The following is a 57,671-nucleotide window of genomic DNA, read 5'->3' as shown; positions in this document are numbered from 1 at the left end:
ACTCGCCCGGCGCCGACAAAACGCAACTGCTCGCCCAACTCAAGAAACGCTTCTCGGACGGCTGCGTCGACTTCACCGAGCCGATTGACGGCGAACGCATGGAGGAGATCGCCATGCAAAACGAAACGGCCATGGACGCGTATCTCGACACCGAAACCGTGCCGGACGAAACCATTCGCGCCATGATCGCCCGCCGTGAGCTGTTCCCCTGTTATTTCGGATCAGCGCTGAAAATGGACGGTATAGAACAGTTCGTCGCAGGTTTCGAACGGTTCGCGCAAGAGCCGCAATACAATGGCGAATTCGGCGCACGCATATATAAGGTGTCTCATGACGCGCAAGGCAACCGTCTGACCTGGCTCAAGGTGACCGGCGGCGAACTGAAGGCCAAGATGATGCTAAGCGGCACCGCGCACGCCGGCGACGCGGATGTGGTTGCCGAAGACGGCCAATGGCATGAGAAAGCCGACCAGGTGCGCGTCTATTCCGGCGCGAAATCCACCACCGTCGACACGGTCCCCGCAGGCACCATCTGCGCCGTCACGGGTCTGACGCAGACATTCCCCGGCGAAGGCCTCGGCATGGAGCGGGACGCCGGCAGTCCGGTCCTCCAGCCGGTGCTCACGTACACGCTGGAACCGGGGGAGTGCGACATTCACAAATGTCTCGTCGCCCTACGCGAACTGGAGGACGAGGATCCGCTGCTGCACGTCGTCTGGCAGTCTCGCCTAGAGGAAGTGCACCTGCAGTTGATGGGCGCGGTGCAGCTGGAGATCATCCAGCAGATCATGCACGACCGTTTCGGCCTGGACGTCACGTTCGGACCGGGCAGCATCCTGTACAAGGAGACGATCGCCGCGCCGGTCGAAGGCATCGGCCATTTCGAGCCGTTGCGTCACTACGCCGAAACGCATGTGCTGCTCGAACCGCTGCCGCAGGGCTCGGGCATGGCATACGCCACCGTGTGCAGCGAGGACGTGCTCGACCGCAACTGGCAGCGCCTCATCATGCAGCATTTCCAGGAACGCGAGCATCTGGGCGTGCTCACCGGCTCGCCGATCACCGATATGAGAATCACGCTGCTGACGGGCCGTGCGCATCTGAAGCACACGGAAGGCGGCGATTTCCGCCAAGCCACCTACCGCGCGATACGCCAGGGCCTGATGGAAGCGAAGAAGAAGGGCGATTGCCGTCTGCTTGAACCTTGGTACGGCTTCCGTCTGGAAGTGCCGCAGGACATGGTCGGACATGCGATGGCCGACATCCAGCGCATGTCGGGCACGTTCGACACGCCTACCGGCGACGGCGAATATATGGTGTTGAACGGCACGGCGCCGGTATCCGAAATGCGTGACTATGCGATGGACGTGAACGCGTACACGCACGGCCGTGGCCATTTAAGCTGCGTGTTCGCCGGCTACCAGCCGTGCCACAATGCCGACGAGGTGATCGAGAACATGGCTTACGATCCGGAATCCGACCTGGAGAACACGCCGGATTCGGTGTTCTGCGCGCATGGCGCCGGCTATCCGGTCAAATGGTACAAGGTCCCCGAATTCATGCACCTCGACTACGCCTGGCACGGCGAAGAGGCGTAAAACATGTAGATAGGCTGCCGACGCCGGACTGTGCAAAGTTCCGCGTGTCGGCAGTTTTTTTTTTAAAAAAAAACGCGAGTGGAGTAGATGTGTGAGAAAAAGAAAACCCCACACGAGGTGGGGCTTGGTGGAGCGGACAACGGGACTCGAACCCGCGGTCTCAACCTTGGCAAGGTTGCGCTTTACCAACTAAGCTATGTCCGCAAAGAACTTCCGCCGTGAGAAGCGGAAATTCAGTGGGTGATATAGGAATCGAACCTATGACCCCTTCCGTGTGAAGGAAGTGCGCTAGCCGCTGCGCCAATCACCCGTGGGATAATTCCACCGGTTTCCCGGCTTCGTTACCCGCTTCGCGTGGGCGATACAAGATTCGAACTTGTGACCCCTTCCGTGTCAGGGAAGTGCGCTACCTCTGCGCCAACCGCCCGAAGCGAGTGCTAACTTACGTGGATTCTCGGCGGAATGCAAATCGTCGGCGTGTCGCGATGGTGTTGCGAGGGGTGACTCGCCGTCAATTAGCGATCGAAACCATTGGAATTTCCATGGTTTTTGCGTCTGGATCGGACTTGACGAACGATTCTTCAGAAGGGGATTGCGTCAACGGCAAGCGCATCTGATGCCATGCCACATTGCCGTGCGTCGAAGCAGACATGCCTTCGTCCACGAATCCCAGGCGGGCGTAAAATCCGACAAGACGTTCTTTGCATGTCAGCACAATGCCTTTGCGTCCGGCAATCGTCGAATCAAGGATCACACGACGCAGCAGATAGCTGGCGCAACCGCGATGCTGGTAGACGGGAGCCACATCCACGCCGAAAATCATCTGCCAATCACCCTGCTCGTCATGCATGGAAACATCCTCATACATGACATCAGCCAAATCTTTCTCATTGGTCGTCATGCCATTGACGAAACCAACCAACGTGCCATCTTCCACGGAAGCGGGGAAGCAGGCGTCGTCATCGGCGTCAGTGTTGATCAAAAGCCAGAAATGTTCCGGATATGTGGCGACGCGTGCGGTCAGGCTCTCGTTCGTTGCGGCCTCCGCAGGCGGGAAGCAGGCAGCCTCCACAGCCTCAATCGCGTCCAAATCCTCCATCGTTGCATGTCGAATGAGCATGTGCATACTCTCTCGCAAGGCATACCCAATCTTCACATTTCGATATGAGCTGACGGCGGAAAGCGCCGACGTGCAATACTGTGGCAAGGATTACCGGGAAGCATTTCTTGAAGGTTGATAAACGCTTATACGAAAAACCGATAACGACGTGGCCTGTTCCGTGATTATCGCGCGGTACGATGGGGCGCGTTCAAGGCTAAAGCTTGGAAACAGCCTGAGAAGGCTTCAAACGATCCGCAGAACATTCGAAAACCTAGCGAGAAAGAGGGGAGGCGCGTGTGTTCGACTGGACATTCGTGACGCACTACGCGCCGTTCTTCGTCAACGGTGCGGCGATGACGTTGTTCATTTCCGTATTCGGCATCGTGCTTTCGATTGTGGTCGGTCTCATCTGCGCGGGCATTGAAATCGCACGCATCCCAGTGTTGAAGCAGATTGTGCGCGTCTACATCGAACTCAGCCGCAACACGCCGTTGCTGGTACAACTGTATTTCCTGTATTTCGGTCTGCCGAAGCTTGGCGTTGTCTGGTCCGCGGAACAATGCGCGATCGTGGGACTCGGCTTTCTCGGCGGCTCCTACATGGCCGAAGCGATGCGTGGCGGCCTCGAAACCATTCCGAACGTGCAGCGCGAATCCGCATACGTGCTGGGCCTGAGCCAATGGCAGACCTTGAGCCGCGTGGTGATCCCGCAGGCCATCGGCACGTCCATCCCAGGCATTGTGGCCAACGTGATCTTCCTGATCAAGGAATCATCCGTCGTGTCGGCCATCGCGCTCGCCGACGTGATGTACATGGCCAAGGATCTGATCGGCATGTACTACAGCACGTACGAATCGTTGCTGATGCTGGTCGTCGCGTACTTGGTGATTCTGCTGCCGATTTCATTGTTCGGCACTTGGCTGGAACGGAGGTTCGACTATGAGCGGCGCTGAGATTCTGCTCGAGCCGGGCGTGTTCCCGCGCCTGCTGCAGGGCCTGTGGGTTACGGTGTGGATCGCCGGTGTTTCGGTGGGTCTTTCCATTCCTGTGGGATTGGTCGTCGGCTGGCTGATGACGATGAAAAATCCCGTCATCCGTGTGCTGACCAGGATTTATTTGGATTTCATTCGCATCATGCCGCAATTGGCGTTGCTGTTCATCGCGTTTTACGGTTTCGCCCGTGCGTGGAATTGGAATTTGGATGCGACCGGCGCATGCGTGTTCGTGTTCGTGCTGTGGGGCGGCGCGGAATTGGGCGATTTGGTGCGTGGCGCGCTTGAGTCGATTCCGAAAGCCCAGTATGAGTCCGCGTATGTGCTTGGGTTGAGTGGCTGGCAGACGTTCGTCACAGTGATTCTGCCGCAAGCGTTGCGTAGGCTTCTGCCGGCTTCGGTGAATCTGGCGACACGAATCGTGAAAACGACGTCGTTGGCCGTGCTTCTCGGCGTGGTCGAGGTCATCAAAGTGGGTCAACAGATCATCGACGCGAACCGTTTCCAATACCCGACCGGAACCTTGTGGATCTACGGGGTGATTTTCTTCATGTACTTCATCGTGTGCTGGCCGCTGTCCATCGTGGCCCGCCGACTGGAAAAGAGGTGGTCGCATGACTGATGCAGCGGGCAAGCAGACTCAGGCAGGCCAGGCAAGTCTTGGGATTGCGCATTTGGTCAAGCAGTACGCCAATGCCGACAGGCCAGTGCTGAACGATATTTCGTTCGACGTGCCGCATGGCAAGGTGTTTGTGATCGTTGGGCCTTCCGGTTCCGGCAAATCGACGTTGTTGCGCACCATCGCAGGCCTTGAGCCGATTCAGGGCGGCACCATTTCGCTCAACGGCGAAGTGATCGAAACGGGCAAGCCGGGCACTGAGTCCGCTGGACGCAGCAAGCGCAGCAGCGAACTACGCACCCGCGTTGGCATGGTGTTCCAAAGCTACGACCTGTTTCCCAACAAAACCGTGCTTGGCAACATCACACTGGCGCCGACCTTGGTGCAGAAGCGAGATAAGGGCGAAGTCGAGCAGGAGGCGATCAGGCTTCTGGAACGCGTCGGCCTTGCCGACCGCAAGGATTCCTGGCCGCACGAGCTTTCCGGCGGCCAGCGTCAACGCGTGGCCATCTGCCGTGCGCTGATCCTGCATCCGGAAGTGCTGCTGTTCGACGAAGTCACCGCCGCGCTCGATCCGGAAATGGTGCGCGAAGTGCTCGACGTGATGCTCGAACTCGCCGATTCCGGCCAGACCATGCTCATCGTGACGCACGAAATGCAATTCGCGCGAGCCATCGCCGACCAGGTGATCCTGCTTGAAGATGGCGGCATTGTGGAACGGTCCGACGATGCCGAACGATTCTTCACCAATCCGACCACCGAACGTGCCAAGCAGTTCCTGCATACGTTTGAATTCGACCGGCACCGCAAGTCCGCCGATCAATCCGAATAATCAAGACAAATGGCGAGAATCGGCGAAACCCAAGATTTTGATAGCAGTCATCTTTGCAAGAGAGGAGAAACCATGACCGCATCAATCATCAACAAAACATTCAAGAGCATCGTGGCCGCATCGGCCGCGTTGATCATGGCAGCCTCCGTGGCTGCTTGCGGTCCGTCCGCGGCCACTCCGAGCGACGAAGGCTCCACGGGTAGCGATTCCAGTTCCAGCAGCAGCGCCACCGCCCGCACTCTGGATGAGATCAAGAAGTCCGGCAAGCTCAAGGTCGCCGTGTTCTCCGACAAGGCCCCGTTCGGCTACGTCGACAAGGACGGCAACTATGCCGGCTACGACGTCTACTTCGCCGAGCGCTTGGGCAAGGATCTTGGCGTAGACGTTGAATACACCTCCGTTGACGCCGCCGCCCGAGTCGACGTGCTCACCTCCAACAAGGTCGACATCACGCTGGCCAACTTCACCGTCACCGACGAGCGCAAGGAGAAGGTCGACTTCGCCAAGCCGTACATGAAGGTGGCGTTGGGCGTCGTTTCCCCGGAAAACGCCGAAATCACCGACGTTGACCAGCTCAAGGGCAAGACCCTGATCGTGACCAAGGGCACCACCGCCGAAACCTTCTTCGAGAAAAACTACCCCGACATCAAGCTGCAGAAGTACGACCAGTACGCCGATGCCTACAACGCGCTGCTCGACGGCCGTGGCGACGCCTTCTCCACCGACAACACCGAGGTGCTCGCATGGGCCAAGTCCAACAAGGGCTTCAAGGTCGGTATCACCGAACTGGGCGATAAGGACACCATCGCTGCCGCAGTGCAGAAGGGCAATAAGGAATTGCTTGACTGGATCAACGACGAAATCGACAAGCTTGGCGATGAAAACTTCTTCCACAAGGATTATGAGGAGACACTGAAGCCGGTGTATGGCGACGAAGTCGATCCTGATGAAATCGTGGTCGAAAAAGGTGTGGTCGACTGATAACTAGTTAATCAAACTAAATATTTTGAACCTTCCGTCGCTTCAGGTGGAAGGTTTTTCTATATTCAGATAATCATATTTACATACAAATATATGATTGCTGATAACGCTATATAAAAAACAATTATTACGATTCGCGCCTTCCATAAAAAGCGTATATAGCCACGCCGATGTTGCCATGTTGTTTTTCCGATATCTTGTGATTGTCTGCTTGAAAAACAAGCGAGATGTTTTACGAGAGAGGAGCGCGGAACATGAAGTACGCAGTGATCGGTGCCGGCGGAATGGGCATCCAGTACGGTGTGCTGCTGCAGGAATTCGCGCACAAAGACGTCGACTTCGTCGATACATGGAAGCCGAATGTCGAGAAGATCCGCGAGCTGGGCGGTGCCTACGTGTCGCAAGACGGTGAAGACCGCCATCTCGTGCCGATCAACGTGTACTATCCGGAGGAATACGCCGGCCAGCCGGACGTGTGGATCGTGTTCCTCAAGCAGATGCAGCTTGACGGCGTGCTCAAGCGCTGCGCCCATCTGTTCAATGAGAAGCAGATCGTGTTCTCCGCCATGAACGGCTATGGACACTTCGAAAAGCTCAACGAATACTTCTCCACAGACCGCATTTACGGCGGCACCGCACTGATCGGTGCCTACGTGTACGGCCCCGGCGATTTCAACTTCACCGGCGGAGTACATGCCAAGGCCATGAACCTGTGTGCCTACGCGGATGATGTGACTGACGAGGTGAGCAAACACGAGCAGGCGCTGTACGAGGATTTCGCAACGGCCACGCTCAACCCGACCATCGTGGACAACTTCATCGGCATGTGCATGGCGAAAATCGTATTCAACTCGGTACTGAACACGCTGTGTACCATGTACCAGATTCGTTTCGGCGAATTCCATGCGCATCCCGACGCGCGTTGGCTCACCGAACAGCTGGTCGATGAAGCCTACAGTGCGGCCGAAGCAGCCGGATACCAACTGTTGGGCACGCGCGAAACGGAAGTCGAAACCATTCTGCACACCGCGGGCGTGGCACATCCGCTGCACTATCCGTCCATGTATCAAGACCTGACCAAGGGACGTCCAACGGAAGTCGACTACATCAACGGCTATATCGCCAAAGTCGGACGCGAGCATGGCTACGAATGCAAGCTGCACGAATTCCTAACCCGCGAAGTGCATCTCGCCGAACAAGCCTTCGCCATCCACAATCCAGACATCGTCGCACAGGCCAAAGCCGACGTCGAAGCCAGTAAGCCGGTAACGGAATAATCGTATTTTTTCAAAACAAGTAGGAGAGGGAAAACAACCATGACCATCGCTATTTTCAAGAAGCCGAACGGCATCAAACGAATCGTTGCAGCAGTACTTGCCGCTGCAACACTTATTTCCGTTGCGGCATGCGGTTCCGGCAACAGCGCATCCGCATCCAAGGAAAGCCTGAACACCACGAAGGGCAAAACCACCACAATCACCGTCGGCGTGTGCGCAGGACCATACGGCGACATGGTCGACAAGGTCATCGCGCCACTGCTGAAAGATGACGGTTTCAAACTGAAAACCAAGCTGTTCAACGATTATGTGCAGCCCAATAAGGCACTTGCATCTGGTTCCATTCAGGCGAATCTTTTCCAGCATGGCAATTATCTGAAGAAGTTCACCGCCGACAACAATCTCGACCTGACCTCCCTTGGACAGACCCCAACCCTTGGCCTGGGCATCTATTCCAACAAGTACAAGTCCATCGATGACATCGAAGACGGAGCTACGGTCGCAATCGCGAACGATGGCTCTAACCTGGCACGTTCTCTCGGCGTGCTCCAGCAGCAGGGTCTGGTGACGCTCAAGGGCGAAGTCGATGCCACCAAGGCTACGGTCAACGATATCGCATCCAATCCGAAGAACCTCAAAATCAAAACGATCGATGCTGCACAGCTGGCCCGTTCCTTGGACACCGTTAATGTGGCTCTGGTGCCGGGCAACTACTCTTGGGCTGCTGATCTGAAGCCTGCCGACGCGCTCGCCATGGAAAAGCAGGATAATGGCGTGATCGAAGTGTTCGTGGTCCGTACCCAGGACGTCGATTCCGACTTCGGCAAGGCCGTCAAGAAACTGCTCGTCAGTCAGAAATTCAAGGACGCCATCGCCAAGAGCGAGTTCAAGGATTTCGGCAAGCCGACCACTTGGTGACCGCTGCAGCGCGGCGATAGGTAATATGCAAAGACCCGTATGAATTGGGAAACTCATACGGGCTTTATGCAAACGAGATTCATCAAACGAAACGTATCGAACGAAACGTATCGAACGAACGTAAACACGTACTTGAACGGAATGAGGAACGAACCATGAGCGTTATTGAACTCAACGACGTGTCCGTGACCTTTCATGAAGGCGGACGAACCGTCGAAGCGGTCAAACATGTGAACATCAGCGTGGAAAAAGGCGAAATCTTCGGCATCGTGGGCTTCTCCGGAGCAGGCAAATCCACGTTGGTGCGCACCATCAACCTGCTGGAACGACCGACGGGCGGTCATGTGGTGATCGACGGCAGCGACATCACCGCACTCAAAGGCGGTCAGCTGCGCGACCTGCGCAAGAAAATCGGCTTTATTTTCCAAGGATTCAACCTGATCACCAATGTCACGGTCGGCAAGAACATCGAATTCGCGCTGAAAGCCGGCGGATATCCGAAAGCGCAATGGTCGGCACGCATCCGCGAACTGCTGGCACTGGTCGGTTTGGAAAACAAAATCGACAGCTACCCGTCAAGCCTGTCGGGCGGGCAAAAACAGCGTGTATCCATCGCACGTGCGCTCGCCAACAAGCCGGAAATCCTGCTGTGCGATGAAGCTACCAGCGCACTTGACCTGGAAACCACGGAAGGCATTCTGGCGCTTCTGCAACGCATCAACCGCGAACTGGGCATTACCATCGTGTTCATCACGCATCAGCTTGACGTGGCGAAGCAGATTTTCGACCGAGTGGCCGTTATGGAAAACGGTGTGGTAGCGGAGCAAGGCAACACCTTCGACGTGTTCAGCACGCCGAAGCATCCGACCACCAAAGCGTTGGTGGAACGCTATCTGGGCATTGCGGTGCCGCCGCAGCTGGTGCCGTCGCTGCCGGCCGGCACCATCGTGGAACTGCGATACAAGGGGGATGCGGCACTCGAACCGCTCATCAGCCGGGTCGCGCAGGATTACGGCGTGAGCATCGACGTGCTGCATGCGAATGTGGAATATTTCGGTTCGCAGGCCATCGGCATTCTGATTGTGCTCGTTTCTGGCGCGGGGGAGCCGCTGGTGCAGGCGTTGAATACGTTGAGAACGCATGTGTTCAGCTATCGGGAACTTGATCGTGGGCAGCTGGTTGTGGCCGCCGAAGCTGCGGATAATCAGGAGGCGTGAGAACAATGGAAGAAACTCTGGAAATCCTTCAAGACAATCTCGGTCAGGCGTTGATCGACACGGCATACATGGTTGTGGTGTCGGCGATTATCGGCGTGGTGTTGGGCACGTTGGTGGCGTTGCTGCTGTATTTGACCGAAAATCGTTTGTTCACGCCGAATCATGCGTTGAACGTTATTGTCGGTTTCATCGTCAACGCGATTCGTTCGCTGCCGTTCCTGATTCTTATGGTGGTGCTCATTCCGGTTGCGCAATTGATTCTGGGTGATCCTTACACGCCGACAGGTGGCGCAATTTCCCTGTCGATCGCCGCGGTGCCGTTCTTTGCGCGAATCGCGGAAAGCGCGTTTTCCGAAGTTGATCCGGGCTTGCTTGAAGCTGCCATCTCCACTGGTGCCACCACACGCCAAATCATTGTGGATGCGGTATTCCCTCAGGCCTTGCCGTCGTTCATTCGTGGTGTGGTGCTCACCATTATTTCACTGATTGGCTATTCCGCAATGGTCGGAACGATCGGCGCTGGCGGCATCGGCGATATGGCCATTCAATACGGCTATAACCGTTACGAAACCGGCGTGCTTGTCGTGATTGTTATTATTCTGATCGTCATTGTGCAGATCATTCAATGGATCGGCGATTGGTTCGCACGCAAGGTGACGCACTGATGGTTGCGTATATGCGTGAATGTGCGCATATACAGTCGCACGATGATAGGGAGGGTTGATGAATGACTTCGTATGTTTCTCCTGTTGCGTTCACTACGGTGGCGCAGTCGATTCCGCCGAATGTGTTCGCCGATATGGATCGCAAAGTGGCTGCCGCGGTTGCGGACGGGGCCGATGTGATTGATTTGGCCAAAGGCAATCCGGACGCGTTTCCTGCTGATTTCATTCGAGAAGTAGCCAAAAAGGCGGTTGACGATCCGGCCAATGCCCGGTATTCGCCGTTCGACGGCAAACCGAGTTTTCTGCAGGCTGCCGAACAGTGGTATCGCAATACGTACGGTGTTGAGGTCGATTGGAAAACACAGCTTTTTGCCGTGGAGGGCGCGGTTGATGGTCTCGCGGCGCTGTTCGCGGTGTTGGTCTCCCCGGGCGACGCTGTGGCGTATGCGGATCCGTATTACCCCTCGTATCATTGCATGACGGTGATGAGCCGTGCCGAGGAGGTTCTGCTGCCGTCACTGCCAGAGCGCGGCTTCCTGCCGGACTTGGATGCGGTGCCTGCGCAAGTGTGGAATCGTGTGAAAGTGCTGGTGCTCAACTATCCGAACAATCCGACGGGTGCGCAGGCTCCGCGTGGGTTTCTGCAACGTGCCATCGATTTGGCTCATGAATATCATTTCGCGATCGTGCAGGATTTCGCTTATGCGGGATTGGGGGTCGATGCGCAGCAAATCAGCATACTGTCGCTGCCGGGTGCCTTCGATGTTGCGGTGGAAGTATGCTCACTGTCGAAAATGTATGCGATGGCCGGCTGGCGTGCCGGTTTCATCGCGGGCAACGACGACATTGTGTCTCATGTGAAGCAGTACCACTATCAAATGGGTTCCATGGTTACGTCCAGCATTCAAGACGCGGGCACTGTGGCACTGCTGTCGGATCAGAGCTGTGTGGCCGAACTTGCGGAACGGTATGCGTCTCGTCGCGAAATCGTGGCAGGTGGATTGCGTGAAGCCGGACTTGATGTTTTCGATTCAGACGGTGGCATCTACGCTTGGGTGCACGCTCCTGAAGATCAGACGGGTGAACAATTTGCCGCCGCGCTGTTGAAACGTGCGTCCGTCGCCGCGCTGCCGGGCACGTGTTTTGGCAAAGTGGGCAAGGATTACGTACGATTCAGCCTGCTTAAATCCGAGGACCAGTTGCGTGAGGCTGTGCGCCGGGTGGTTGCTGTGCTAGCGTAATTTTTCCTGCGTAGCCTTTTATGTATGAACTGGCGATTGCGGTGCGATGCCTTGCATCTCCGCCGTTTGATAGCCGCTTACAAGAAAACGTTATGGCGATTCGCGCGTTCTATAGCCAACGTTGATAAGGTGCGGCGCGCGTTGAAACGCAGGATGCGGTTTAGTGGGTACCAGTGACCGCGTGAATGGCATGCGGCAATGAGCCACAACCCGAGGGGGTGCGCACCATGACCAGATTCAACACTCAGTTTGTCCACGGACTGCCGGTCAACGATAACAACACCGGAGCCGTGAACCCGCCGACTACGAAGCGCTTGATGCCGCTGTTTCCGGGCACTCCGCCAAGGGACCCGCGCATGGTTGTCCGGCGAAGGCCGTGTATTTCGAAGTTCTTACCAATCCGTTGCTGCAGGTCAACAATGTGACGAAGATTGCTGAAATCGCTCATCGCTATGGTGCGATTTCCATTGTCGACAACACATTCGTTACCCCGTATCTGCAGCTGCCACTCGACCAAGGTGCCGACATCGTCATCCATTCCGCTACCAAGTATCTGGCCGGCCATTCCGAAGTCAACGCCGGTCTTGTGGTGGTCAAGGACGACGGGTTGGGCAAACGTGTCTACTTCGCGCAGAATCGTTTGGGTGGCGTGCTTGCGCCGAACGAATGCGATTCGGTGCGTCGTGGTATTCAGACGCTCGCCCTGCGCATGGACCGCCAGCAGGAGAACGCGCGTGCGATCTCCAGCTATCTGTTGCTGCATCCGCTGGTAAAATCCGTGCATTATCCGGGATTGTCGGGGCATGAGTATGAGATTTGGACATTGTTCAGGAAGTTGCGGATGAGGTGACGGTAATGAAAGACGGCCATCTTGTCGAATATGGAGCTGTCGGTTCCGTGTTACGACACCCTAAAGATGCGTATACGAAGATGTTGCTTGAGGCATCGCCTAAATTTGATGAGATTAATGCCTCGTAAGGAGTGATTTTATGATTGACAATGCGGCAATTGATTTCTATGGAGCCGACTGGTGCGGCGACTGCCATCGAGCCAAGGCAGCATTAGACCGTTTCGGGGTCGCCTACAGCCTTCATGATATCGAGCATGAGGATGGTGCTGCAGAGAAGGCCATTGCGATCAGCGGACAACAGCACATTCCCGTGATTCGGTTCGCCGATGGCTCATGGCTGGTGGAGCCTTCGGCCACGCAGTTGCAAGCCAAATGCAAGGAACTCGGCCTGATCTGATTCAACATTGCGTATGCCATCTCACGAGTCGGACAAGGAGAATTGTCTCCTGTTCGGCTCGTAGACGTATGTGGGTCGGCTTCCGGACGGTCGATGTCCGGCTTCCGAATGGACTTTGCCCAACTCGCGGACATTGTCTGCACGTGATTGCATTCTTTGGTAAGTTTTTGCTTGGGTTCGGCAATGGTTGCAGAACCTACGGAAAGCCGTCAATCAACAGGCTTTCGAGAGAAAACCAAAGAAGGGAGTAATGTCATGCCGTTCCTTATTACGCTCCTTGTCATTGCACTTATCGTCGCGTTCCTGTTCCTGTCCACGTTGTTTATCGTGCCGCAGCAGCAGGCCTATATTATTGAGCGTTTCGGCAAATTCAACAAGGTGCAGTTCGCCGGCATTCATATTCGAATCCCGTTCGTGGACCGTATCGCCATGAAAACCAACATGCGCGTCAATCAGCTTAATGTGCAGTTGGAGACCAAGACGCTTGACAATGTGTTCGTCACGGTGGTGGCGTCCACTCAGTTCCGTGTTGACCCGAGCAATGTGGCCACCGCATACTATGAGCTGCGTGATCCGGCTGGTCAGCTGCGTTCCTACATGGAGGATGCGCTGCGTTCCGCCATTCCTGCATTGTCTTTGGACGATGCCTTCTCCCGTAAGGACGATGTGGCCTTTGACGTACAGAAGACCGTCGGCAACGAAATGTCCCGCTTCGGTTTCACTGTGGTCAAGACGCTGATCACTGCCATCGATCCGAGTCCGCAGGTCAAGAACGCCATGGATTCCATCAACGCTGCCCAGCGCGAGAAGGAGGCCACCCGTCAGCGCGCCGAAGCCCAGCGTATTCAGATCGAGACCCAGGCGGCAGCCGAGGCTGAGAAGACCCGTCTTCAGGGTGAAGGCCAGGCCAACTATCGTCGTGAGATCGCCAATGGTATCGTCGACCAGATCAAGAGCCTGCAGGCAGTCGGCATGAACGTGAACGACGTGAACAATGTGGTGTTGTTCAACCAGTATCTCGACACCATGCGTAATCTCGCCTCGTCGCAGAATGCGAAGACGGTGGTGTTGCCGGCTTCGACGCCTGGCGGTTTCAACGAGATGCGCGACCAGATCACCCAGGCCATGATGTCCGCGGACGAAGCTGCGAAATAGTCGCAGAATAGCCGTGCCGATGCTCTGCATCGATGACAAGATGACCTTCGTATTCGTGTTGTGCGAATTCTTGCGCCAAAGTGCTTTTTCCAACACGTCGTGCTCCCTCAATAAGCATGGCGCGCTTGCCATTCGACGGGCTTTTCCAAGCCATGAGTGTTTGATATGCCTTGCGCCTGAAGAGCATGGTGTACTCCTTGAAAATTAAGGCATTTACACGAAATGCAGAGTAAGGACAGCGCATTTTATACACGAAATGCAGAGTGTCGATACGGGGCGAGGATGTTTCGCTGACGTTCCAGAGGCATGAAGAATCCCTCCTTTCGAGACGGCCGCTTATATGTGACGGAGAGCGCGGCGGTGAAAGGAGGGATTATTGTTTGGCGCGTTGCCGTACCGCAACGCACGTCTATGTGATTGGCCTGTCGGCAATGACCGTGTTTTGCGCACGCATGTCATACGTTTCGGCGTATGTCACGCCATGCTGACAAGACCTTCCCTGGAGTTTGAATTCGGCAGTGAGCAGTTCATCGCATGTGATTCAAGCAGGTGAAGCTGTTTCTGCAGGTCCATGACTTTCTTTTCCAGCCATTTGATGGTCATGGCTTGGGTGATCACCAGCAGATCGCGCTGCCCGGAATCGGATTTGTTTGCCAACGTTTGTGCTTCAAGCATGATTTTCGGATCGGCTTTCCAACGGGCGATCGCGCGTTCGATGCGCTTGCCTCCCATGATTTTCGGATCAAGACCTGCGCTGGCGAAAATACTGGTAGGACCGTTGCCGCGCAGATATTGCGCCATGCAACGCACCTGAAATTCCTTCGAGTACGTGATGCGGTCCATGGAAGCTCGCTCCACCGCGGGCAGGGTGTTCAGGTAATACACCTCGGTTTGAGTAAAACGACGACGCATGATGGTTCCCCTTGTGTGATATGCGGATGACGCTTCCGACAACGTCATCCGAATGTCTGCCTCGTTGTTTTCATTCTATTTTTGCGAGATTCGGGGATTTTGCCGTCTGGCACGAAACGAAGTGTTTTTGGCACGAAACGAGAAAACCACCCTAGTTAGGGTTGTTTTAGGAGGATGTGAGACGGGGGTCTGTGCTTCTCGGGGTATTCCCCTAAGGGATGCAGGGAACTGGAAAACGGTATAAACTCGGTTGTGGGACAGACGTATTGACGCCGTGTGGGGGAGGGCAATGAAGACTATGACAGATCATGAAGGGCAAGAGTCGATGGCGGGGACGCGCAGACCCATCATCGAAGTCAAGAATCTGCGTAAGGAATATCCGGTGCTCGACGAAACCGTCGTGGCGCTGGAACGCATCAATCTCACCATTCCGCAAGGGCAGATCTGCTGTATCTACGGCGAATCCGGTTCTGGCAAATCCACTCTGCTGAACCAGCTAGCAGGTATGGAAAAACCGACCAAAGGCGGCGTGCGCATCGGGGGAGTGCCCATTTCTCGGTTGAATGAACGGCAATTGGCGGAATTTCGGCAAAAACATCTTGGTTTCGTATTCCAGTCATACAACCTGCTTCCCAATCTGACTGCCGTGGAAAACGTGGCAATGCCGCTGATGTTCCAAGGCATGCCGAAAAACAAGCGTGAGGCAATCGCCAAGAAAATGCTGAAACGAGTAGGGCTCGGCAAACGCATGAACCACTACCCGACGCAAATGTCGGGCGGACAGCAACAGCGTGTCGGCATCGCGCGAGCGTTCGCAGCCAGACCGCAAGTCGTATTCGCCGACGAACCGACCGGCAACCTCGACTCCAAAACCAAAACCGACGTGATGAACATGATCTGCGCGTTCGCTCGCGACCTCGACCAAACCATCGTGCTCGTCACCCACGATGACAATATGGCGCAATATGCCGACCGTATCGTAACGCTACTTGACGGACGCATCATCGATGACCGTCTGATGAACAACGCGTGACGGCAGAGAAGAGAAGGAAATTCCATGAGTAACAGCAACCATTCCGCAAAATTCATCAACATGCTCATCGCATTGATGGCGTCCATCGCCATCGCGCTGACCTGCATTGTGCCGACGGCGCTCGCCGAAGACGGTGATGGCACTGACGACAACAACGGCGGCTCCACCGTGCAGCCGGCCGGTCCGGTGCCGAACATCATCATCACCAACTTCACCTATGGCGACGGTTCCGTGGCGGTCGGCACGAATTTCGATCTTGGCTTCACCTTCCAGAATATGGGCAAGGTCGCGGTCGGCAATATGGTCGTGACCGTTGACGGCGGCGAGAATTTCGCCATTTCCGGCGGTACGAACACGTTCTATTACGATTCGCTGTGGGCGGGCTATTCCCTGACCCAGACCGTGCCCATGCAGGTGCTGTCGAGTGCGAAGAACGGCGCGCAGGGCATCGATATCAACTTCAAATACGAGTATGTCGATGGCGGCACCCGCAATTCCAACACTTCGGATATCAAGATTTCCGTACCTGTTTCGCAGCCCGACCGTTTCGAACTGGGCGATCCCGTGCTTCCAGACGCCATCAATGCGGGCGAGGAATCCACCATTTCCATGGAATACGTGAACAAGGGCAAGGGGGATGTATCCAATGTCGAAGCGTCCATCGAGGGCGACGGCATCACCGCCACGCAAGCCACGCAGTATATCGGCAATGTGGCGTCCGGCGCTTCTGGTTCCATCGGATTCGCTTTCACTGCGGATGCGGCCGGCGAATATGATGCCAAACTGAAGGTGACGTACGAGGATGCCGACGGCCAGCAGCAGACCAAGGAATCGCCGGTGAAGATTACGGTGTCTGAGGCTCCGGCTCCCGCCGATCCCGGTATGGATGTTGACCCGCAGGAAAATCAAGGCATTCCGACTTGGGTGTGGATTGTCGTTGCCGTGGCTGTCGTTGCCGTGATCGCCATTGTGGTTGTGGTGGTTGTGCGTCGCCGCAAGAAGGCGAAGAAGGCTGCCGAGGATGACGATTGGGATTGGGATCCCTCCGATTCGCATGCAGGTGCTGATGATGGTGCGGCTAATACGGCTGGTGCCATTGACGCGCCGACCCAGGTGATTGATTCCGTGCCCTCCGACAAGGAGTGAGCATGCGATTTTCGGATATTGCACGTTCATGCACGCAGAATCTGCTGCGTCGCAAATCGCGTACGATTCTTACGGTACTTGGCGTGATCGTCGGCTGCTGTTCGATCGTGCTCATGATTTCCATTGGCCAAGGCATCAACGAACAGAACGAGCAGATGCTCAAAAACATGGGCAACCTGAACGACATCACCGTATATGCGGACGGCGGAGGTTCACATTCCACGGCAACGTCATCCAGCGTGAGCGGTGCCGACGGCGAACAGGCGAAACTCGACGATGACGCCGTGCAGAATTTCCGCAGCATTGCCGGTGTGGCCGGAGTGCTTCCTCAGAAAACGATGTCATACAGTGTGGATGCCACGCAAGGAGCTGGCTCCCGGTACGTGTCGCAATATGTCAACGTGGTGGGAGTCGACGCCACGCAATTGGAAGAATCCGGCTATAAATTGGCCAGCGGACGTCTTCCGATGCGTGCCGGCGAAGTGTTGGCGGGCAAATCCTTCGTGTATTCGTTCTACGACAAGTATGCGTCAGACCCGAGCAATCATCGTATAGAAGCGGGCGGTTATTACTGCGATGAGCACGGTTGCGCCCAATCCGAAGGCGAAGACCCGTTCTTCGATATGCTGAACTCCAAAATCACGTTGATTACCGGAGCCAACTATCAAAGTCCCGACGACTACCGCAAGGTGGGCGGCGGATCCGTGGCGCCATCCGATTCCGGCAGTGGTGAGAGTCCCACCATTACCATGCCATACACGGTGGTGGGTGTCATTGATTCCTCCGCCAACAACTATGATGCGTTCACTTCCGGCATTGTGATGAGCATCGACGATATGAAAACGTTGAACGCCAAAATATCGGGGGACACCAAGGCCAACACGTCGAGCAAGGTCGTTTACGATCAGGTACTGGTGCACACCCAAGACATCAAAGACGTTGCCGACGTTGAAGCGCAAATCAAGGGCGCCGGTTATCAGACTTCCTCGTTTGAGCAAACGCGTAAGGAGATCGAAAAGCAGTCGCGGGGCATCCAGTTGGCTTTGGGCGGCATCGGCGCGGTGTCGTTCTTCGTTGCCGCGATTGGTATTGCCAACACCATGATTATGTCGGTGTCGGAACGTACGCGCGAAATCGGCATTATGAAGGCTCTTGGCTGCTATGTGCGCGATATTCGCATGATGTTCCTGTGCGAGGCTGGTGCGATCGGCCTTGTCGGCGGTGTGATCGCTTGCTTGATTTCCGCGATTGGTTCGATAGGCATCAATATGGCGTCTTTGGGTGGATTCAGCATTGAGAATATCGGCAAAGCGATTATGGGCGGCGACGATGTGACTCGCATTTCGGTGATTCCGTGGTGGCTTTTTGTGGTGGCCATGCTGTTTTCGATCGCCGTTGGTGTGGTAGCAGGTTTCGGCCCGGCCAATAAGGCTGTGAAGATTCCCGCTTTGGATGCCATCAAGAATGATCAGTGATTGCTGATTACAGATCGCTGATTTATAGATTGGCGGGGAATGGTCCACAGATATACCGATCATTCCCGCCAATTCGCTTATGTATCGATTATTCGCTGAGAATACCGCGGATTCGAGAGACGATGGTTTCTGAAGTCAATCCGTAACGTTCGTTAAGCTCGCCAAGAGGCACTCGGTCGGTGAACTCTTTGGCTGCGCCGAAATTCAGCACACGAACGTGAGAAGCCTTGGTATTACTGGAATTGGCATAAAATGCGGTGACTTTCTCACCCCATCCGCCTTCTAGCTGGCCATCTTCCAACGTAACAACCAAACGATGCCCATCGGCAAGCATCGCCAGTAATTCGGCATCCATCGTGGAATATTGCAATGCGTCAACAAGCGTTGCGGTAATCGCAGCATGTTCTTCATCATTTTCGGCCAGTGCCGACGTAATTTCGGCAGCCAACGGCATGGTATTGCCGAGTCCAAGAATCGCCACATCCCTGCCGGGCTGAACGATCTGATAGCGGGCGAACGGGCATGCTCCGGCAATATTGACGGCTGGATCATGCTCTTCGGCACGCTGCAACGGGTCGAACGCCATATCGGCGGCACGTTCAAGTGCGAGAATCTGCTCGCCGGGCATACGAATCGCCACTACGCCATGTTCGGACGGGCCGGTAGCCCAAGCCAACATGTCAAGCATCTGTTCGCCGCTCGCGGGAGCCAAACAGGTCACGTCGGGAACATTGGCGAACATCGTCATATCGAATGTGCCCGAATGCGTATTGTCCGCGCCGGAAATTCCCGCGCCGAAAATCAGCAGCGTGGCGGGAACATGATTCAATGCCAACTCTTGCTGCAGCTGGTCGAACGTGCGTTGGAAGAACGTGGCGGAAGTCGCAAGCACCGGGCGTCCGCCAGCCCTGGCGATACCCGCGGCGAATGCGGCGGCATGTTCTTCCGTGATACCGGTATCGACGTAGTGGGCGCCGGCACGTTCACGAAAATCTCGGGTGATGCCATTCGATCCGGGGGTTGCGGGGGAGATGACCACCAATCCCGGCTCATTGTCGAAACGACGTTCCAGCGATGCCATGGCCATTTCGCCATAATATTTGCGTGCGTCGAGCGGTTTGCCGAGCGAGGCCTCCGGATCCTGCCAATGGTTGGCCTCGCATTGGCCCGCATGAGGTTGAGGATTGGTCTGATTGCAGCCATCCGAACCATTGTCGGCTTCCGTTTCGTCATTGAAGCCCAAGCCTTTGGTGGTGTGGATATGCACTACGATCGGGTGGTCAATGTCTTTGACCTCGTTCAGTACTTCCACCAGCGCGTCAACGTCATTACCCTGCTCCACATAGCGGTAGTCCAAGCCGAATGCCTTGAACAGATTCAGTTCGGCCATGCCATTCGACGTACGCAACTTGGCAAGCTGCCCGTACATACCGCCGAAATCCTCAGCGATCGACATTTCGTTGTCGTTGACGATGATGATGAGATTACCGCCCTGTTCGGCCGCATTGTTCAGCCCCTCGAACGCAATGGCCGAACTCAGGGATCCATCGCCGATAATGGCGATAACATTGCCGATAGTGCTTTCGCCGGCGGCGCCGCGCTGCATATCGCGGGTTTTGGCAAGACCGCAGGCCAGAGAAATCGAAGTGCCGGTATGGCCGAGCACAAAGGAATCATGTTCGCTTTCCAGCGGATTCGTGAAACCGGTCACCTCATCAAAACGAGATTGGTCCAAGTATGCTTCGGCGCGGCCGGTAAGCATTTTGTGCACGTAGCTTTGGTGCGACACGTCGAAAATGAAACGGTCGCGGGGCGAGTCGAACACGCGGTGCAATGCCACAGTGAGCTCCACCACGCCAAGATTCGAGCCGATATGCCCGCCATGTTGTTTGCCGTAGTCGAGCAGCGTGGCGCGGATTTCGAGGCATAGATCGCGTAATTGCTGGGCTGAAAGGGCATGTACGTCCGCCGGAGTGTGAATCGAACTCAAAATGCCAGCGGTCATCGTGCGCAATCACCCTTCCCTACGATCAGTGCAACCAAGTGCGAAATCATATCCCACTGTATGCCCCGACGAGGGTGTTTGCGGGCAAAGGAGCGCAAAGTCTTCTCAACTTGAGGCACAATAGAGGTGTTTGCAATCGTGAAAAGCCGTTATTCGCAAAGGAGCGCGAACATGAAAGCCGTATATGCCACCGGAACGAATTATGATGATCCGCTGTCCGTGCTTGAAGTGGGCACTATGCCTGAGCCTGAAACCAAGCCATTCTGGTCCACCATTCGTGTGAACTCGGCGAGCGTGAACCATCATGACGTGTGGAGTCTGCAAGGTGTGGGGCTTTCCGACGAGCAGACGCCGATGATCCTCGGCACGGACGCGGCTGGCGTGTTGGAAGAAGACATTCCCGTACGAAAGGGACTTAAGGCCGGTTCCGAAGTGGTCTTGTATACCTTCGTTGGTACCGATGGCGCCGGTGTGATGCCGGGGGAGAGACGCTCGATCCTGTCCGAACGGTATGCGGGAACCATGGCCGAATACACACAGGTGCCCAGCGCCAACGTGTTCGCCAAGCCCGCGAATCTGAATCTTGATGAGGCTGCCGCATTGGGTACCAGCTGGCTTACCGCATATTCCCTGCTGTTCGCATCGGCGAATGTGAAGCCGGGAGACACGGTGCTTATTCAAGGCGCCGGAGGCGGCGTGTCGACCGCGGCGATTCAGCTTGCTCACGCGGCCGGATTGGAAGTGTTCGTCACGTCACGAAGCGAAGACAAGCGTGCGCGAGTGTTGCAGCTCGGTGCCGATGCGGCTTTTGAAACGGGTGCGCGACTGCCACGCAAGGCGGATGCCGTCATTGAATCCGTCGGCGCGGCCACATGGAGTCATTCCGTCAAATCCGTACGTCCGGGAGGAACTATCGCCATTTGCGGCGCGACTACTGGCGACCAGCCGGGTGCAGAGCTTACGAGAATCTTCTTCCAGGATATTCGAGTGCAGGGCAATACCATGGGCTCCCGTGAGGATTTCGCACGTTTGCTGAAATTCGTGGAACATGCCGATCTGCATCCGGTCATCGATTCCGCATATGCGATCGACGACGCGCATCTTGCGTTCTCCAAGATCGTGAATGGCGACGTTTTCGGAAAAATCGTGCTGCACATCTAGCCGATTGCGTAAAGTAAACGGTGTTCAAGAACATGTTCTTTTGGATTCTTTCGGAGGTCCTTGATGGCAGACAACAAGCCTGAAGTCGCAGTGATTATGGGGTCGGCGAGCGATTGGGAAACCATGAAGCATGCCTGCGAGATGCTTGACCAGTTCGAAGTGCCGTACATGAAGCAGGTGATTTCCGCGCACCGCACCCCGGAATTGATGGGCGAGTTCGCGCATAGTGCCCGTGCCAACGGTCTGAAGGTCATCATCGCCGGAGCCGGCGGCGCGGCACATCTGCCGGGCATGGTCGCGGCCCAGACCACCCTGCCGGTCATCGGCGTGCCGGTGCGTTCCCATGCGCTGTCCGGTTGGGATTCGCTGCTGTCCATCGTGCAGATGCCAGGCGGCATCCCGGTCGCCACCACCGCAGTCGGCAACTCCGGTGCCACAAACGCAGGTCTTTTGGCTGTGAGCATTCTGAGCACCACCGATGAGCGTTTGGCCAATGCTTTGCAGGAATATCGTGACTCTCTGAAGGAAAAGGTGGCTGAATCCAATGCCCAGCTTGTCTGAGGAAACCAATGGCCGTGTTGAACGTCTGATGCCAGGGGCCACCATCGGCATTATCGGTGGCGGTCAGCTTGGCCGCATGATGGCGTTGTCCGCCCGCTACATGGGCTTCCGCATCGGCGTGCTCGACCCGACTCCGGATTGCCCGACCGCACAGGTGGCCGACTTCCAAGTCACTGCCGAATACGACGACATCACCGCGATCCGAGAACTGGCTGAAAAGTCCGACGTGCTCACGTACGAGTTCGAAAACGTGAACGCCGACGCCATCGACGAAGTGCGTTCCTTGTCTGCAGCCCCGCAAGGCACCGATTTGCTGCGTGTCACGCAGGATCGCGTCAACGAGAAGCAGTTCATCAATGATCATGGCACGCCGACCGCACCATGGAAGGCCGTCAACAGCGTTGAGGAGCTTGATGCGGCGCTCGGTGAAATCCATTACCCGGCCGTGCTGAAAACCCGTTCCGGCGGGTACGACGGCCACGGCCAGACCGTGCTGAAATCCGATGCCGATCTCGAAAAGGTACGAGCCCGTGCCGATCGCGGTGGCGGATTCCCGCCGAGCATTCTCGAAGGATTCGTCGATTTCGCATTCGAAGCGAGCATTCTCGTTGCCGGTAACGGTAAGGATTATGTGACCTTCCCGATCGTGCGCAACGAGCATCGTAACAATATTCTGCACATGACCATCGCTCCGGCCGAAGTCAGCGAAGACGTGGCGAAGGAAGCGCACGAACTCGCTTTGCGTTTGGCGCAAGGCTTCGAACTGGCCGGCATCCTCGCTATCGAACTCTTCGTTACCAAGGATGAGCGGGTTATCGTCAACGAGCTTGCCCCGCGCCCGCATAACTCCGGTCATTACACCATCGAAGCGTGCTCGTTCGACCAGTTCGACGCGCATATTCGAGGCATCGCCGGGTGGCCGCTCGAACAGCCCGAACTGCTCAAGCCGGCTGTTATGGTCAATGTGCTCGGGCAGCATGTGGCACCGACCCGCGCGCTGATCGCCGAGCATCCCGAATGGAATATGCACGACTATTGCAAGGCTGAAGTGCGTCATGATCGCAAGATGGGGCATATCACCGTGCTGACCGACGACACCAGGCAAACTGTGGCGGATCTTGAACGGACCGGCTGCTGGGATGATTTGAAATAAAACCGATGACGGCATGTTTCGCGCGTCAGCCTTTCCCTGAGGGGAGGACGGCGCGCGAAGCCATCAAGAACGGACATAGATTGACGGACGGACGCGTGGAGCGCAACACCAAACAAAAAGAACTGATTCATGATGCGTTGAAGGCAAACGATGAATTCATTTCCGCACAGGATTTGCATCGCAAGCTGGAAGACGAAGGCGTGAAGGTCGGCCTTGCCACTGTATATCGTCAATTGAATGCCTTGGCTGAGGCAGGCGAGGCTGATACCGTGCGTTTGGAAGGCCAACAGCTGTTCCGTCTGTGTGGTGATGACGGGCATCACCATCATCTCGTATGCACGAATTGCGGCAAAACCGTGGAAATCGAATCGCCATCCGAAACTTGGCTGCGTGGCATCAGCGAGAAATACGGATTCACCATCGAACGGCATACGCTTGAGGTGTTCGGACTATGCCCCGACTGCCGGAATGAGGCACGACGGTAATTCCGTCGATCTCAACAATTTCGCCGATTTCAGCAACAACGGTTATGCGGACGGCGGAATCCTTGACGACAACTAGATACTGCCATCCGAACTGTCTATACCCCCTCATCGTTCTTTTGCGATTTCATCGACATATGCGTAAGAAAATCAGAAGAAACTGTGGATGAAATCGATCATTACAGCTTTTTGTCAGATATGGTCGCGAGAATAGTGCCTTGGCGTCGCCGTAAGGCGGGAAACGAAGCGAACTGACACGTTACGAGTGGAGATAAACACTTGACGAACGAATCCGTGAATACAGAGACGATTGAGGAACTGAAGATCTCGACGATTGATCCAAACGCACCCGCCAAGGAACGTAAGGAATTCCCAGGGTGGTTGTACGGCATACTGTTTGTGGTGTTCGACGCCATCGGTGTGGCAGCGCTACAGATTGGCGTCAGTCAATCCGCTACACGCGTCAAGCTTTCGAACAACATGTGGCTGACCGGTTGGGGCTTCGTCACCAAAATGTTCACCAACCTCAACTTTGTGGCGGTGCTCAACCTGATTTTGTGGGGCGTGCTGTATGTGATACTGCTCATGCTCATCAACCGCTTCTGGATCGCCACGCCAATATTTCTGGCGGTGACATTCATTATCGCGGTGATCGAACATTTCAAAGTATCCATCCGATATGAGGCGATTCTTCCCAGCGATCTGAACTTCCTCAAAGCCGATGCGGGCAATCTTATGAGCTTCATGCCGGCAGGCGCACAGTGGACCATTCTGCTCGCCGTCGTCATATTCGTTGCTTTCATTGCGCTTTTCGTATTCCTGAATCATCGTGACGGCCGTCACGGCAAGCTTTTCCGTGGCGACGACAAGCAGTCGCGCTCGCTGAATGCCATCGTGCGACTACTGCTGATCATCGTGCCGGGAACGTTCTTCACGCTGTATTCCATGCAGGTGAGCACTGTCGGATCTTGGGCGAAAACCTTCTCTTCGGCAATGGGGGACATGCCGTCCATGTGGGATTCCGTCTACGATGCGCAGCGCAACGGACCGATGGTCGCCTTCACCAGGCAGCTGAATCCGAAAGTCATGGTGAAGCCTGACGACTATTCCGAAGAAACCATGAAGGAAGTCGCGGCACGATACGAAAAAGAAGCGAAGAAGATCAACGCATCTCGTACCGAGAACATGACCGACAGTACGGTGATCTATGTGCTGTCCGAATCCTTCTCCGACCCGTCTCGCGTGCCGGGGCTTAAGATCAACAAGGATTCCATGCCCAACATTCGTTCCATCAAAGAGAATACGACCTCCGGTTTGATGCTTTCTTCCGGATATGGCGGTGGTACCGCAAACCTCGAATACATGGGATTGACGGGTTTGAGCATGTCGAATTTCGATTCGTCGCTCACCAGTCCGTATCAGCAGCTTGTGCCGAGCGAGCATTGGACGCCGACCATCAACCAGCTGTGGGGGGCGTCGAAGAATTCCATCGGACTGCACCCGTACGAATCGTCTATGTACTCGCGTGCGACCAACTATAAGAAGTTCGGATTCTCGCATTTCTACACGTTGACCGGTCCGGACGTCATCTCGCATCAAGACAAGATCGACGATTCGCCGTACGTGTCTGACGAAGCGACGTACGAGAGCACCATCGAAGAAGTCAAGAAAACCGATGGCAACCAGTTCCTGCAGGTCATCACCATGCAGAACCACATGCCATACCACGATTGGTATAAGAACAACGATTTCAAGGCCGAATCCACTACGGACACTCCTTTGGAGGACGATGAGAAGGAGTCCATCGAAACCTATCAGAAGGGTGCGGCTCTGACCGACGAGGCGACCGCCGACTTCCTTGACAAGCTCGACGCCATCGACAAGCCGATCACCGTGGTGTTCTACGGCGATCATCTGCCGGGCATTTATTCGTCCGCTTCCGAAGACGACAACAATTCGCTTGCCTTGCATCTGACGGATTATTTCATCTGGTCCAACAAGGCGTCCAGCTCGCAAGGCAACGAGATCGACAACGCCGACTATTCGTCGCCGAACTTCTTCGTGGCGCAGGCCGCCGAGCATATGAACGCCAAGGTGTCCCCGTATCTGGCGTTCCTCACGCAAATGCATGAGAAAATCTCCGCCATGGAGCCACCTGTCGTCAACAATATCCAGGGATGGGACCGTATCCCTGAAGGTCAGAACATCTATCTCGACGCTGACGGCAATCCCATGGCCGAAAGCGACTTCGACGCGGAAACCCAGCAGTTGCTTGCCGACTACCAGCTGATTCAGTACGATATCACCACAGGGAAGAACTACCTGAAAGACACCGATTTCATGGATCTTCCCTAGAGGCAAGGGGAAGAGATGGCCGCAACCGATCGCGAACAGCAGATTTTGGCGTGGATTAAGCAGAATCCTTTGATCAGCCAAAACGAGCTTGCGGAACTGTGCGGCATCACCCGTTCAGGGGTGGCCGCGCACATCTCCAACCTGATGAAAAAAGGGTACATCCAAGGCAAAGGGTATATCGTCACTCCGCCCAGCTATGTGGCTGTTGTTGGCGCCATCAATATAGACCATTACGGTGTCGCCATGCAGGATGTGGTTGGGGAAAGTTCCAACATGGGGCGCATTGTGTCATCCGTGGGCGGCATTGGTTACAATATCGCCTACAATCTGAACCGGCTTGGCGTGCCGAATTATTTGATTTCCGTCTATGGTGATGATGAGAACGGCGAACGCGTCAAGCAGGACGCGTATGCCAACGGCATTGACATCACGCATGCCAAGCAGATTTCCCATATGCCTACTTCCACCTTCTTGTCGGTTGTTTCCGCGCAGGGGCGTCAGATTGTGGGTCTTGATGATATGCAGATCAGTGCGGAAATCACCCCGGAATTTCTAGCGCAACGAGAGCAGACCATCGTCAATGCGGAAATGGTGGCGATTGATTCGAGCTTGCCGTCTGATGCCATAGCATGGGTTTGCGAAAAAACAAGTCGACCGATTTTCGTGCGCGTGGTTTCCGTTAATAAAGCGGCGCGAATCACGCCGGTGCTCGATCGCATCGACACTATGGTGCTTAATTCCGCCGAAGCCAAATTCGTGTCGGGGATTGAGGTGCATGACGAGGCCAGTGCCAGAGATTGCGCCGAACATTTGCTGCGGTCCGGTGTGCGTAATGTGTTTCTTTTTGTGGATGATTCGGACATGCTGTACTGCTGCGAACATGAAAGCTTTTTCTGGTCTTTGCCGGGAAGGGCGGAGGAACGTCGATATACCAATGGTGGTGCGTCGGCGGCGTTGAGTGCGCTGGTGTGGGCGCGTCGTAAGCATAAAACACAGCGGGAATGCGCTAGATATGCGTCTGCGGCGGCTGCGATGAATATGTCTCAGGTGCAGTCGATTTGCGCTGATTTTTCTGAAGAAGCTGTGCGGCGCAAAGCTGATTTGCTGCAGTAACGCAGGTATGGCGGTCTTACATTTGTTTCTTTCGTAATCGCGAGACACGCGATTTTTCCATATGTTACATCGATGAAATATAGGCAAAAGTTGACTGGCTTAAACTTTTGTTGTACTCTAAATTGAAGATAAAACGTTTCATCAAGGGTGTATCAAGGCAGATATATCCCCGAAAATGTAGGAGGCAATATCCATGGCGGATATGACTTCAGGAAATACTGTTCCTGACCGTTACGTTGTGGTCATCGGTGGCATGAACATGGACATCTGTGGTAGACCGACGAGCACCGTAGTGGACCGAGACTCGAATCCGGGCGTCGTCAGCATGTCCGCAGGTGGTGTCGGGCAGAACATCGCACAGAACATGGCTCATCTGGGCATGCCGACATACCTGATCACCGTCTACGGCGACGATGAAAACGGCAAGACCCTGGAACGTTCGTGCGCGGCCAACAACATCAATCTTGACTATGCCGCACAGCTGGAAGGACGCCGTTCTTCCACCTACATGTTCATCACCGACGATACGGGCGATCTGCTGGTGGCCGTCAACGACATGGAAATCTGCAAGGAAATCAATCCGGCATTCCTCGAATCTCGCCTCGACTTCATCAACGGTGCCGCCATCTGCCTGCTTGACGCCAATCTTGAACCGGAAACCATGGCATGGATTGGCGAACACGTCACCGCGCCACTGTTCGGAGACACCGTTTCCACAGTCAAAGCGCACCGTTTCGACACGATCCTCAACAAGATGACCGTGCTCAAGCCGAATGATTTGGAAGCATCCGTACTCACCGGCATCGGTATCGCCGACCAGTATTCGGCAGGTGCCGCAGCGAAGACCTTGCTCGACAGGGGCGTGAAGAACGTATTCATTTCATTGGGTGCCAACGGAATCCTGTGCGCGAGACACGAAAACGACGAATACAGCTTCAAGCATGTGCCGCCATACCGTACCGAAATCGCCACGGCAAATGGGGCCGGAGATGCCGGCATGGCAGCCATCACCTGGAGCTTCTTCGATAACCCCGATCGAGATCTTGAAGAAGTCGGCAAAATCGCGCAGGCAGCATCCAGCATCGCGCTCGAATGCACAAAAGCAGTGCCCGATATCACCGTGGAACGCATACGTAAGAAGATGTCCGGCGAGATCGAGCCGTTGCTCGACGAAGTGCGTACCGCCTGAATTTTGCTACATCACACGTCCATCAACCCATACAAACACAAGGAGAACCGACAATGGTAGTCAAGCAGATCTATTCTCTGATCGAATACGATGAGGCCGTCAAAACCATGGAGGCTGGTGCCGATAACATTGGACTGGTGCCGATGCAGCATGGTGGCGTTCCGGCACATCGCGTGCCAATCGAACGCGTGCACCGCATTTTCGACGAATGCAAGCGTCGTGGCGTCACCTCCGTGGCCATCATGCTGACCAACGATCCCGACGAGATGATCGAGCTTGCCAGAGAGGTGCGGCCTGACATTCTGCATATCGCAGGCGATGGGTACGCCGCAGATGAAGCATTCGCGGCCCGACTTAAGGAAGCCGCTCCGAACACCAAACTCATGCAGGCCGTGCTCGTTGACGATGAATCCGCCGTCGACCGTGCCAAGAAGTACGCACAATACTGCGATCTCATCCTCACGGACTCCGGTCTGGCCCCCGACACCGGCATTGGTGCCAGCGGTCTGACCCACGACTGGAGCATTGACGCCCGTATTGTGGCCGAATGCGGCAAGCCGGTCATCATGGCTGGCGGTCTTGGACCAGACAATGTTGCCGAAGCCATCGAACAGTGCAAGCCGTATGGCGTGGACTCCCTGACGAAGACCAGCATCAAATACGACGGCGGCTACATGGAGAAAGACATCGACAAGGTTCGTCAATTCTGCATCAATGCCGACGCTGCGGCCGCAAAGATCGGACAGTGACCGATGGCTATGGAAGTCAAACTGCTGCAACCCGTCAAAGTGGTCTGCACTGACGATTTAGGGGAGACTCTGGTCGATATCATGCAGACCGCGGGCTATTCTCGTCCGCTGATGGTCACGGATTCCTTCGTCGGAAGCATGCCGCTGGTCGTTGCCGCACGTACCAAGCTTGAACAGGTCGGTGTCGATGTGGCGGTATTCGACCAGGTCAAGCCCGACCCGCTTTGCGAAACCGTGGAATCCGGCGTCGAAGCATTCGAAGCGCATAAGGCTGACAGCATCATCGCCATCGGCGGTGGCAGTTCCATGGATGTTGCCCGAGGCATCAACATCGTGCGTGTCAACGGCGGATCCATCATCGAATACACCGATCCAGCCAAGCCGATCGCACCATGCAACGGTATGATCGCAGTTCCGACCACCGCCGGCACCGGCAGCGAAATGTCCAACGCGCTGGTGGTCACCGAAGGATCCACCGGTCGTAAACTCGCGGTGCTTGCCGATCCGGCAGTCAGCGAATATGCCGTGCTGAACGCGGATCTCATGCTGACACTGCCCGCAAAAATGACCATCGCTTGCGGACTTGACGCATTCTGCCACGCCGCGGAAGGATACCTTTCCCGAATGGCAAGTCCGGTCACGGATGCCATTTGCGAAAAAGCGATGTTCCTGCTGTACAACTATCTGCCGCGTGCTGTGGCAAACGGTCAGGATCGTGAAGCCAGGGAACGTGTGATGGTCGCGTCGACGCTTGCAGGATGGATGCTGAACAATGCGGGAACCATTGCGGGGCATTCCATCGCACACGTGCTCGGAGCGAAATACCACATCGTGCACGGTGAAGCCGTTGGCTACGCGTTGCCGGCGGTTATGGAGTTCGTTGCTCCCGTACGTGCGCATAAGGTTCGTGAGATCGGTCAGATTCTAGGTGCGGTTTACCCGGAAAATGCGCCGGACGAGCAGGTTGCGATTATCGCAAGCAGAGCGTTCAAGGATTTCCGCGACCGCATGCTCGGTCTGCATGCTGTTGAGGATTACGGCATCAGCGTTGAAGAACTCGTTTCCAATGCGCAGGCCGTAGTTGACGAGCGTTTTGCAGGAAACACACCTCGTGACATCGATCTTCAGGCAGCCGAACAACTGCTCGAAGGTTTCGGAAGTCGCTGATATCAAAGGCCATTGCCGGCCTTGCAACAAGTTGTGTGACCGATGAGCCGGAGTCAGTCAATCGTCGACCACCTCATTATCGGTTCAAAGTTGGAGTACATAAGGAGGAACCATAATGTCCAAGAAAATCATCCTTGATTGCGATCCGGGACATGATGACGCCGTCGCCATCCTGCTTGCCGTGGGCAATCCCAATATCGATCTGCTGGGCGTCACCACGGTAGGTGGCAATCAGAGCCTTGACAAGGTGACCTACAACGCCCGTGCAGTGCTGGAAAAGGCGCATGCCACCGACGTGCCGGTGCATGCCGGATGTGACCGTCCGCTGGTGCGCAAGCAGGAAGTGGCAGCTTCCATTCACGGCGAAACCGGTCTTGACGGCGTTGAACTGCCTGAACCCAGCCGTCCGCTGGAAGCCGGACATGCCGTCAACTGGATTATCGACACCATTATGAGCAACGAGCCAGGCACCATCACTCTGGTGCCGACTGGACCGCTGACCAACATTGCCATGGCTGCCCGCATGGAGCCGCGCATTGTTGAACGTGTCAAGGAAGTCGTGCTTATGGGCGGCGGATACCATGTGGGCAACTGGAGTGCCGTGGCCGAGTTCAACATCAAGGTCGATCCGGAAGCCGCTCACATCGTGTTCAATGAAGCCTGGCCGATCACCATGGTCGGATTGGATCTGACGCATCAGGCATTGTGCACGCCCGAAGTGCAGCAGCGTATCGAAGGCGTTGGCACTGATCTCGCCAAGTTCGTGTCTGGTCTGATGGACTTCTTCCGCAAGACCTATCAAGACAATCAAGATTTCATCGATCCTCCGGTCCATGATCCGTGCACGGTGGCATACCTCATTGATCCGAGCGTCATGACCACCCGTCGTTGCCCGGTTGATGTCGAAATCCATGGAGATCTCACACTTGGCATGACCGTCGCCGACCTGCGAGGTCCAGAGCCGAGCGCCGAAGAATGCCACACCCAGGTTGCAGTCAAGCTTGATTTCAACAAATTCTGGGATTTGGTAACCGACGCAATCAAGACCATCGGCTGAAAGAAGAGAAAGATAAGTAAAGGGGTGCTCTAATGACAGAGACCAAAAACAGCAAAATGCTCGACGAAGGCGGCAAGTCCGTCGTCGCATTGATGGCAGCATTGATGGCAGCCATCTTCGCGTTCCAGCTCAACGCGTCCATGCTTTCGCCTGCATTGACGACCATGCGTGTTGAACTCAACACCACCGATGCGCAGATTGGCTTGACCCAGACGGTGTTCTTCACCTCGTGCGCAGTGTTCTCGCTGTTCCTGCCGCGACTCGGCGATTTGATCGGTCGCAAGAAAGTGCTGCTTGGCATTCTTGTGCTTACCGCTTTGGGCTGCGTGGTTTCCGCGCTCGCGGTCAACGTGCCGATGCTGATGATCGGTCGTGTGATTCAGGGTGTTGCCGGTCCGATTGTGCCGATGACGCTGATCATGCTGCACGCCAAGGTTACTGAAGATAAGAAGTACGCCAAGCTCATGGCTATTCTGACTTCCGTTAATGGTGGCATCGGCGGTGTCGACGCTATTCTTGGCGGCTGGCTTGCTGGCACGTTCGGTTTCCGTTCCGTGTTCTGGGTCATGGTTGGCGTTGCGGTGCTTGCCATTGTGCTTGTGTTCGTGTATGCGGAAGAATCCACCGCTTCCGAGACTCCGAAGATGGATTGGGTTGGCGTGGTTTCCCTTGCCGCCGCATTCTTGGCCGCATATCTGGCCATCAACGAGATTCAGAAGCTGGGCTCCGCCAATTGGGCGCTGGTCGCTGTCGAAATCGTTATTGCAGCCGTGCTGTTCGTGGTGTTCTGGAATGTTGAGAAGCGTCAGAAGGCTCCGATGGTCACCACGCATTACCTCAAGCAGCGTCGTACTTGGGGTCTGCTGCTGACCACCCTGCTTACCATGACCGGCGTGTTCGCCATCATGAACGGTATCGTGCCTGCTCTCGCTCAGGATACCGAAGTCGGCGCCGGCATGAGCGCCAGCGTGGTATCGTTCGCCACCCTGACTCCGTATGCGTTGATCGGTCTCGCATTCGGTCCGGTCGCAGGCGTGCTCGCTTCGAAGTTCGGCTACCGTGCGGTGCTGCGTACTGGCTTGATCGTCTCTGTTGTGGGCGTGCTGTTCGGCATCTTCGTGTGCAACGTTCCGAGCATCTGGGCACTTGTGGTCATGTCTTTGGCTTTGGGTGTTTCCTACGCAGGTACTGCCAACATCATGCTGAACGGTCTGGGCATCGTGCTCTCTCCGGAAGACAATCCGGGCTACCTGCCTGGTCTGAACTCCGGTGCATTCAACCTGGGTGCCGGTCTGAGTTATGCAGTGCTGTACGCTGCTCAGAACGCGTTCACCGCATCCGGCGGTGCGACCAGCGGCTACATCGCAGCCATGGTTGGCGGTGTGATTCTGCTCGGCCTCGCGTTCTGCGCATCCCTGCTCATTCCGAAGCCGGGAGAGCAGAAGTAATCAATATAAGCTTGCCTGTGTTGTGTGATTAAAAAACGGCGGTTTTGCAGTCGGACTCCTCTCTGTCCGACCACAAAACCGCCGCCCTTTTTATATATATGATTGCGATTGTATGGTTACAGACATTTCTGATGGTATGCAATCGCTGGGTGCATTCAGATGTTCAGTGCCTTGGCGCCGATGTCGTGACGGTAGAACATGCCCTTGGTATCGAGCTGGTCGATAATCGCATACACCTTGTCTTGAGCGGCCTTGATGTCGGCTGCGGAGGTTTCCACCAACAGCACGCGGCCGGAATTGGCGACCAGACCTTCTTCGCTACGAGCCACGCCAGCGTAATAGACGTGGGAATCCTCATCGACTGGAATCTCAGGAATCGCAGCGCCCTTGATCACATCGACAGGGTAGCCGTCGGCGGCGAGCACCACACCAAGCGTGGCGTTGTCATTATCCCAAGTGAACTCCGGAGTCTCGCCATTGAGCAGAGCGCTGATGCCGGCGCCGAGATCAGACGTGAGCTTCGGCAGCACGACTTCCGTTTCCGGATCGCCGAAACGAGCATTGAACTCGATAACCTTCGGACCATCCGCGGTGGCGATCAAGCCAGCGTACAGAATGCCCGTGAACGGCGTACCCTCATCGGACATAGCCTGCACGGTCGGCTTCACAATGGTTTCGATAGCGGTGTCAACCACATCCTGACCGATCTGCGGAACGGGACTGTACGCACCCATGCCACCGGTGTTCGGACCCTTATCGCCATCATAAGCGCGCTTATGATCCTGAGAAATCGGCATCGGCCAGAAATCGGTGCCATTCACAAAACTCATCAGCGAGAACTCCTGACCCTCCAAGAAGTCCTCGATGACAACCTTCGCACCGGCGTTGCCGAAACGATGATCGACGAAAATGTCTTCAAGAGCGGCGATGGCGGTTTCCTCATCCATGGCAACGGTCACGCCCTTGCCAGCGGCCAGACCATCAGCCTTGATCACAATCGGAGCGCCATGTTCACGCACATAAGCGGTGGAACGCTCCAAATCGTCGAACGTCTGATACTTCGCAGTCGGAATGTTGTGACGTTCCATCAACTGCTTGGCGAAATCCTTGGAACCCTCGATTTGCGCGGCGGCCTTGCTCGGACCAAACGCCTTGATGCCAGCTCCCGCGAAATCGTCGACGATGCCCTCGATAAGCGGCACTTCCGGACCGACGAACACCCAGTCGTAGCCGTTGTTCTTCACGAAATCAATCAGCGCGGCATGATTGGACGGGTTGATCTGCGTGGTGCGGATGCCGTCAAGCTCCATGCCTGGATTGCCCGGAGCCACCGTGACTTCGCTGACGCTGCCGCCGCGCATAAGTGCATGGGCGATGGCATGCTCGCGTGCACCGGAACCAATGACCAGAACCTTCATGTTTCCTCCTGTTGTGTCCCTTTTGGGAAAATCCTATGTTCAGGAAAGTCTTCGGAAATAAAAGGGGGTGGCCGTTATGGCTCACCCCCGTATATGTATTTACTGCAGTTCGACGTCGCTATCGGTCTTCTTGACGATATTGCCGAGTACGTAACCGGCTTCGTCATTGGACTTGAGCAATTCCATGGTCTTATCGGCATCTTCGGCGTTGACGGCCAGCACCATACCAATACCCATGTTGAAGATGTTGAACATTTCCATATGGTCGACTTCGCCGGCCTTTTCGAGCACGTCGAAAATCGGCAGTACCGGCCAGGAGCCGAGGTTGATGTGTGCGGCCAGACCGTCCGGAATCATACGCGGAACGTTTTCGATGAAGCCGCCGCCGGTGATGTGGGCGACACCCTTGACCACGCCGGCCTTGAACAGCGGGGAGAGGGCCTTCACATAAATCTTCGTCGGGGTGAGGAGCACGTCGCCGAGCTTTTCGCCGTCGAGCTCGTCAAGCACGGTATCGACGGTATAGCCAGCCTTCTCGAACAGGGCCTTGCGCACCAGAGAGAAGCCGTTGGAATGTACGCCGGTGGACGGCAGACCAATGAGCACATCGCCCTCAGCGATGGTGGAGCCGTCCACGATTGCGGACTTCTCGGCAACACCGACCGCGAAACCGGCCAAATCGTACTCGTCTTCGTCATACATACCCGGCATTTCAGCGGTTTCGCCACCGATCAGACCGGAACCAGCCTGTACGCAGCCGTCGGCAACGCCAGCCACAACCTGCTCGAGCAGTGCTGGATCGTTCTTGCCGCAGGCGATGTAATCCAGGAAGAACAACGGTTCCGCACCCTGAGCGGCAATATCGTTGACGCACATGGCCACGCAGTCGATGCCGATGGTGTTGTGCTTGTTGGCCATCTTGGCAACGACCAGCTTGGTGCCGACGCCGTCAGTGCCGGAAATCAGTACCGGCTCCTTGTATCCGAGGGAAGCCAGATCGAACAGGCCGCCGAAGCCGCCGATACCGCCGACCACGCCCGGACGGTTGGTGCGCGCCACATGGGACTTGATGCGCTTGACGACTTCGTAACCGGCTTCGACGCTTACGCCGGCTTCCTCATATGCTTTTGGCATATCAAACCTTTCTCGGGTTCAGTGTTCTTCTTGGGATGAAGTAGTGGTGTATTCGTTGCCCTCGTACTTGCTCTTATACAAGGCGAATTCAGGCAGACGCACGCGATCTTCAGGAGTAAGGGACTTCAAAAAATCACTTTCATAATCGTCGAGTGCGGTCGGGTAGTCGCCATTGAAGTAGGCCACGCACAGACCGCCGTACGGGGCGTCCGCACCCAGGCCGATAGATTCGACCAATCCGTCGAGTGACAGGAACGCCAAGGAATCGGCGCCAATGAAATCGCGAATTTCTTCAACGGACTTCTTTGCGGCGATGAGCTCCTTGGTGGTGGAGATGTCGATGCCGTAGAAGCACGGGTACTTCAGCGGCGGCGAGCTGATACGCATGTGCACTTCGGCGGCGCCAGCTTCCTTCAGCAGCTGCACGATGCGCTTGGACGTGGTACCGCGCACGATGGAATCGTCGATAACGATCACGCGCTTGCCTTTGACCACGCCGCGCACGGCGGACAGCTTCATGCGCACGCCCTGCTCGCGCAGTTCCTGCGTCGGCTGGATGAAGGTTCGAGCCACATACTGGTTCTTGATCAGGCCCATCTCGTTTGGCAGACCAGCTTCTTCCGCATAGCCGGAGGCCGCGGACAGCGAGGAATTCGGCACGCCAATGACCATATCGGCATCGACCGGCGATTCTTGGGCCAGACGCGCACCCATACGCTTGCGGGCGGAATGCACGTTTACGCCGTAAATGTCGGAATCGGGGCGTGCGAAGTAGATGAATTCCATCGAGCAGATGGCCAACTGGGTCTGATTGGTGTACTGCACGATCTTGTAGCCGTGATCGTCGATAACCACGATTTCGCCCGGGCGAATATTGCGCACCAATTCGGCGCCGACAACGTCAAGCGCGCAGGTTTCGGAAGCGAGCACATAAGCGCCGTTTTTCATCTTGCCGAGGGAAAGCGGGCGGAAACCGTTCGGATCAAGCGCGCCGATCATGGCGTCTTCGGTCATGATCAGGTAGGCGAAACCGCCATGCACGGTGTTGAGCGCTTCCTTGAGCTTGTCCATGAACGTACGCTGTGTGGAGCGGCGCAACAGGTGCATCAACACTTCGGTGTCGGAATTGGAGTGGAAGATTGCGCCTTCGTCTTCCAACTGACGCCTCAGAGTCGGGCAGTTCGTCAGATTGCCATTGTGGCACAAGGCCATATCGCCGTCATGGAAGCGGAAGATGAATGGCTGGATGTTGTCGGTGCCGCCTGAACCGGCAGTGGCGTAACGCACATGGCCGATCGCCTTGTCTCCCTTCAGGCGTTCGATTTCGCGTTCGTCGCCGAACACTTGGGTCAACAGACCCGTTCCGCGATGACCGATGAGATGACCGTTATCGTTCGAGACAATGCCGGCGCCTTCCTGACCACGATGCTGCAGCGCGTGCAGGCCGAAGTAGGTGAGTCGGGCGGCGTCCGGGTGACCCCAAACGCCAAAAATACCGCATTCCTCGTGGATGTCTTCGAGTTCAGCTGACAAGCCAAAGCTCCTTCCAAAACCATGGAGACAAGGGGTTCGCTACCGTTCAACCCTACCAACTGGAGGCTACAATTGGCGGTTTTCGTGGAGTCCTTAGGGGCACTTGGCATGTCGGGTGTGTCGAACAATTGTTCGAACTCTCTGATATGCTGAATGCAGGAAAATACAGTGCGGTGCATCGGCGATGCTTTGTCGGTGCTTTGCGAGGCGAAGTGCTCGTTGACGTTTCAAGATGGAGCCAAATCATGGAAGGAGTCTGAAGATGGCCGAACGTACCTATATCGCTATCGATCTGAAATCCTTCTATGCGTCTTCGGAATGTGCGGAACTCGGATTCGACCCACTTTCCACGAATCTGGTGGTGGCTGACCAATCGCGCACCGACAAAACCATCTGTCTTGCCGTGTCGCCATCGCTCAAAGCGTATGGATTGCCTGGTAGGGCAAGGCTTTTTGAGGTCAAGGCGAAGCTTAAAGAAGTAAATGCGGCACGGCTGGCGGCAGCGCCGGGCGGTGCGCTGAGAGGCGAATCGTATGATGCGAACGCGCTCGCAGCCGATCCGAATCTGGCTGCTGGCGTGTATATAGCGAAGCCTCGAATGTCGCATTATCTCAACATCAGTGCGAAAATCTACAGCATATATTTAAGATACGTATCCGAAGCTGACATTCATGTCTATTCGATAGATGAAGTATTCATGGATGTTACCGGGTATTTGCGGGCTTACGGCAAAAGCGCGCATGATATGGCCCGTGAAATGATCCAGCAGATTCTTCGGGAGACGGGCATCACCGCAACGGCCGGTATCGGTACGAATATGTATTTGGCGAAAGTGGCTATGGACGTGGTCGCCAAGCATATTCCCGCGGATAAGGATGGCGTGCGTATCGCGCAATTGGATGAGATGTCGTATCGTCGGCTGTTATGGGCGCACAGGCCGTTGACTGATTTCTGGCGTGTGGGACGAGGGTATGCGAAGAAGCTCGAAGCCCAAGGTCTAATGACAATGGGCGATATAGCCCGATGTTCCATAGGCCGTGCCGACGAGTATTACAACGAGGGCCTGCTGTACAAGATGTTCGGTGTGAACGCCGAGCTGCTTATCGACCATGCGTGGGGTTGGGAACCTTGCACGATCGCCGACATCAAAGCGTATAAGCCAGCTGGTCATAGTATGAGTTCGGGGCAGGTGCTTACGGGCGCGGTCGGTTTTGACTCGGCGCGGCTGATTGTGAGAGAAATGGCGGACACCTTGTCTTTGGACTTGGTTGCCAAAGGTGTGAAGGCCGGCCATATGGGGTTGATGGTCGGTTACGATACCGCCAGTCTTGATCCAAAGCGGCTAGGGGAGTGTGGCACTCCGGAATTGAAGGCGATGGCTGAGCGAGCCATTGCCGAATATAGCGGTCCCGTAACTCTTGATAGGTATGGTCGGCGTGTGCCCAAGCCGGCTATAGGGTCGATTGGTCTGGGCGACCATACGTCATCCACCACGCGCATATGCGATGCGGTTGACGAATTGTTCTGCAGAATCGTCGATCATCGGCTGTTGGTACGTCGATTGAATGTGGTTGCTTCTGATTTGCAAACGGTCGAACAGCTGGCTGAGCGGAATGCTGCGGCGAATTACGTTCAGCCCGATCTGTTTTCGGATATGCAGGAAGTCTCAAATGGAAGCGATAGCAACGATTGCAGTGATAACGTCGATAACAACGCGCGGTCTTCCTACGCTGACGATATGCGGGTTGTCGATGAGATTTCCGAACAGCATGTGCAGCAGACGATTCTTGACATCAAACGCAAGTTCGGCAAAAACGCCGTCATTAAAGGGATGGACATGTTCGCTGATGCCACAGGTCAACAGCGCAACCGGCAGATTGGAGGTCATGCAGCATGAGTTTGCAGCAAACCGACCGTTACGATGACATCATCAACTTGCCTCATCATCGCTCGTGCACGCGCCCGCACATGAGCATGCACAACCGTGCCGCGCAATTCATGCCTTTCGCCGCTCTCACCGGCTACGACGACATCATCAAACAAACCGCCACCCATTCCAACGAAGCAGTGGAACGCGCCAACACCCCCGTCAATCTCGCCGAAGGCTACCTCTCCGCCTAACATGCGTCGGAGACCAAAAAAGAGGCTGTTTGGTTTGACTAGGGAGGAATCCCGATCAAACCAAACAGCCTCTGTATGTTCGAATCTACGTCAGAACGCTTTTATGGATGCGGTCGCGGATCAGGCGGCGAAGTACTCCACGCCGGCTGCGAACAGCGGCTGATCCTTCTCGCCGGGCACGTTCTTGAACGTACCGTTGCTGTAACGCTCGGAGTGGCCCATCTTGCCGAACACGCGGCCGTCCGGGCTGGTGATGCCTTCGATGGCCAGCAGTGAACCGTTCGGGTTCACGCTCAGGTCCATGCCCGGCACGCCGGCCTCGTCCACGTACTGCGTGGCGATCTGGCCATTGGCCTTGAGCTGGGCGAGCATATCGTCGGAAGCCACGAAACGGCCTTCGCCGTGGGAGATGGCGATGGTGTGCATGTCGCCCACCTCGGTCTTTGCCAGCCACGGGGAGAGATTCGACGCCACGCGGGTGCGCACCAGACGGCTCTGGTGGCGGCCGATGGTGTTGAACGTCAGCGTCGGGCATTCGGCGGTCATCGGCACGATGTCGCCGTACGGCACCAGGCCGAGTTTGATCAACGCCTGGAAACCATTGCAGATACCGAGCATCAGACCATCACGGTTGTTCAACAGGTCACGCACCGCTTCGGTAACGGCAGGAGCACGGAAGAACGCGGTGATGAACTTGGCGGAACCATCCGGCTCGTCGCCGCCGGAGAAGCCGCCAGGAATCATGATGATCTGGCTCTTCTTGATTTCCTCAACCAAAGCTGCGGTGGACTCAGCCACAGCAGCAGGGGTGAGGTTATTCACGATGAGCGTGCTCACGTCGGCACCCGCGCGCTCGAAGGCGGCTGCGGAATCGTATTCGCAGTTGTTGCCGGGGAACACGGGGATGATCACATGCGGCTTGGCGACGCCGGCGCCGGTGTATACGGTCTTCTTCGGCGCATTGAAGGACACGGTCTCAACGGTCTTGCCCTTTTCGTCGCCCTTGGATCGGTACGGGAACACGGATTCGATGCCGCCCTCCCAAGCGTCCTGCAGTTCGGCCAGATCCAGCGTCTCACCGGCTGCCACGAACTGGTAGGCCTCGGTGGTCTCGCCGACCTCACTGACCTCAACCAGGTTGGATACGGCCGGAACCTTCGCGGTGTCGGCAAGTTCGATGATGAAGGAACCATAGGCCGGGGCGAACAGGTCGTCCACGCTGATGCCATCGGCCAGCTTCACGCCGATCTGGTTGCCGACAGTCATCTTGAAGATAGCCTCGGCGGTGGCACCGTAGCCAGGCGTGGACACGGCCAGCGCATCGCCGAAATCGGTGAGCTCCTCGACTGCGGAGAACACCTCCAGCAGCGAATCCTTGTCCGGTGTGAGGCCGTCGGCCTGGTAACGCGGCGCGATGCGGATCACACGGTGACCAGCGCCCTTGAACTCTGGGGAAGTGGCACGCTTCATGTTGCCCACAGCCACGGCGAAGGAGATCAGGGTCGGCGGAACGTCCAGCTGTTCGAACGTGCCGGACATGGAGTCCTTACCGCCGATTGCGCCAGCGCCTAGATCGACCTGCGCCATCAGAGCGCCCAGTACGGCGGCCATCGGCTTGCCCCAACGCTCCGGCTCGTCGCGTAGCTTCTCGAAGTATTCCTGGAAGCTCAGATACGCTTTCTCATGTTCGAAACCGGCGGCCACCAGCTTCGAGAGCGACTCGACCACAGACAGATAAGCGCCTGTGAACTGGTTCTGCTCCATGATGTACGGGTTGAAACCCCAAGCCATCGCGGAGGCGGTGGTGGTCTCGCCGAACACAGGCAGCTTGGCGACCATGGCCATGTTCGGGGTCAGCTGCTTACGCCCGCCGAACGGCATGAGCACGGTGCCTGCGCCGATGGTGGAGTCGAAACGCTCGGAAAGACCCTTGTTGGAAGCCACGTTCAGATCGGTGAGCATGGTGTGCATGCGTTCGGCGAGCGTGCCGGTCTTCCACGGGGTGGCGTAGCCGTGCTGCGCCTCGACATGCACCACCTGATGCTTCGGAGCGCCGTTGGAGGCGAGGAACTCGCGGGACAGATCCACGATCGTGTCGCCGTTCCACACCATGGTCATGCGCGGATCTTCAGTCACGGTCGCGATGACTTCGGCCTCGAGATTCTCTTCCTTGGCGTAGCCCAGGAACTCGTCCACATCCTCGGCGGCCACGTCCACGGCCATGCGCTCCTGAGATTCGGAAATCGCAAGTTCTGTGCCGTCCAGGCCTTCGTACTTCTTCGAAACCTTGTTGAGATCAACATACAGGCCGTCAGCCAGCTCGCCGACCGCCACGGATACGCCACCGGCGCCGAAATCGTTGCAGCGCTTGATCAGGCGGCATGCGTCACCACGGCGGAACAGACGCTGCAGCTTACGTTCGACGGGAGCATTGCCCTTCTGCACCTCGGCGCCGTCAAGCTCCAAGGATTCGACGTTATGCGCCTTGGACGCGCCGGTGGCGCCGCCGATGCCGTCACGGCCGGTACGCCCACCGAGCAGGATGACCTTGTCGCCCGGAGCCGGGGTTTCGCGGCGTACATGATCGGCCGGAGTCGCGGCCACAACCGCACCGACCTCCATGCGCTTGGCCACATATCCGGGGTGGTAGATTTCGTTCACCTGACCGGTAGCCAGGCCGATCTGGTTGCCGTAGGAGGAATAACCGGCGGCGGCGGTGGTGACGAGCTTGCGCTGAGGGAGCTTGCCTTCAAGCGTCTCGGACACCGGCACGGTCGGATCGGCGGCACCGGTCACGCGCATGGCCTGATACACGTAGGAACGGCCGGAAAGCGGGTCGCGGATGCAGCCGCCGATGCAGGTTGCCGCACCACCGAACGGTTCGATTTCCGTCGGGTGGTTGTGGGTTTCGTTCTTGAACAGGAACAGCCAATCCTCATCATGGCCATTCACATCAACCTTCACCTTGACAGTGCAGGCGTTGATTTCTTCGGATTCGTCAAGATTCTTCAGAATACCATTCTTCTTGAGCCACTTCGCGCCGATGGTGCCCATATCCATAAGGCATACGGGCTTTTCGTCGCGGCCAAGCTCGTGACGCATCTCAAGATACTTATCGAACGCGGCCTGCACGGTCGCGTCGTCAATCTGCACATCATCAAGTTGCGTGCCGAACGTGGTGTGACGGCAATGATCGGACCAATACGTGTCGATCACCTTGATTTCCGTGATTGTCGGATCACGCTGTTCTTCGGTGAAGTGAGCACGGCAGAACTGCAGATCAGCCAAATCCATGGCCAGGCCACGGTCGGCGATGAACTGTTCAAGATCGGCGTCGCTCATGGTGCGGAAACCTTCGATGATCTCCACCTTGCCCGGCACCGGCACCTGCGTCTTCAACGTGGTCTTGGTATCCAGCGAAGCTTCGCGAGCCTCGACCGGGTTGATCACATAATGCTTGATGGCGGCGATATCGTCGTCGCCCAGCTCGCCTTCAAGTGCATACACCTTGGCGGAACGAACAGTCGGGCGCTCGCCCTGGGAGATCAGCTGAATGCATTCGCTGGCGGAATCCGCACGCTGGTCGAACTGACCGGGCAGATACTCCACAGCAAACACATTATCAGAACCGAAATCAGGCAAATCGGCGGAAACATTATCGACCTGCGGCTCACTGAACACGGTAGGGGTGGCCTGTGCGAACAGTTCCTCGCTAATGCCTTCCACATCATAACGATTGACGAGACGCACATTCTTCAGCGATGCGATGCCAAGAATGGTCTTCAGCTCGTTGGCGAGCTGCTTGGCCTCGACATCAAAACCCTGCTTCTTTTCCACGTACACGCGAAAAACCATGGTTGACTCCTTGAAAGAGGGGCTTGGTGAGATTGATAAAAATAAGATTTTCAAAAACGATGAAGCCCGCATCCGAGTTTGTACTGCAGATGCGGGCTATCGCAAGTATTATTCGGCTACTTCAATGCCTTCGGACTTGGCGAGTTCAGCCAAGCGGCTTTCGACCTCTTCGTAAGCCGGAATGATGTCGCCCAGATCGCGGCGGAACAGATCCTTGTCGAGATGCTCAACCTTGCCGGAGCCGTCACGCTGATCCCACAGACGGCAGGAATCAGGCGTAATCTCATCGGCCAGCAGCAGCGTGCCGTCGGAAGTGCGACCCATTTCGATTTTGAAATCAACAAGCTTGATGCCGATCTTGGCGAAGATCTCGATCAGGGCCTCATTGATACGGCGGGCGAGCGGAGCAATCTCAGCCAGATCCTCACGGGTGCACACGCCCAACGCAACCAGATCGTCGTCGTTCACGAACGGATCGTGCAGATCGTCGTTCTTCAGGAAGTACTCCAGCACCGGCTCCTTGAGCTCGATGCCTTCTTCCACGCCCAAGCGAGAGCAGAAGTGGCCGGCGGCGGTGTTACGCAGCACGATCTCGAGCGGGAACATGGTGACCTTCTTGACCAGCTGGGAGGTTTCGCCCACGCGAGCTACCAGATGGCTGTCGATACCACGCTTCTTGAGCAGATCGAAGATCAGCGTGGTGATGAGGTTGTTCAGCCTGCCCTTGCCGGCGAAGTCTTCCTTCTTCTCGCCGTCACCTGCGGTAGCGGAGTTCTTGTATTCGACCCAGAGCACCTCCGGATCGTCAGTTGCGTACAGTTGCTTGGCTTTGCCCTCGTAGAGCTTTTCCAACTTCTCCATTACTCGCCTTTCCTGGTGTTTGGGAGGTAGATAGTTTGGTGAACTTGACGGTTAACAAGATACCAACGGGAGGCTACAATCGAATGGTTTTTGGGCGCGTTCCGGCAGTCTTCCGTCAGTATCCGGCAATAGTGCGTCAGGCGATGTCGATTTCGAGCGATTCGGCCACATTCTCGGCTTTAGCACGCGCGTCGGCCTCATCTGTTCCGATGGCCAGCGCGACCGCCATGCGACGATGGCCGTGCACTTCCGGCTTCGCGAAAATACGCAGATCGGTGCCCGGCTGAGACAAAGCGTCGGCGACGTTACGGAATTCGGCCTCACCATCGCCCTGAATGACGATCGCATGGCTTGCCGCGACGGCACCGTCCGGGATCGACAAGGCGACATGTTCCTGCGTAATCGGCAAACCGAGAATCGCACGCGCATGCAACGCGAATTCGCTTAACCGTTGCGACGCCATCGTGACCATGCCAGTGTCATGCGGACGTGGGGAGACTTCATTGAACAGCACGGAACCGTCGGTCAGCACGAACAGCTCCACGCCGAACACACCCCAACCCTTCTCGCCGGAAGCCTTGGCCTTCGCCACCAGACCTTCCACTGCGGTGCACGCTATGCGTTGCGCCTGCGCAAGCACATCCTGTGTGAAGGAGGCCGGTTGCCAGGATTCGCGATAGTCGCCGCTTTCCTGACGCTGTCCGATCGGAGCGCAGGTCACGATGCCGGCGCTGGAGCTGACGGTCAGCACCGTCAGCTCGTAATCAAGCGGAGCCAACGCTTCTACAATCACTCGGGAAACGTCTCCCTCGTCGTGCGCGCGACGACCTTCCTGTGCCTCAACCCAAGCCGCATCAATCGCATCGGCGGAACGCACCACGGACTGGCCGTGACCGGAAGAACTCATAATCGGCTTGACCACGCACGGGTAGCCAACCGTTTTTGCCCCAGCGCGAAGCTCTTCCAGCGAGCCTGCGAAGCGGTACGGCGTGGTCGGCAATCCCAATTCCTCATGCGCAAGTACGCGCAAACGTTCACGATCCATGCAAATGGATGCGATTTCGGCACTTGGCACCACCTGTGCGCCACGCTCGGCCGCGGCAGCCAATTCGCTGGTGGCGATCGCTTCGACTTCCGGCACGATAATATCCGGCTGGATTTCGTCAAACAATACGCGCAATTGTTCGGCATTGGCCATATCGAGCGCACGGTATTCATGCGCCACCTGCTGCGCGGGGGCACCCTCATAGGAATCGGCCGCGCACACCCATGCGCCAAGCCTCATCAGTTCGAGAGTGACTTCCTTGCCCAGCTCTCCGGAGCCAAGAAACAGAACACGAGTCGGATGCTTACCAAGCGGAGTGCCCAAGGCACGATTCTCTTCAGTCATGCCTTCCATTGTGCCATCGGCGTAGGATGGAGTGCATGTCTGAGACGGAACAGGAAGAAACACAGCGCCCCCTGACCATCGCCATGGTGGTCGACACGTCGGGAAACCGAGGTAACGGCACGTCGAATTCGGCGTTGCAGTGGGCGGAGGAATTGAAGCGGCAAGGCCATACGGTCAGGCTTGTGGGCATTGGTGCGCCTGAATACCCGGCACGAGTCAACCATGTGCCTCTGGTCAGTTGGGTGGCGAAAAAGCAGCAGATGCAGTTCGCCGAACCAAGCGACACGCTGTTCAGAACCGCGTTCCGAGGCGTGGACGTGGTGCACATCTACACGCCGTTCCGTTTTGGCCAGCATGCGTGCAAAGTCGCCAAACAGATGGGAATCGCGGTTACTGCGGGCTATCATGTGCAGCCGGAGAACATCACGTATTCGGCAGGTCCGCTGAAATATATTCCGGGCATCGACAAGTTCATCTACTGGCTGTTCAATTTGTGGCTGTACCGCAAAATCGACCATGTGCATGTGCCGACCGAGCTTGGCGCAAGTTTGCTGCGTTCTCACGGGTACAAATCGAAACTGCATGTGATTTCCAACGGATATGAATCACGATTCACTGCGAAAACGCAGCGCGATGCGGGGAAGTCTGCTCCGGTTCCGTTCCACATTGTCGCTTCCGGACGATTGACGAACGAAAAGAATCATGTCGCATTAATTCATGCGATCGCCCGTTGCAGGCATGCGCAAGATATTGAACTGACGATTGCCGGCACCGGTCCTTTGAAAAAGAAATTGCAGCGACTCGCCGCACGTTTGCTTTCCAGACCGGCATCGATCGGATTTCATAAGAACACCGAAATGCCCGCGTTGCTGCGTTCCGGCGATTTGCTGGTGCATCCTTCGATTGCCGATCTCGAATCGGTGAGCGTCATTGAAGGTATGGCCGCCGGTTTGGTGCCGGTCATCGCATCGTCTCCGTTGAGCGCCGCAGGCCAGTTCGCGTTACGTGACGAATCGCTATTCCCTGTCGACGATGTGGAAGCGTTGGCAAGGCGCATCGATTGGTGGGTCGATCACCCCGATGAACTGTCGAAATGGGGCGAAATCTATGCCGAACACACTAAAGAGCATTATTCGGTGGCTGCTTCCGTGCGTAAATTCGTGGCTATGGAACGCGAGGCGATCGCCGATAATGCCAATAAGCAAATCAATGCGTAACAATCAGCATAAATGGAACCACATGCGTGATAAATGATCGTAACGTAAGCAAAAAGGCGCGGGATGTAATTCCTGCGCCTTTTTGTTGTTTGTCGTAATGATTATTTTTCCGATTGACAGCGACGATGCGCGCTACAGCAATGCGATCAGCTGCTCCACCTGCTCATCGGTGGTGGCCCAGCTGGTGCAGATGCGCATCACCGTGTGCGTGTCGTCGGCCTTTTCCATGAAGCCGAGGCGCACATTGCGCTGCAAACGCTCGGATGTCGCGTTGTCGAGCGTGATGAAGATCTGATTGGTCGGCGCGTCGAAGGTGAGCGTATAGCCACGTTCCACCAGCACTTCGCGAATACGGTCGGCCGCATCGTTGGCGTGGCGGGCGATCCTGCAATACAGATCGTCGGTGAACAGCGTGTCGAACTGCACGCCCAGCAGCCATCCCTTGGCGAGCAGCGCGCCATGTTGCTTGACGAGCGTCACGAAGTTTTTCGGCATATTGCCGTGCGTGAACACCACGGCCTCACCGAACATGGCTCCGACCTTGGTGCCGCCGATATAGAATACGTCCGCGATACGCGCGATGTCTTCAAGCGTCACGTCGTTGCCGGTTGCGGTCAGCGCGTAGCCAAGTCGTGCGCCGTCGATGAACAACGGCATGTCGTACTTCGTGCAGACCTTGCGGATCGCCTCAAGTTCGGCGAGCGTGTAGAGCGTGCCGTATTCGGTGGCCTGCGAAATGTAGACGCATCCGGGGAACACCATGTGCGTGTAGTTGCCGTCCGCGTAGAACGTGGCGCAGTACTCGTCGAGTTCGGTCGCATCGATTTTGCCGTCATGGTGGGGGAGCGTCAGCACCTTGTGTCCGGTGAATTCGATGGCGCCCGCCTCATGCACGTTCACATGGCCTGTGCTTGCCGCGATTACGCCGGCATACTGCGGTGTGATGGAGTCGATGATGGTCTGGTTGGTCTGCGTGCCACCTACCAGGAAGAAAATCTGTGCGTCAGGGCAGGCGCATGCTTCGCGGATTTTGGCTTTCGCGCTTTCGCAGATGCTGTCGTTGCCGTAACCCGGATATTGGTTTTGTGCGATTTCGCTGATGCGTTCGATGATTTCCGGTGTTGCCGTGCAGGAATAGTCGTTTTCAAAAGACAGCATGATGCGCTCCTTGTATCTGACCTATGCTGATGACTTGCGACCGGCTGTTTGCTGTATTCAAGCCGTCCGGATAGCAAAAAACCTCGGAATTTCTTCCGAGGTCTCTACCGGGGTGGCTAACGCGGCTCGAACGCGCGACCTTCTGAACCACAATCAGATGCTCTACCAACTGAGCTATAGCCACCATGTTTTCGCTTCATACAGAAGCGCAACAGATGAAAACTATACACGATTTTCCAGCTATGTCTACATCGGCGTGTTGCGTGTGCCTGTCGTCGGCTTGCGCTGTGGACTGTTCATTATGTGAACGGCATATTACGCAAGGCCGAAACTCATGCGTACCTTGTAGTCGCTGCATGCGTAAGGGTGTGCTGTAATGACGGTGTGGGCCGTCTCGGAGTGTTTTCGGCGTATGCGGATCATCGGCCGAAAGGCTGTGAAATGTGAAGGAAGGGAGATTCATGCAGAAGGTCAAAGCGTTTGGTGATTGGCTCACCAAGTGGTTCACCGCGATTGTGATCGTGTGGGCCGTGTTCAACTATTTCGTGCCGCAGGCAAGCTTGTGGGGCAAATCCTATACCGGTTATTTCCTAGGTATCGTGCTGTTCGGCATGGGTCTTACCTTGACCCTTGACGATTTCAGGCGCATTCTCACCCAGCCTCTGATGGTCATCGTCGGTACCGTGGCCCACTTCGTCATCATGCCGTTGGTAGCTGTGCTGCTGTGCTGGATTTTCCGTCTTGATGGTGCGCTCGCCGTCGGTGTGATTCTGGTCGGCTGCTGCCCGTCCGGAACCTCGTCCAACGTGATGAGCTATCTGAGTCGTGGCGATGTGGCGCTGGACGTGTCCATCGGCATTTTGTCCACGCTGTGCGCGCCGTTCATGATTCCGCTGTTGATGCAGTGGCTGGCTTCCCAGTATGTGTCGGTTCCGGTGGAATCCCTGTTCCTCAATGCGGTCAAGGTGGTGCTGTTCCCGATCGCTCTTGGCGTGATCTGCCATGCTATTTTCGGCGAGAAGATCGAGAAGATTACGGTCGCTCTGCCGATCGTGTCCCAGGTGGCCATCCTGCTTATCATCGGCGTGGTCGTCGCAGCCAATGGTCCGAAGCTGTTCGTGGCTTCCTCGCTGCTTGCCATCCCGGTGGTCATTCTGCACAACCTGTGCGGATACGCGTTGGGCTTCGGTTTCTCCAAACTTATGTACAAGGTATATCCGAAGGGCTTCCGTTATGCACAGCAGAAAGCCATCACCTTCGAGGTCGGCATGCAGGATTCCGCTTTGGGAGCGACTTTGGCGCTGACGTCGTTCGCTTCCAATCCGTTGGCCGCGGTGCCGTCCACGTTCTTCAGCGTTTGGCACAACATTTCCGGTTCCGTGCTGTCCAGCTGGTGGCGTGAGCATGATGACAGGCATCAGATCCATCCTGATTCCGACAATGGCGAGAAGGGCTCGGCTGCGAAGGCCCGCGAAGACGCTGCCGAAACAGCTAACAGCTGACATTCGTCAGTAGATTCCGTCGTCATATTGCGCATTCCCTGAATCTTTCAAAACGATTCAGGGAATGTTTTGTTTTGAGTGGTGCAAACGTGTCATTGTGATGTTTTGTTGCTTTGCGCTGATGTAGGCAAAATGATTGAAATTATTGGGATTTAAGGGTGTCTTCACCCGTGTTTTTTGTTCGTTTTGGGGTATACTGTAACTGAAGGCCGGAGTTGTGGATCAGTCGAGAATTCGTCAGGTCGCAACGAAGCGCCGATGGCCGTGAGGTTCATGCGCAACGCCTTTAAGATATAACTGAACAATAGCGATTCGAAACAGCGGCAATGGGGTAGTACGGCGCAGGCGCCGGGCCGCAAATGCAAAACAGACAACGAGACTGAAGAGTGCGCGTAAGGTAGCGCGTAGCAAAGAAGTGGGAACCTCCTTCCCGAGTGGATGGCCCCGGATTCGAAAGGATCCGGGGCCATTCCTTTTGCGATTTGCGACACGGCATGTTGGAATGTCTTGGGAATCCGTATACTGATAATTCGTGTGTGCCAACGGCATGCCTTATGTGACAGGCGTGCGGGTTGGGATATCCCGGAACTCGATTGCATCACGCGCAGCAATGCGACGGTGAGAGAGGGATGGGCCATCGGGCCGGTGGACTGTGGCTATCTTCACGATTCAGATGCGTGGAGTGTGGGTGCAGTGCGGCGGTCACACAAAAGCAAGAGAAACCACTGAATCGGAGAATTCAAGTTGCCTACTATTGAACAGCTCGTCCGTAAGGGACGTCAGGCAAAGCCGAAGAAGTCCAAGACTTTGGCACTGAAGGGAAGCCCGCTGCGCCGCGGCGTGTGCACCCGTGTTTACACCACCACCCCGAAGAAGCCGAACTCGGCACTGCGTAAGGTCGCTCGTGTGCGCCTGAGCTCCGGTGTGGAAGTCACCGCTTACATCCCGGGCGAAGGCCACAACCTGCAGGAGCACTCCATTGTGCTCGTGCGCGGCGGCCGTGTCAAGGATCTGCCGGGTGTTCGTTACCACATCGTTCGTGGCGCCCTCGATACCCAGGGTGTGAAGGATCGCAAGCAGGGTCGTTCCCTGTACGGAGCAAAGAAGGCGAAGTAAGAGATATGTCACGTAAAGGACCTTCCAAGAAGCATCAGCTGCTGCCGGATCCGATTTACGGTTCCACTGTTGTGGCACAGCTCATCAACAAGATTCTGCTCGACGGCAAGAAGTCGATCGCCGAAGACATCGTCTACTCCGCTCTCGATATGGTCAAGGAAAAGACTGATCAGGAGCCGGTGGCAGTGCTTAAGCGCGCTCTTGACAACATCCGTCCATCCCTCGAGGTTCGCTCCCGCCGCGTCGGTGGCGCTACCTACCAGGTTCCGGTCGAAGTGAAGCCGGCTCGTGCGAACACTCTGTCCCTGCGCTGGCTGACCGACTTCTCCCGCGCCCGTCGTGAGAAGACCATGGCTGAGCGTCTGGCCAACGAAATCCTCGATGCCTCCAATGGCCTTGGTGCTTCTGTCAAGCGTCGCGAGGATACTCATAAGATGGCAGAGGCCAACAAGGCCTTCGCTCATTACCGCTGGTAATTAGTCGAGAACGAGAGTTAAGGAACACTCATGGCACTAGACGTGCTCAATGATCTCAACCAGATCCGTAACATCGGCATCATGGCTCACATCGATGCCGGTAAGACCACTACCACCGAACGTATCCTGTACTACACCGGCAAGAACTACAAGATCGGCGAGACCCATGACGGTGCCTCGACGATGGACTTCATGGCTCAGGAGCAGGAACGCGGCATCACCATCCAGTCCGCTGCAACCACTTGCTTCTGGAACCGTCAGACCCATGACGAGAAGCAGAAGTTCCAGATCAACATCATCGATACCCCAGGCCACGTGGACTTCACGGCCGAGGTGGAGCGCTCCCTGCGCGTGCTCGATGGTGCCGTTGCCGTGTTCGACGGCAAGGAAGGTGTGGAGCCGCAGTCCGAGACCGTGTGGCGTCAGGCTGACAAGTACGGCGTTCCGCGTATCTGCTTCATCAACAAGATGGATAAGCTCGGCGCTGACTTCTACTACTCCGTCGACACCATCAAAACCAAGCTGGGCGCGACCCCGCTTGTCGTGCAGCTGCCGATCGGCGCTGAGAACGACTTCGCTGGCGTTGTCGATCTGATTCGTATGAAGGCTTACGTCTGGAACGACGTTTCCGGCGACATGGGCGCTCACTACGACACTACCGACATCCCGGCCGATCTGCAGGACAAGGCCGAGCAGTATCGTGCAGAGTTGCTCGACCAGGTCGCAGAATCCGACGAAGAGCTGCTTGAGAAGTATCTCGAGTCCGGCGAACTGACTGAGGACGAGATCCGTAGCGGCATCCGTAAGCTCACCATTAACCGTGAAGCCTACCCGGTGCTCTGTGGCTCCGCCTTCAAGGACAAGGGTGTTCAGCCGATGCTGGACGCCGTCGTCGACTACCTGCCGAGCCCGGAGGACGTTCCGTCCATCGTCGGTTTCGATCCTAAGGACGAATCCATCGAGATCGATCGCAAGCCGACCACCGATGATCCGTTCTCTGCCCTGGTCTTCAAGATCTCTACCCACCCGTTCTACGGCAAGCTCGTGTTCGTGCGCGTCTACTCCGGCGCCGTCACCCCGGGCGACACCGTGCTTGACTCCACCAAGGGCAAGAAGGAACGTGTCGGCAAGATCTTCCAGATGCACGCCGACAAGGAGAACCCGGTCGATGCCGCCGAAGCCGGCAACATCTACACCTTCGTGGGCCTGAAGAACATCACCACCGGTGACACCCTGTGCGACGAAAAGGCGCCTATCTCCCTCGAATCCATGACCTTCCCGGATCCGGTGATCGAGGTGGCCGTGGAGCCGAAGACCAAGGCCGATCAGGAGAAGATGAGCATCGCTCTGGCGAAGCTGTCCGACGAAGATCCGACCTTCCAGGTGAAGACCGACGAAGAGTCCGGCCAGACCCTGATCTCCGGCATGGGCGAGCTGCAGCTCGACATCATCGTCGACCGTATGCGTCGTGAATTCAAGGTGGAGTGCAACGTGGGTAACCCGCAGGTTGCATACCGTGAGACGATCCGCAAGGCCGTCATGAACCAGGAATACACGCACAAGAAGCAGACCGGTGGTTCCGGCCAGTTCGCAAAGGTCTTGATGAACTTCGAGCCGCTCAACACCGAAGAGGGCGAGACCTACGAGTTCGTCAACGAGGTCACCGGTGGCCACATCACCAAGGAATTCATTCCTTCCATCGATGCTGGTGTGCAGGAAGCCATGGAATCCGGCGTGCTCGCCGGCTTCCCGGTGGTTGGCGTCAAGGCTACCGTCACTGACGGCCAGGTCCACGACGTCGATTCCTCCGAAATGGCCTTCAAGATCGCAGGTTCCATGTGCTTCAAGGAAGCTGCTCCGAAGGCCAAGCCGGTCATCCTCGAGCCGATCATGGCCGTGGAAGTGCGTACTCCGGAAGAGTACATGGGCGACGTGATGGGCGATATCAACGCCCGTCGTGGTTCCATCCAGTCCATGACCGACTCCACCGGTGTCAAGGTCATCGACGCCAAGGTTCCGCTGTCCGAAATGTTCGGCTACATCGGCGACCTTCGCTCCAAGACCCAGGGCCGCGCAATGTTCACCATGCAGATGGACTCCTACGCTGAGGTTCCGAAGAACGTCTCCGAGGAGATCATCAAGGCCCAGCGCGGCGAGTGACACGCGCTGCCGCTTAAGTGGAAACTGTCTCCAGTCAGCGCTAGTATTTTGTAGCGCTGACTGGGTTCGGGCTCCAAAGTGGCACAAACCCGTCAAACCCAGTAAAATGTAGCGAGTGCCTTGAAGTGAGTTCAAGGCTTACTACGAGACGTCCAGGAGGACAAAACACATGGCAAAGGAAAAGTACGAGCGTACTAAGCCGCACGTTAACATTGGTACCATCGGCCACGTCGATCACGGTAAGACTACCCTGACCGCAGCCATCTCCAAGGTCCTGCACGAAGAGTACCCGGACATCAACCCGGCTTACGACTTCAACCAGATCGACGCCGCTCCGGAAGAGCAGCAGCGTGGTATCACCATCAACATCGCCCACATCGAGTACCAGACCGCTGAGCGTCACTACGCTCACGTCGACTGCCCGGGCCACGCCGACTTCGTGAAGAACATGATCACTGGCGCTGCCCAGATGGATGGCGCTATCCTCGTTGTGGCCGCCACCGACGGCCCGATGGCTCAGACCCGCGAGCACGTGCTGCTCGCTCGTCAGGTGGGCGTGCCGCGTATCCTCGTCGCTCTGAACAAGTGCGATATGGTCGACGACGAAGAGCTCATCGAGCTCGTTGAGGAAGAGGTCCGTGACCTCCTCGACGAAAACGGCTTCGATCGCGATTGCCCGGTCATCCACACCTCCGCTTACGGCGCGCTGCACGACGACGCTCCGGATCACGAGAAGTGGGTTGAGTCCGTCAAGGAACTCATGAAGGCTGTCGACGAGTACATCCCGACCCCGACTCACGATCTGGACAAGCCGTTCCTGATGCCGATCGAAGATGTCTTCACCATCTCCGGCCGTGGCACCGTGGTTACCGGCCGTGTCGAGCGTGGTAAGCTCCCGGTCAACTCCAACGTCGAGATCGTTGGTATCCGTCCGACCCAGACCACCACCGTCACCTCCATCGAGACCTTCCACAAGCAGATGGATGAGTGCGAGGCTGGCGACAACACCGGTCTGCTGCTCCGCGGCATCAACCGTGACCAGGTCGAGCGTGGCCAGGTTCTGGCTGCTCCGGGCTCCGTGACCCCGCACACCAAGTTCGAGGGCGAAGTCTACGTGCTGACCAAGGACGAAGGCGGCCGTCACTCGCCGTTCTTCTCCAACTACCGTCCGCAGTTCTACTTCCGTACCACCGACGTCACCGGCGTTATCACCCTGCCGGAAGGCGTTGAGATGGTGCAGCCGGGCGATCACGCTACCTTCGGCGTTGAGCTGATCCAGCCGATCGCTATGGAGGAGGGCCTGACCTTCGCAGTGCGCGAAGGCGGCCACACCGTCGGCTCGGGCCGTGTCACCAAGATCATCGAGTAGTTTCTGCTTGATATCAAGGCACGCTTGAACTAGCGTTTTTTAGGAAAACCTCCCGAGGCATGTTCGCCGAGGGAGGTTTTCCTATATATGGAAGGCTTACCGACAAAGTATGCACACCGTGGCATAATGAGCAAGGCTCTTTTAAGCTTTCCCTGTTAGACGAAGAAATAGGTGAGTTAATTTGGCACAGACTACCAATGACATCAAGAACGGTTCCGTCCTGAACCTCGATGGCCAGCTGTGGGCCGTCATCAAGTTCCAGCACGTCAAGCCGGGCAAGGGCCCCGCTTTCGTGCGCACCACCATCAAGAACGTCCTCTCGGGCAAGATCGTTGACAAGACCTTCAATGCCGGCATGAAGATGGAATTCGAAACCGTCGACAACCGCAACCTCCAGTACTCCTACGAGGACGGCGACAACTTCGTGTTCATGGATATGACCACCTACGATCAGATCTACATTCCGAAGACTCTCGTCGGCGATCAGGCCAAGTTCCTGCTGGAAGGAACCGACTGCGTCGTGTCCTTCCACGACGGCACCCCGCTGTCCGTCGAACTGCCGGCTTCCGTGATCCTGACCGTTACCCATACCGAACCGGGTCTGCAGGGCAACCGTTCCAACGCCGGTACCAAGCCGGCCACCGTTGAGACCGGTGCCGAGATTCAGGTTCCGCTGTTCATCGGCGAAGGTGAGAAGGTCAAGGTGAACACCACCGACGGCTCCTACCTCGGCCGCGAGAACTGAGAGTAAGGACGAAAGAAGTTTCATGGCACGTTCCACCGCTCGTAAGAGGGCTCTGAATACGTTGTATGAAGCGGATGAGAAGGGACAGGACATCCTGTCCCTTCTTGCTGAGCGCATTGAGCAGCCCGGCGCCCAGACTCCGCTGCCTGAATACGCCATCGAAATCGTTCGTGGCGTTGCGGAACATATCGCAGCCATCGATTCCACGCTTGACGAGCATTCCACCGGTTGGAAGGTCAAGCGTATGGGCGTTGTCGATCGCAATATTCTGCGTATCGCCGCATGGGAGATCATGTTCAATGATGATGTTCCCAATATGGTGGCCATCGACGAGGCGCTTGGCCTTGCCAAGACGTTGTGTGATGACGAATCACCGGCATTCATCCACGGTCTGCTCAGCGCGGTAAGCGCTGATGCGGATGCCGCTCAAGTGGATGAGCAACCGACCGAACCTTCAGCTGAATAAAGCTGAAAGTTAAGCGATTCGGCCGGGTCGCGAGTCCTAACCGGCCGCTATCCTTGGTACGAATACCTTGACTATAAGGGGGTTTTGGTGAACCAGTATGATTCCGAAGCCGTGATGTTTGACCCTCAAGATGCCGTTCTCGTTCTCGAAGACGGGCAGGTGTATGTGGGTGAACCTTACGGCGCGATCGGCACGACCAGCGGGGAGATCGTTTTCGCAACCGGTATGACCGGATATCAGGAAACGCTTACGGACCCCAGCTACGATCGTCAGATCGTGGTGCAGACGTTCCCACACATTGGGGACACGGGAATCAATGGGGAGGATCCAGAATCCTCACGAATCTGGGTTGCCGGTTATGTTGTGCGCGATCCCAGCCCGAATGTGAGCAATTGGCGTGCCACCGGCAGCCTCGATGACGATTTGGAATCCAATCACATCGTTGGCATCAGCCGAATCGACACTCGCAAGCTTGTACGCCACCTGCGTTCCGCAGGCGTGATGCGTGCAGGTATTTTCTCCGGTGATGCTCTGCTTGACGCCAATGGCAAGCTGCGTACCATCGAATCCATGCTTGACGAGGTCAAGTCCACTCCGCAGATGAAGGGGATGAGCCTCTACGACGAAGTCAGCACCAAAGAAGCCTATACCATCGAGCCGTGTGGTGAATTCGAAGGCAAGGAACCGCTGTTCACCGTCGCCGCGGTCGATCTCGGCATCAAGGCCATGACTCCGCATCGTATGGCCGAGCGTGGCTGCCGTGTACATGTGGTGCCATCCACCATCACGTTCGATGAGCTTGAAGCCCTCAATCCTGACGGTGTCTTCTTCTCCAACGGTCCGGGAGATCCGGAACAGGCCGATCCTGAAGTGAACCTGCTTCGCCAGGTACTTGACGCAGGTCATCCGTTCTTCGGCATCTGCTTCGGCAACCAGCTGCTCGGCCGTGCGCTCGGCTTCGGCACATATAAGCTGAAGTTCGGTCACCGCGGCATCAATCAGCCGGTCAAAGACATGACCACCGGCAAAATCGAAATCACCGCGCACAACCACGGCTTTGCCGTTGACGCGCCGATCGGCGAAACCGTTGACGCGCCGTTTGAAAACGGCAAGTACGGCAAGGTGTTCGTCAGCCACATCGATCTGAATGACAACGTGGTTGAAGGCCTGCAGTGCGTTGATATTCCGGCATTCTCCGTGCAATACCATCCGGAGGCCGCAGCCGGCCCGCACGATGCCGCATACCTGTTCGATCGTTTCGTGGATCTCATGCGTTCCGCCAAGGAGGGAACCCACAATGCCTAAGCGCACAGACATCAAGTCCGTGATGGTCATCGGCTCCGGTCCGATTGTGATCGGCCAGGCCGCAGAATTCGATTACTCGGGCACTCAGGCCTGCCGCGTGTTGCGTGAGGAAGGCATCCGAGTCATTCTCGTCAACTCCAACCCGGCCACCATCATGACCGATCCGGAAATGGCGGATGCCACCTACATCGAGCCGATTTCCACGCCGATTCTCGAGCAGATCATCGCCAAGGAACGTCCTGACGCGCTGCTGCCGACCTTGGGTGGCCAGACCGCGCTGAACGCGGCCATGGCGTTGGGTGAGGCCGGTGTGCTCAAGAAGTACAACGTCGAGCTGATCGGTGCTTCTCTGGAAGCCATCGATCGCGGCGAGGATCGTGAGCTCTTCAAAAAGGTCGTTGAGGAAGCTGGTGCAGAATCCGCACGTTCCGACATCGCACACTCCATTGAAGAAGTCGACAAGATCGCCGAAAAGTTCGGTTATCCGCTGGTCGTGCGCCCAAGCTTCACCATGGGTGGCCTTGGTTCCGGCATCGCGCACGACGAAGAGGAACTGCACCGCATCGCAGGCGCAGGCATCCATTATTCCCCAACCGACGAGGTGCTGATCGAAGAAGGCATCGAAGGCTGGAAGGAATACGAACTCGAGCTGATGCGCGACAAGAAAGACAATGTCGTGGTCGTCTGCCCGATTGAGAACGTGGATCCTGTCGGCGTGCACACCGGCGATTCCATTACCGTGGCGCCTGTGTTCACTCTGACCGATCGCGAGTATCAGAAGCTTCGTGACATCGGCATCGCCATCATTCGTGGCGTGGGCGTCGATACCGGCGGCTGCAACATCCAGTTCGCCATCAACCCGAACACCGGACGCATCATCGTCATCGAAATGAACCCGCGTGTGTCCCGTTCCTCCGCTCTGGCATCCAAGGCGACCGGCTTCCCGATTGCGAAGATCGCCACCAAGCTGGCTCTTGGCTACACGCTCGACGAAA

The 57,671-nt window shown here is 56.4% G+C and carries 49 protein-coding genes, 4 tRNA genes and 1 pseudogene (2 of these 54 cut by a window edge); 39 read left to right on the top strand and 15 right to left on the bottom strand.

All coding sequences use genetic code 11. From position 1 onward, the window contains the following. A protein-coding gene (locus KSY55_RS05515) for a translation factor GTPase family protein (protein WP_004219610.1) crosses the window boundary here: on the top strand, positions 1-1,598 show its 3' portion. The gene continues 391 nt to the left of window position 1, outside the view; only the last 1,598 of its 1,989 coding nucleotides appear in the window; the start codon falls outside the window, past its left edge; the stop codon is at positions 1,596-1,598. Positions 1,599-1,726: 128 nt separating this feature from the next. On the opposite strand, the gene KSY55_RS05510 is transcribed toward KSY55_RS05515, so the two are convergent. The 4 genes from KSY55_RS05510 to KSY55_RS05495 all read right to left on the bottom strand — a co-directional run bounded on the left by KSY55_RS05510 (position 1,727) and on the right by KSY55_RS05495 (position 2,718). Then, positions 1,727-1,802, bottom strand: a tRNA-Gly gene (locus KSY55_RS05510). A gap of 33 nt (positions 1,803-1,835) precedes the next feature. Then, positions 1,836-1,908: transfer RNA gene (locus tag KSY55_RS05505), tRNA-Val, on the bottom strand. 45 nt (positions 1,909-1,953) lie between these two features. Then, positions 1,954-2,025: transfer RNA gene (locus KSY55_RS05500), tRNA-Val, on the bottom strand. Positions 2,026-2,109: 84 nt separating this feature from the next. Then, a complete protein-coding gene (locus tag KSY55_RS05495; protein ID WP_226555485.1) occupies positions 2,110-2,718 on the bottom strand; it encodes a GNAT family N-acetyltransferase in 609 nt (202 codons plus the stop codon). Positions 2,719-2,996: 278 nt separating this feature from the next. Between KSY55_RS05495 and KSY55_RS05490 the strand changes: the two genes are divergently transcribed. From KSY55_RS05490 to KSY55_RS05435, 12 genes and pseudogenes are all read left to right on the top strand, one after another. Next, positions 2,997-3,653, top strand: coding sequence for an amino acid ABC transporter permease (locus KSY55_RS05490; RefSeq protein WP_055063099.1), 657 nt, complete (start codon positions 2,997-2,999; stop codon positions 3,651-3,653). Then, positions 3,640-4,314 carry an amino acid ABC transporter permease gene (locus KSY55_RS05485; RefSeq protein WP_055063100.1) on the top strand — a complete coding sequence of 225 codons (675 nt, stop codon included), beginning with the start codon at positions 3,640-3,642 and terminating at the stop codon, positions 4,312-4,314. The genes KSY55_RS05490 and KSY55_RS05485 overlap by 14 nt, the downstream gene beginning before the upstream one ends. After that, entirely contained in the window at positions 4,307-5,143 is an 837-nt protein-coding gene (locus KSY55_RS05480; RefSeq protein ID WP_065446935.1) for an amino acid ABC transporter ATP-binding protein, read from the top strand. Before KSY55_RS05485 ends, KSY55_RS05480 begins: the two co-directional genes overlap by 8 nt. Before the next feature lie 72 nt (positions 5,144-5,215). Beyond that, complete coding sequence (locus KSY55_RS05475; protein WP_004219603.1) at positions 5,216-6,124, top strand: cysteine ABC transporter substrate-binding protein; 909 nt, start codon at positions 5,216-5,218, stop codon at positions 6,122-6,124. 254 nt (positions 6,125-6,378) lie between these two features. Further along, entirely contained in the window at positions 6,379-7,401 is a 1,023-nt protein-coding gene (locus KSY55_RS05470) for a ketopantoate reductase family protein (RefSeq protein WP_217749593.1), read from the top strand. A gap of 39 nt (positions 7,402-7,440) precedes the next feature. After that, complete coding sequence (locus KSY55_RS05465; protein WP_217749592.1) at positions 7,441-8,319, top strand: MetQ/NlpA family ABC transporter substrate-binding protein; 879 nt, start codon at positions 7,441-7,443, stop codon at positions 8,317-8,319. A gap of 155 nt (positions 8,320-8,474) precedes the next feature. Continuing rightward, positions 8,475-9,536: a methionine ABC transporter ATP-binding protein gene (locus KSY55_RS05460; protein ID WP_117793604.1), complete on the top strand. Its 1,062-nt coding sequence runs from the start codon at positions 8,475-8,477 to the stop codon at positions 9,534-9,536. A 5-nt stretch (positions 9,537-9,541) separates the two neighbouring features. Further along, positions 9,542-10,201 (top strand): methionine ABC transporter permease, encoded by a 660-nt coding sequence (locus KSY55_RS05455; RefSeq protein WP_004219596.1) that lies wholly within the window; start codon positions 9,542-9,544, stop codon positions 10,199-10,201. Positions 10,202-10,263: 62 nt separating this feature from the next. Beyond that, positions 10,264-11,442 (top strand): pyridoxal phosphate-dependent aminotransferase, encoded by a 1,179-nt coding sequence (locus KSY55_RS05450; protein WP_217749591.1) that lies wholly within the window; start codon positions 10,264-10,266, stop codon positions 11,440-11,442. A gap of 227 nt (positions 11,443-11,669) precedes the next feature. Further along, positions 11,670-12,238 (top strand): annotated as a pseudogene (locus tag KSY55_RS05445) (PLP-dependent transferase); the annotation flags it as partial. A gap of 193 nt (positions 12,239-12,431) precedes the next feature. After that, positions 12,432-12,689 (top strand): mycoredoxin, encoded by a 258-nt coding sequence (locus KSY55_RS05440; protein ID WP_004219588.1) that lies wholly within the window; start codon positions 12,432-12,434, stop codon positions 12,687-12,689. Between the two features lie 255 nt (positions 12,690-12,944). After that, a complete protein-coding gene (locus tag KSY55_RS05435) occupies positions 12,945-13,844 on the top strand; it encodes an SPFH domain-containing protein (RefSeq protein ID WP_033524268.1) in 900 nt (299 codons plus the stop codon). On the opposite strand, the gene KSY55_RS05430 is transcribed toward KSY55_RS05435, so the two are convergent. Both KSY55_RS05430 and KSY55_RS05425 read right to left on the bottom strand, forming a co-directional pair. Continuing rightward, positions 13,804-13,962 (bottom strand): AAA family ATPase, encoded by a 159-nt coding sequence (locus KSY55_RS05430; RefSeq protein ID WP_254881872.1) that lies wholly within the window; start codon positions 13,960-13,962, stop codon positions 13,804-13,806. The genes KSY55_RS05435 and KSY55_RS05430 overlap by 41 nt on opposite strands. A 356-nt stretch (positions 13,963-14,318) precedes the next feature. After that, on the bottom strand, positions 14,319-14,756 hold the full coding sequence (locus tag KSY55_RS05425; RefSeq protein ID WP_065435083.1) for a transposase: 438 nt from the start codon (positions 14,754-14,756) through the stop codon (positions 14,319-14,321). A gap of 298 nt (positions 14,757-15,054) precedes the next feature. Here KSY55_RS05425 and KSY55_RS05420 point away from each other — a divergent pair, with 298 nt between their 5' ends. The 3 genes from KSY55_RS05420 to KSY55_RS05410 are packed head-to-tail and all read left to right on the top strand — an operon-like array spanning position 15,055 to position 18,410. Next, positions 15,055-15,789: an ABC transporter ATP-binding protein gene (locus KSY55_RS05420; RefSeq protein ID WP_004219579.1), complete on the top strand. Its 735-nt coding sequence runs from the start codon at positions 15,055-15,057 to the stop codon at positions 15,787-15,789. Between the two features lie 24 nt (positions 15,790-15,813). Continuing rightward, positions 15,814-16,935, top strand: a complete 1,122-nt coding sequence (locus tag KSY55_RS05415; protein ID WP_211129013.1) for a COG1361 S-layer family protein — start codon at positions 15,814-15,816, stop codon at positions 16,933-16,935. A gap of 2 nt (positions 16,936-16,937) precedes the next feature. After that, complete coding sequence (locus KSY55_RS05410) at positions 16,938-18,410, top strand: ABC transporter permease (protein WP_118233276.1); 1,473 nt, start codon at positions 16,938-16,940, stop codon at positions 18,408-18,410. Positions 18,411-18,498: 88 nt separating this feature from the next. On the opposite strand, the gene KSY55_RS05405 is transcribed toward KSY55_RS05410, so the two are convergent. Continuing rightward, positions 18,499-20,415 carry a 1-deoxy-D-xylulose-5-phosphate synthase gene (locus KSY55_RS05405; protein ID WP_065435086.1) on the bottom strand — a complete coding sequence of 639 codons (1,917 nt, stop codon included), beginning with the start codon at positions 20,413-20,415 and terminating at the stop codon, positions 18,499-18,501. Positions 20,416-20,586: 171 nt separating this feature from the next. Between KSY55_RS05405 and KSY55_RS05400 the strand changes: the two genes are divergently transcribed. The 11 genes from KSY55_RS05400 (at position 20,587) to KSY55_RS05350 (ending at position 32,850) form a co-directional block, all read left to right on the top strand. Further along, positions 20,587-21,576 (top strand): zinc-binding dehydrogenase, encoded by a 990-nt coding sequence (locus tag KSY55_RS05400; RefSeq protein ID WP_004219569.1) that lies wholly within the window; start codon positions 20,587-20,589, stop codon positions 21,574-21,576. Between the two features lie 63 nt (positions 21,577-21,639). Further along, the gene (purE, locus tag KSY55_RS05395) at positions 21,640-22,137 is read left to right on the top strand and encodes a 5-(carboxyamino)imidazole ribonucleotide mutase (protein ID WP_004219566.1); all 498 of its coding nucleotides are present in this window, start codon (positions 21,640-21,642) and stop codon (positions 22,135-22,137) included. Continuing rightward, entirely contained in the window at positions 22,121-23,290 is a 1,170-nt protein-coding gene (gene purK / locus KSY55_RS05390) for a 5-(carboxyamino)imidazole ribonucleotide synthase (protein WP_004219564.1), read from the top strand. Before purE ends, purK begins: the two co-directional genes overlap by 17 nt. An 80-nt stretch (positions 23,291-23,370) precedes the next feature. Next, a complete protein-coding gene (locus tag KSY55_RS05385) occupies positions 23,371-23,775 on the top strand; it encodes a Fur family transcriptional regulator (protein ID WP_033524281.1) in 405 nt (134 codons plus the stop codon). A 291-nt stretch (positions 23,776-24,066) separates the two neighbouring features. Then, a complete protein-coding gene (locus KSY55_RS05380) occupies positions 24,067-26,127 on the top strand; it encodes an LTA synthase family protein (RefSeq protein WP_226555494.1) in 2,061 nt (686 codons plus the stop codon). 15 nt (positions 26,128-26,142) lie between these two features. Beyond that, a complete protein-coding gene (locus KSY55_RS05375; protein ID WP_022244731.1) occupies positions 26,143-27,240 on the top strand; it encodes a PfkB family carbohydrate kinase in 1,098 nt (365 codons plus the stop codon). Between the two features lie 193 nt (positions 27,241-27,433). After that, a complete protein-coding gene (locus KSY55_RS05370; protein WP_004219556.1) occupies positions 27,434-28,429 on the top strand; it encodes a carbohydrate kinase family protein in 996 nt (331 codons plus the stop codon). A 53-nt stretch (positions 28,430-28,482) separates the two neighbouring features. Continuing rightward, the gene (locus KSY55_RS05365; protein ID WP_065438828.1) at positions 28,483-29,178 is read left to right on the top strand and encodes a phosphoribosylanthranilate isomerase; all 696 of its coding nucleotides are present in this window, start codon (positions 28,483-28,485) and stop codon (positions 29,176-29,178) included. A gap of 3 nt (positions 29,179-29,181) precedes the next feature. Next, positions 29,182-30,345, top strand: a complete 1,164-nt coding sequence (locus tag KSY55_RS05360) for an iron-containing alcohol dehydrogenase (RefSeq protein ID WP_081290050.1) — start codon at positions 29,182-29,184, stop codon at positions 30,343-30,345. Between the two features lie 115 nt (positions 30,346-30,460). Further along, the gene (locus KSY55_RS05355) at positions 30,461-31,402 is read left to right on the top strand and encodes a nucleoside hydrolase (RefSeq protein WP_004219551.1); all 942 of its coding nucleotides are present in this window, start codon (positions 30,461-30,463) and stop codon (positions 31,400-31,402) included. A 32-nt stretch (positions 31,403-31,434) separates the two neighbouring features. Beyond that, the gene (locus tag KSY55_RS05350) at positions 31,435-32,850 is read left to right on the top strand and encodes an MFS transporter (RefSeq protein ID WP_034880732.1); all 1,416 of its coding nucleotides are present in this window, start codon (positions 31,435-31,437) and stop codon (positions 32,848-32,850) included. A 155-nt stretch (positions 32,851-33,005) separates the two neighbouring features. Here the strand turns inward: KSY55_RS05350 and purD are convergent, their stop codons facing one another. From purD to purF, 3 genes are all read right to left on the bottom strand, one after another. Next, positions 33,006-34,268, bottom strand: a complete 1,263-nt coding sequence (gene purD / locus KSY55_RS05345; protein ID WP_065435087.1) for a phosphoribosylamine--glycine ligase — start codon at positions 34,266-34,268, stop codon at positions 33,006-33,008. A gap of 99 nt (positions 34,269-34,367) precedes the next feature. Next, positions 34,368-35,402, bottom strand: a complete 1,035-nt coding sequence (gene purM, locus KSY55_RS05340) for a phosphoribosylformylglycinamidine cyclo-ligase (RefSeq protein ID WP_022244938.1) — start codon at positions 35,400-35,402, stop codon at positions 34,368-34,370. An 18-nt stretch (positions 35,403-35,420) separates the two neighbouring features. Continuing rightward, positions 35,421-36,935 carry an amidophosphoribosyltransferase gene (gene purF / locus KSY55_RS05335; protein WP_022244937.1) on the bottom strand — a complete coding sequence of 505 codons (1,515 nt, stop codon included), beginning with the start codon at positions 36,933-36,935 and terminating at the stop codon, positions 35,421-35,423. 262 nt (positions 36,936-37,197) lie between these two features. Between purF and KSY55_RS05330 the strand changes: the two genes are divergently transcribed. Together KSY55_RS05330 and KSY55_RS05325 are read left to right on the top strand one after the other, a co-directional pair. Further along, a complete protein-coding gene (locus KSY55_RS05330; protein ID WP_117793598.1) occupies positions 37,198-38,832 on the top strand; it encodes a type VI secretion protein ImpB in 1,635 nt (544 codons plus the stop codon). Next, positions 38,829-39,056: a hypothetical protein gene (locus KSY55_RS05325; RefSeq protein WP_004219532.1), complete on the top strand. Its 228-nt coding sequence runs from the start codon at positions 38,829-38,831 to the stop codon at positions 39,054-39,056. Before KSY55_RS05330 ends, KSY55_RS05325 begins: the two co-directional genes overlap by 4 nt. A gap of 120 nt (positions 39,057-39,176) precedes the next feature. Here KSY55_RS05325 and KSY55_RS05320 read toward each other — a convergent pair whose 3' ends face one another. From KSY55_RS05320 to purT, 3 genes are all read right to left on the bottom strand, one after another. Beyond that, entirely contained in the window at positions 39,177-42,911 is a 3,735-nt protein-coding gene (locus tag KSY55_RS05320) for a phosphoribosylformylglycinamidine synthase (protein ID WP_217749590.1), read from the bottom strand. A gap of 108 nt (positions 42,912-43,019) precedes the next feature. After that, on the bottom strand, positions 43,020-43,772 hold the full coding sequence (gene purC / locus KSY55_RS05315) for a phosphoribosylaminoimidazolesuccinocarboxamide synthase (protein ID WP_004219527.1): 753 nt from the start codon (positions 43,770-43,772) through the stop codon (positions 43,020-43,022). A 136-nt stretch (positions 43,773-43,908) separates the two neighbouring features. Continuing rightward, positions 43,909-45,162 carry a formate-dependent phosphoribosylglycinamide formyltransferase gene (gene purT, locus KSY55_RS05310; RefSeq protein ID WP_117791276.1) on the bottom strand — a complete coding sequence of 418 codons (1,254 nt, stop codon included), beginning with the start codon at positions 45,160-45,162 and terminating at the stop codon, positions 43,909-43,911. A gap of 35 nt (positions 45,163-45,197) precedes the next feature. Here purT and KSY55_RS05305 point away from each other — a divergent pair, with 35 nt between their 5' ends. Beyond that, on the top strand, positions 45,198-46,379 hold the full coding sequence (locus tag KSY55_RS05305; RefSeq protein WP_022244933.1) for a glycosyltransferase: 1,182 nt from the start codon (positions 45,198-45,200) through the stop codon (positions 46,377-46,379). Between the two features lie 132 nt (positions 46,380-46,511). Here the strand turns inward: KSY55_RS05305 and KSY55_RS05300 are convergent, their stop codons facing one another. Together KSY55_RS05300 and KSY55_RS05295 are read right to left on the bottom strand one after the other, a co-directional pair. After that, the gene (locus tag KSY55_RS05300) at positions 46,512-47,537 is read right to left on the bottom strand and encodes a low specificity L-threonine aldolase (protein WP_004219520.1); all 1,026 of its coding nucleotides are present in this window, start codon (positions 47,535-47,537) and stop codon (positions 46,512-46,514) included. Positions 47,538-47,648: 111 nt separating this feature from the next. Beyond that, a tRNA-His gene (locus KSY55_RS05295) sits at positions 47,649-47,721 on the bottom strand. A gap of 277 nt (positions 47,722-47,998) precedes the next feature. Here KSY55_RS05295 and KSY55_RS05290 point away from each other — a divergent pair. The 9 genes from KSY55_RS05290 to carB all read left to right on the top strand — a co-directional run. Then, positions 47,999-49,039 carry a bile acid:sodium symporter family protein gene (locus KSY55_RS05290; protein ID WP_033524271.1) on the top strand — a complete coding sequence of 347 codons (1,041 nt, stop codon included), beginning with the start codon at positions 47,999-48,001 and terminating at the stop codon, positions 49,037-49,039. 744 nt (positions 49,040-49,783) lie between these two features. Then, positions 49,784-50,155 carry a 30S ribosomal protein S12 gene (gene rpsL / locus KSY55_RS05285; RefSeq protein WP_003808601.1) on the top strand — a complete coding sequence of 124 codons (372 nt, stop codon included), beginning with the start codon at positions 49,784-49,786 and terminating at the stop codon, positions 50,153-50,155. A 5-nt stretch (positions 50,156-50,160) separates the two neighbouring features. Then, a complete protein-coding gene (gene rpsG, locus KSY55_RS05280; RefSeq protein WP_003836460.1) occupies positions 50,161-50,631 on the top strand; it encodes a 30S ribosomal protein S7 in 471 nt (156 codons plus the stop codon). Positions 50,632-50,661: 30 nt separating this feature from the next. Continuing rightward, positions 50,662-52,791, top strand: coding sequence for an elongation factor G (gene fusA, locus KSY55_RS05275; protein ID WP_004219516.1), 2,130 nt, complete (start codon positions 50,662-50,664; stop codon positions 52,789-52,791). Positions 52,792-52,960: 169 nt separating this feature from the next. Continuing rightward, positions 52,961-54,160, top strand: a complete 1,200-nt coding sequence (gene tuf / locus KSY55_RS05270) for an elongation factor Tu (protein WP_003836467.1) — start codon at positions 52,961-52,963, stop codon at positions 54,158-54,160. A gap of 181 nt (positions 54,161-54,341) precedes the next feature. Further along, complete coding sequence (efp, locus tag KSY55_RS05265) at positions 54,342-54,905, top strand: elongation factor P (protein WP_003836469.1); 564 nt, start codon at positions 54,342-54,344, stop codon at positions 54,903-54,905. Between the two features lie 22 nt (positions 54,906-54,927). Continuing rightward, positions 54,928-55,371 (top strand): transcription antitermination factor NusB, encoded by a 444-nt coding sequence (gene nusB / locus KSY55_RS05260; protein WP_003836471.1) that lies wholly within the window; start codon positions 54,928-54,930, stop codon positions 55,369-55,371. 87 nt (positions 55,372-55,458) lie between these two features. Further along, complete coding sequence (gene carA / locus KSY55_RS05255) at positions 55,459-56,676, top strand: glutamine-hydrolyzing carbamoyl-phosphate synthase small subunit (protein ID WP_004219515.1); 1,218 nt, start codon at positions 55,459-55,461, stop codon at positions 56,674-56,676. Further along, on the top strand, positions 56,669-57,671 hold the 5' portion of the coding sequence (carB, locus tag KSY55_RS05250) for a carbamoyl-phosphate synthase large subunit (protein ID WP_055063117.1). Its footprint extends 2,378 nt past the window's final position; 1,003 of the gene's 3,381 nt are visible here — the first part of the coding sequence; its start codon is at positions 56,669-56,671; its stop codon lies beyond the right edge, outside the window. Before carA ends, carB begins: the two co-directional genes overlap by 8 nt.

It is taken from the genome of Bifidobacterium sp. MSK.13.1 (assembly GCF_019131435.1).
GTDB lineage: Bacteria > Actinomycetota > Actinomycetes > Actinomycetales > Bifidobacteriaceae > Bifidobacterium > Bifidobacterium pseudocatenulatum.
The sequence above is the reverse complement of the archived record's forward strand: the minus strand, read 5'-3'. Positions and strand labels throughout refer to the sequence as shown.

Bases quoted from the DNA above. Each gene is read 5' to 3' on its own strand.
- KSY55_RS05415 (WP_211129013.1), top strand. From the start codon at position 15,814: ATGAGTAACAGCAACCATTCCGCAAAATTCATCAACATGCTCATCGCA.
- KSY55_RS05410 (WP_118233276.1), top strand. From the start codon at position 16,938: ATGCGATTTTCGGATATTGCACGTTCATGCACGCAGAATCTGCTGCGT.
- KSY55_RS05350 (WP_034880732.1), top strand. From the start codon at position 31,435: ATGACAGAGACCAAAAACAGCAAAATGCTCGACGAAGGCGGCAAGTCC.
- purE (WP_004219566.1), top strand. From the start codon at position 21,640: ATGGCAGACAACAAGCCTGAAGTCGCAGTGATTATGGGGTCGGCGAGC.
- KSY55_RS05405 (WP_065435086.1), bottom strand. From the start codon at position 20,415: ATGACCGCTGGCATTTTGAGTTCGATTCACACTCCGGCGGACGTACAT.
- KSY55_RS05305 (WP_022244933.1), top strand. From the start codon at position 45,198: ATGTCTGAGACGGAACAGGAAGAAACACAGCGCCCCCTGACCATCGCC.
- purC (WP_004219527.1), bottom strand. From the start codon at position 43,772: ATGGAGAAGTTGGAAAAGCTCTACGAGGGCAAAGCCAAGCAACTGTAC.
- KSY55_RS05290 (WP_033524271.1), top strand. From the start codon at position 47,999: ATGCAGAAGGTCAAAGCGTTTGGTGATTGGCTCACCAAGTGGTTCACC.
- KSY55_RS05455 (WP_004219596.1), top strand. From the start codon at position 9,542: ATGGAAGAAACTCTGGAAATCCTTCAAGACAATCTCGGTCAGGCGTTG.
- KSY55_RS05465 (WP_217749592.1), top strand. From the start codon at position 7,441: ATGACCATCGCTATTTTCAAGAAGCCGAACGGCATCAAACGAATCGTT.
- nusB (WP_003836471.1), top strand. From the start codon at position 54,928: ATGGCACGTTCCACCGCTCGTAAGAGGGCTCTGAATACGTTGTATGAA.
- rpsG (WP_003836460.1), top strand. From the start codon at position 50,161: ATGTCACGTAAAGGACCTTCCAAGAAGCATCAGCTGCTGCCGGATCCG.
- purK (WP_004219564.1), top strand. From the start codon at position 22,121: ATGCCCAGCTTGTCTGAGGAAACCAATGGCCGTGTTGAACGTCTGATG.
- KSY55_RS05435 (WP_033524268.1), top strand. From the start codon at position 12,945: ATGCCGTTCCTTATTACGCTCCTTGTCATTGCACTTATCGTCGCGTTC.
- KSY55_RS05495 (WP_226555485.1), bottom strand. From the start codon at position 2,718: ATGCTCATTCGACATGCAACGATGGAGGATTTGGACGCGATTGAGGCT.
- purD (WP_065435087.1), bottom strand. From the start codon at position 34,268: ATGAAGGTTCTGGTCATTGGTTCCGGTGCACGCGAGCATGCCATCGCC.
- KSY55_RS05325 (WP_004219532.1), top strand. From the start codon at position 38,829: ATGAGTTTGCAGCAAACCGACCGTTACGATGACATCATCAACTTGCCT.
- KSY55_RS05485 (WP_055063100.1), top strand. From the start codon at position 3,640: ATGAGCGGCGCTGAGATTCTGCTCGAGCCGGGCGTGTTCCCGCGCCTG.
- KSY55_RS05375 (WP_022244731.1), top strand. From the start codon at position 26,143: ATGGCCGCAACCGATCGCGAACAGCAGATTTTGGCGTGGATTAAGCAG.
- KSY55_RS05460 (WP_117793604.1), top strand. From the start codon at position 8,475: ATGAGCGTTATTGAACTCAACGACGTGTCCGTGACCTTTCATGAAGGC.
- KSY55_RS05365 (WP_065438828.1), top strand. From the start codon at position 28,483: ATGGTAGTCAAGCAGATCTATTCTCTGATCGAATACGATGAGGCCGTC.
- KSY55_RS05440 (WP_004219588.1), top strand. From the start codon at position 12,432: ATGATTGACAATGCGGCAATTGATTTCTATGGAGCCGACTGGTGCGGC.
- KSY55_RS05475 (WP_004219603.1), top strand. From the start codon at position 5,216: ATGACCGCATCAATCATCAACAAAACATTCAAGAGCATCGTGGCCGCA.
- KSY55_RS05370 (WP_004219556.1), top strand. From the start codon at position 27,434: ATGGCGGATATGACTTCAGGAAATACTGTTCCTGACCGTTACGTTGTG.
- KSY55_RS05330 (WP_117793598.1), top strand. From the start codon at position 37,198: ATGGCCGAACGTACCTATATCGCTATCGATCTGAAATCCTTCTATGCG.
- KSY55_RS05400 (WP_004219569.1), top strand. From the start codon at position 20,587: ATGAAAGCCGTATATGCCACCGGAACGAATTATGATGATCCGCTGTCC.
- tuf (WP_003836467.1), top strand. From the start codon at position 52,961: ATGGCAAAGGAAAAGTACGAGCGTACTAAGCCGCACGTTAACATTGGT.
- purT (WP_117791276.1), bottom strand. From the start codon at position 45,162: ATGACTGAAGAGAATCGTGCCTTGGGCACTCCGCTTGGTAAGCATCCG.
- KSY55_RS05450 (WP_217749591.1), top strand. From the start codon at position 10,264: ATGACTTCGTATGTTTCTCCTGTTGCGTTCACTACGGTGGCGCAGTCG.
- KSY55_RS05425 (WP_065435083.1), bottom strand. From the start codon at position 14,756: ATGCGTCGTCGTTTTACTCAAACCGAGGTGTATTACCTGAACACCCTG.
- fusA (WP_004219516.1), top strand. From the start codon at position 50,662: ATGGCACTAGACGTGCTCAATGATCTCAACCAGATCCGTAACATCGGC.
- KSY55_RS05320 (WP_217749590.1), bottom strand. From the start codon at position 42,911: ATGGTTTTTCGCGTGTACGTGGAAAAGAAGCAGGGTTTTGATGTCGAG.
- KSY55_RS05420 (WP_004219579.1), top strand. From the start codon at position 15,055: ATGACAGATCATGAAGGGCAAGAGTCGATGGCGGGGACGCGCAGACCC.
- KSY55_RS05300 (WP_004219520.1), bottom strand. From the start codon at position 47,537: ATGCTGTCTTTTGAAAACGACTATTCCTGCACGGCAACACCGGAAATC.
- KSY55_RS05360 (WP_081290050.1), top strand. From the start codon at position 29,182: ATGGCTATGGAAGTCAAACTGCTGCAACCCGTCAAAGTGGTCTGCACT.
- KSY55_RS05470 (WP_217749593.1), top strand. From the start codon at position 6,379: ATGAAGTACGCAGTGATCGGTGCCGGCGGAATGGGCATCCAGTACGGT.
- KSY55_RS05430 (WP_254881872.1), bottom strand. From the start codon at position 13,962: ATGCTTATTGAGGGAGCACGACGTGTTGGAAAAAGCACTTTGGCGCAA.
- KSY55_RS05480 (WP_065446935.1), top strand. From the start codon at position 4,307: ATGACTGATGCAGCGGGCAAGCAGACTCAGGCAGGCCAGGCAAGTCTT.
- purM (WP_022244938.1), bottom strand. From the start codon at position 35,402: ATGCCAAAAGCATATGAGGAAGCCGGCGTAAGCGTCGAAGCCGGTTAC.
- KSY55_RS05355 (WP_004219551.1), top strand. From the start codon at position 30,461: ATGTCCAAGAAAATCATCCTTGATTGCGATCCGGGACATGATGACGCC.